Raw genomic sequence first — 57,671 nt, 5'->3', positions numbered from 1 at the left:
GCTGTGGATCGTCGCCGCATCGGTCTCGGTCAACCTGATCGCCTATCGCTTCTACGCCCGCTATATCGCGCGCAACGTCATGCAGCTCGATGCGACGCGCCCGACCCCGGCGATCCGCCGCGCGGACGGGCTCGATTATGTCGCGACCGACCGCAACGTCCTGTTCGGTCACCATTTCGCGGCGATCGCCGGCGCCGGACCGCTGGTCGGGCCGGTGCTCGCGGCGCAGATGGGCTATCTCCCCGGCACGCTCTGGATCCTCGCCGGCGTCGTGCTGGCGGGCGCGGTGCAGGACTTCATGATCCTGTTCATCTCGATGCGCCGCGACGGCCGCTCGCTCGGCGAGCTGATCCGCATGGAAATGGGTGCGGTGGCAGGCACGATCGCGCTGATCGGCGCCTTTGCGATCATGGTCATCATCCTCGCGGTGCTCGCGCTGATCGTCGTGCGCGCGCTCGCGGGCAGCCCCTGGGGGCTGTTCACCGTCGCGGCGACGATCCCGCTCGCCTTCGCGATGGGCATCTACACGCGCTGGATCCGTCCGGGCCGCATCGGCGAAGTCTCGATCCTCGGCGTCATCGGGCTGCTGCTCGCGATCGTCTATGGCGGCCAGGTCGCCGAGTCCGCCTTCTGGGGCCCGGTCTTCACGCTTACCCCGGTCCAGCTGTGCATACTTATGGTCGGCTATGGCGCGGTCGCGTCGGTGCTGCCGGTCTGGCTGCTGCTCGCGCCGCGCGATTACCTGTCGACCTTCCTCAAGATCGGCGCGATCGTCGCGCTGGCGATTGGTATTGCGGTCGTTGCACCGCCGCTGCGCATGCCCGCACTTACCAAGTTCATCGACGGCAGCGGTCCGGTCTGGTCGGGCGGGTTGTTTCCGTTCCTGTTCATCACGATCGCCTGTGGTGCAGTCTCTGGCTTCCACGCGCTCATCGCCAGCGGTACCACGCCCAAGCTGATCGCCAGCGAGGCCGATGCACCCTTCATCGGCTATGGCGCGATGCTGATGGAAAGCTTCGTCGCGATCATGGCGCTGGTCGGCGCAACGATCCTCGATCCCGGCATCTACTTCGCGATGAACAGCCCCGCCGCGGTGCTCGGCACCGACGCAGCGTCGGCGGCGGCCGCGGTCACCAATATGGGCTTTGCGATCACGCCAGAGGCGCTGGCGCAGGCCGCGCGCGACGTCGGTGAGACGACGATCATCAGCCGCACCGGCGGCGCCCCGACGCTGGCGGTCGCGATGGCGGAGATCTTCAGCAACCTGATCGGTGGTCAGGCGATGAAGGCGTTCTGGTACCACTTCGCGATCCTGTTCGAGGCGCTGTTCATCCTGACCGCGGTTGATGCCGGCACCCGCGCCGGCCGCTTCATGCTGCAGGACCTGATCGGGCTCGCGGTGCCGTCGTTCCGCAATGCCTCGGCGATCGGCCCGGGCATCGTCGCGACCGCGCTGTGCGTCACGGCCTGGGGTTTCTTCCTCTATCAGGGCGTCACCGATCCGCTCGGCGGCGTGAACACCTTGTGGCCGCTGTTCGGCATCTCGAACCAGATGCTCGCCGCGGTCGCGCTGATCCTGGCCACGGTCGTGCTGTTCCGGATGAAGCGCCAGCGTTATGCCTGGGTGACGATCCTGCCCGCCGCGTGGCTGTGCCTGTGCACGATCACCGCGGGGCTGCTGAAGCTGTTCTCGAGCGATCCGAAGGTCGGCTTCCTCGCGCATGCGTCCAAGTTTGCAGAGGCAGCGGCGCGCGGCGAGATCCTCGCGCCCGCCAAGACGATGGCGGAGATGCAGCGGATCATCTTCAACGACCGGATCGACGCGGCGCTGATCGCGCTGTTCCTCGGCGTCGTCGTGTCGATTCTCGCCTTCGGCATCCGCAGCTGCCGCGCCGCGCTGAAGGTCGATCGCCCGACCGTGACCGAGGTTCCGCCCATGCTGGTCCCGGCCGAATGACGCCGCGCATCCGCCACCTGCTCGCTCGCGCGCGTGAGACCGCGCTCATGATGGTCGGCCAGCCCTCCTACGCCGCCTATCTGCAGCACATGGCCGAGAATCACCCCGGCCATGCGGCGATGGATCCCGCGGCGTTCTTCCGTGACCGCGAACAGGCGCGCTACGGCGGCAAGGGCGGTGGCCGATGCTGCTGAACGACCCGCCACGCTCGATCGTCGCCGCGCTGCGCAGCGAGACCGGCGGCGATCACGACCGCGTCGACACAGCCTATGGCAACTTCGACCTCGCCGCGCCCGACAGCTATCGCGCGTTCCTCCACGCGCACGCGCGCGCGCTTCCTGCAGCCGAGGACGCGCTCGCCGCCGTCCCGGGCCTGCCCCCCTTCCGCCCCCGCACGCCCCTCCTCGCCGCCGACCTCGCGGCGCTGGGCGAGACGATGCCTCTACCCCTGCCCTTCACGCTGCCCGCGGGCGACGCGGCGGCCTGGGGCGCGCTCTATGTCGTGGAGGGATCGCGGCTCGGCGGCATCATGCTTGCGCGCACCGTGCCCGACGGGCTGCCGACCGCCTATCTCGGCGCGCGGCATCTGTCGGGCGAATGGCGCGAACTGCTTGGTGCACTCGACCGCGCCGCGACATATGCCGGATCGGACGTCTGGATCGACGAGGCGATCACCGGCGCGCGCGCGACCTTCGACCTGTACCGCCGCGCCGCCGCCGCGCGCTGAGCCTCAATCCTCGATCGGGGCGGTCATGATCACGCGCAGCCCGGGCATGTTATCCTGCTGCGCGATCGATCCCGACAGACGTCCGACCACCGCGTTCATCATCCGGCTGCCGAACCCGACGCGCGTGCCGGTCTGACCAACGCCCTTGTCCGCGACGATCAGCCGGATCTGGTTGCGATATTGCTCGAGCGCGATCAGGATCGGCCCGGGCTGTCCGCCATAAGCATATTTGCTGGCATTGATGACGAGCTCGGTCAGGATCAGCCCGACATTGACCGCACGGTCGGTCGGCATCAGCACCGGTGCCAGGTCGAGCCGCATCTGCGCGCCCCACTCCTGGCCCAGCGTCCCCTTCATGTCGCCCGCCAGTTCCTCGAGATAGCGCGCGAGGTCGACCGACTGGACCTGGTCGTCGCGGTACAGACGCCGATGCACCAGCGCGACCGCAGACAGCCGTGCCTGCGCCTCGGCAAGATGCGCGGTGACGTTCGCGTCGCCTGCCGCCTTGGCCTGCAGCGCGAGGAACGCGGAGACCATCTGCAGGCTGTTCTGCACACGGTGATTGACCTCCTTCATCAGGACGTCCTTCTGCTCGATCAGCACGTCCTTTTCGGCCAGCGTCCGCTGCAATTCGCGGTTGAGCGCGCGCATCCGGTTGCTCGCATAGCTGTCGTGGAACATCCGACGCAGGCGATAGCCGGCCTCGATCTCCTCGAGCGACCAGCGCCGCGATTCGCCGCGCACCTCTTCGGTCCATGACGCGAACGACGTGCGCGGCGTCAGCTGTTCAGCGGGATCGCCCGACGTCGCCTTATGCGGATTGCCTGCCCATTCGATCTCGGTGATCCGCTCGGCGCGGAACCACAACAGCACCGCGCCCTCGTCGATCAGCGGCATCGCAAGCAGCCCGCTTGCCTTCGACCGATAGCGTTCCGCAGGTGGGTAGAGCGTCGACAGCGCATGCGTCGAAACGATGTCGCCTGTCCCGCGGCTGCGGATCCATTCGACCAGGTCCAGTACGTCTCTGTCGTCCGGACACTGGCCGTCGCGCTGCACCGCGCCGTGCTGGACGAGCGCGAAGCCGTCACTCGCCAGCATCCGGCGCAGGTCGTCGCCGACCGCCGCCGCGGTCCGCTGTGCGCTGCCCTCGGTGGCCATCTTGAGCACGACGACGTCTTCCACCGACCGCAGCCGCAGGCGTTCGCGGTATCCCTCGGCCTCCTCCTTCGCGCGGATCTGTCGGGCGAGGCTGCTCGCCAGCGTGCTCGCGGTCGCGCGGATATCGGGCGCCAGCGTCCGCGGCGTCATGCTGTGGCAGGCGATCATCCCCCACAACAGCCCGTCCTTGACGATCGAGATCGACGCGGACGCCGCGACGCCCATATTGGTCATGTAGCGCAGATGGATCGGCGACACGCTGCGCAGCGCGACGTCGCTCAGGTCGAGCGTCTCGAACCCTGCGGGGCGCAGGATCGCAGGCGTATAGACCGCATGCGGGATCGCGCGCGTCCGGTTGCGGACATACAGCGCGCGCGCCTGTTTCGGGATGTCGGTCGCAGGAAAATGATGGTTAAGGAAGCTGTGCAGCGCGGGATCGCGATCCTCCGCCATCACGCGTCCGGATTCATCGTCGAGAAAGCGATAAACCATGACCCGGTCGAACCCGGTCAACGTCCGGAACGCGACCGCCGCCTGTTCGCACAGCGCCTGGAGACTGCCCGACCGCTCGAACGCGGTCGCCATCGAATCGAGCCAGCCGAGCACGGTCGCGGCGCTCGACGGCGCCGTCGTGGCGGGCTCGAGCTCGACGAGGACGTGTTCCTCGCTCGCATGCAGGACCATGTGGAACTGCTCGCTGGTACCCGCGACCAGCGTGCCGACGGCAGCGCCGATCATGCTGCCGCGCCCCGATCGCTCCGCCAGCAGCGCGGCAACGTCCTGGCCGATCATCGTCGCGAGGTCTGCGCCCAGCCAGTCGGGGGTCAGCCGCGTCTCGATATCGCCCGCGCCCGCAACGACGCGCAGGCTCGCCGCATCGGCGACGAGCAACAGCCCGTGCGGCTGGATCGCGCCGGGAATGTGTATGGGCTCCCGATCGCAGGCCGTAAGGTCCAACGCGGTATCAGTCACAGATGCTGGGCCTTTCCGTCAAGCCGCGACCATGTCGTTTCGCGCGTGGAAAAGCAAATAAGCCAAGGCAGTTACGCCACCGGTGCCATCGCCTCCACGCGCGCATCAGCCCGGTCTGCATAGCGGCGCGCGATAACCGCACAGGCGATCAGCTGGATCTGGTGGAACAGCATCAGCGGCAACAGGATCACGCCGACCTGCGCCGCGGGGAACAGCACGCCGGCCATCGGCACCCCCGACGCCAGGCTCTTCTTCGACCCACAGAACAGCAACACGATCGCATCCTCGCGCGGCAACCGCATCAGCCGCGCGATGGTCAGCGTCAGCGCCAGCACGATGGCCAGCAGGGCACAAGAGAGCAGGCCGATCAGGAGCAGGTCGCCGAGCGACACACGGCTCCACAGCCCCTCAACCACCGCAGCGCCGAATGCACCATAGACGACGAGCAGGATTGATCCGCGATCGACGATCGTCAGCATCGCCTTGCGCCGCGCCACCCATGCACCGATCCAGGGCCGCAGCATATGCCCCGCCACGAACGGCACGAGCAGCTGGACAATGATCGTCTCGACGCTCTCGATCGACATCCCGCCGGCGTTGCCTGCGTTCCGCATCAGCAGCGCGACCAACGCTGGTGTGATCACGATGCCCAGCAGGTTGGAAAAGGACGCGCTGCACACCGCCGCCGCGACATTGCCGCGGGCGATCGCGGTAAAGGCGATCGACGACTGGACCGTCGAGGGCAGCAGCGTCAGGAACAGCACGCCCGTCGCCATCCGCGCGTCGACGAAGGGCAGCGCGGTCAGCCCAACTCCGAGCGCGGGAAAGGCGACGAACGTCACCCCCAGCACGGCGAGGTGGAGCGGCCAGTTGCGCAGTCCGTCCCAGATCGCCGCGCGCGACAATTTCGCGCCGTGAAGGAAGAACAGCAGGAAGATTGCGACGTCGGCGACATAGCCGACGATCGTCGCCGCCTGTCCCCGCGCCGGCATCACGCTCGCCAGCACGACGGTGCCGAGCAGCATCAGGATGAACGGCTCGAAGATCGATAGAAAGCGCCGGATCACGGATGCGCGGTCACATAGGCCTCGAGGGTCGCCAGATGCCCGGCGATCGCCTCGTCGTCGAGGAAGCTGCCGAGGAAGCTGTTGCGCGCCAGCGTCACGATCTGCCCGCGCGACAAATTGCGCGCGCGCGCGGTCTGGCGGTAATTTTCGCCGATATAGCCGCCGAAATAGGCCGGGTCGTCCGAATGGATCGTCGCACGCAGGCCGAGATCGAGCATCCGGTCGATCGGATGGTCCTCGATCCGGTCGACGTTGCGCAGCGCGACGTTCGACAACGGACACACGGTCAGCGTCATCGCCTCGCGCGCGAGCCGCGCGACCAGCACCGGATCCTCGAGCGCACGATTGCCGTGATCGATCCGGTCGACGCGCAGGATGTCGAGCGCCTCGTGGATATAGGCGGGCGGGCCTTCCTCGCCGGCATGCGCACACAGCAGCAGCCCGGCTTCCGCCGATGCTTCGAACACGCGCGCGAACTTCGATGGCGGATGCCCCATCTCGGACGAATCGAGCCCGACGCCGATCATCTGGTCGAGCCAAGGCTCGGCCTGTTCAAACGTCCTGAACGCATCTTCCTCGTCGAGATGCCGCAGATAGCTCATGATCAGGCCGATGCTCATCCCGTGCTTCGCTCGCGCGGCATCGATGCCTGCGAACAGGCCGTTGGCGACGACGTCGAACGGGATGCCGCGATGCGTGTGCGTCTGCGGATCGAAGAAGATCTCGGCATGGACCACGCCGTCCTGCGCGACCCGGTCGAAATAGGCGAGCGCCAGATCGTGGAAATCCTCCTCGGTCTTCAGCACGGCCGCGCCCGCATAATAGATGTCGAGAAAGGTCTGGAGGTTGGTGAAGCTGTAGGCCGCGCGCACGTCCTCGACGCTCTTGAACGGGATCGCGACCTTGTTGCGTTCGGCAAGCGCGAACATCAGCTCGGGCTCGAGGCTGCCCTCGATATGCAGATGCAGTTCGGCCTTGGGCAGGTTGTTGATGAAGTCGTCTGTCATGCTCGATCCCGTCGTGATGTGCGTCACCGCGCAACCATTCCGCGCGTCACGCACTTTGCGCAAGGTCGAAACCCGTTGCATGACATCGCTGTCACGTTACCGCGGACCGGCTATTGCCGCCTCTTACCGATCACGCGAAGGACCCATCGATGCCCACAGGACTGGTCGCACTGCTCGACGACATTGCCGGGATCACCAAGCTGGCCGCGGCCAGCCTCGACGATATCGGTGCTGCGACCGGCAAGGCGGGCAGCAAGGCGATCGGCGTGGTGGTCGACGATGCCGCGGTCACGCCGCGCTACATGGTCGGATTCTCGCCCAAGCGCGAATTGCCGATGATCGGCAAAATCGCACTCGGCTCGTTCCGCAACAAGCTGCTCTTCATCCTCCCCGCAGCACTCGCGCTCAGCGCGTTCGCACCCTGGGCCCTGACCCCGCTGCTGATGCTTGGCGGGACCTATCTCTGCTTCGAGGGTGCGGAAAAGATCCTCGAAGCGCTCGGCGGCGGCCATGCCGAAGCCGAAGCCACCGCCCCGATCGATCCGAAGACGCTCGAGGACCAGAAGGTCTCTGGCGCGATCCGCACCGACTTCATTTTGTCGGCGGAGATCATGGTGATCGCGCTGTCGGACGTTGCCGCCGAACCGATCTGGGAACAGGCGATCGTGCTTGCACTGGTCGGCGTCGCGATCACGATCCTCGTCTACGGCGTCGTCGCGCTGATCGTGAAGATGGACGATATCGGCCTGCATCTGACCGAGCGGAAAAGCCCGGCCGTGCAAGCGTTCGGCCGCGGCCTGGTCAAGGGCATGCCCGTCGTCATGTCGGTGCTGTCGGTGGTCGGCACTGCGGCGATGGTCTGGGTCGGCGGACAGATCATCGTCCACGGGATCGAGGATTTCGGGCTGACGACGATCCCGCACTTTATCCACGATGCCGCCGCGGGCGCCGCCGCCGCGGTGCCGGTGGCCAAGGGCGTGGTGAACTGGGTGGTCAATGCCGCGCTGTCGGGCGTCGTCGGCCTCATCCTCGGTGGCGCGATCGCACTTGGCCTCCACGCGGTGAAGAAGCCCAAGGCGCACTGAGCCACCCCCATACGTCATCCTGACGAAAGTCAGGACCCAGGGTAACGGGCACTGACGTTCGTGGCTCTGGATCCTGACTTTCGTCAGGATGACGGGGAAGGATCAGCGGATCCCTATTTCGCCGTCCACTTGTCCATCCAGCCGATCACCTCGCCATACCATTGCAGGCTGTTCTTCGGCTTCAGCACCCAGTGATTCTCGTTCGGGTTGACCAGCAACCGTGACGGAATCCCCCGCCGCTGCAACGCGGTGAAGCTCGCGAGCCCCTGCGTATAGGGAATGCGGAAATCCTTCTCGCCGGTGATCACCAGCATCGGCGTCTTCCAGTTGGCGACGTAGTTGACCGGGTTCCATTTCTCGAACGCGGCAGGATCCTCGTAATAGGTCTTCCCGCCATGCTCCCACTCGTCGAACCACAGCTCTTCGGTCTCGTACGCCATCGCACGCGCATCGAAGACGCCGTCATGCTGGACGATGCACTTGAACCGGTCGGGCCACTTCCCCTCGATCCAGTTCATCATATAGCCGCCGTACGACGCGCCGAGCGCGCAGGCGCGGTCGCCGTCGAGCCAGCCGAATTTGGCGGTCGCCGCCGCCAGCCCCTTTTGCAGATCCTCGAGCGGCCAGCCGCCCCAATTGTTGCTGATCGCGTCGGTGAAGGCCTGGCCATACCCCGTCGACCCGTGGAAATCGACCGCGACCAGCCCGTAGCCCGCACCCGCGAACACCGCCGGGTTCCAGCGATAGGACCAGCTGTTGTTGCTCGACCCCTGCGGTCCGCCGTGCACCATATAGGCGACCGGGACCTTCCCATTCTGGGTCGAGGCCGGGCTGCCATACGGCTTCACCGCATAGCCCCAGACGGTGTCGTCGTTCGCGCCCTTGAAGTTGAACCGCGTGACGGTCGGCATGTCGATGCCCGCGAGCTTTCCCGCGTTGACCGAGGTCAGCCGCTCCGGCTTCGGCATCCGCGTGCCCTTCACCGCCAGCGCATAGAAATCATCGGGCGCGGTCAGGCTGTTGATCGCGACGACGACACCGTTGGGCGTCGGCACGACCGCACCGACATGGCCCTCCTGCGTCAGCCGCGTCACCTTGCCCGTCATGGGATCGACCGCGAACACCGGCGTCTCCTGCGTGTCGTCCGCGGTGACGTATATACGTTTGCTGTCGGGGCTCCATGCGATTGACGCAACCGAGCGATCCCAGCCCTGCGTTACCGCGCGCACCTGACCGCTCGCCAGATCGCGCGTCATCAGCACCTGGCGATCCGCCTCGAACCCCGCGCGCGCCATCGCGAACCAGGCGAGCGTGCGGCCATCGGGCGACACCGTCGGCAGATTGTCCATGCCGGTGTTCGCCGCCGTCAGGTTGACCGGCGCTGCGGAACCGTCCGCGGGGACCGAGAAGATGTCGAGATTGGTCGAGGTCGCTTCGATCCGCCCCGCCTCGCGCAAAGCGAAATACAGCGTCCGGCCGTCCGCGCTCCACGACACTTCCTCGCCGCCGCCGAACGGCTTGGACGGCGCATCGCCGATCAGACCGCCAGTCACCGCGACGCCGTCTCCCTGCGCGCCCGCGGCCGTCAGCGGCAGCACGAACAGCTGCGATCGGTCGCCATTCGACCATGTGTCCCAGTGCCGCACGAACAGCTGATCGTAGGTCCGCCCCGCCCCGGCATTCGGGTCCTTCTTGACGATCGCGGGCGCAAGGCTCGGCGCGCCGGGCTTGCGATCGGCCCACACCACGAGCTTGTCGCCGGTCGGCGCGACCTTGAACCCGCCGAAACCGCCCTCGAAGCTTGTCAGCTTGCGCGGCGTGCCGCCGGCGATCCCGATCGACCAGACCGCGTCGCTGCCGCCCTTGTCCGACTGGTAATAGACGGTTGCGCCATCGGCGGAGAATTGCGCGCCGGTCTCGTTCACATCGGCTTCGGCGATCAGCGGCTCGGGTTTCGCACCCTTGCGCGTCAGGTCGAGCCGCCACAGGTCGAACCGGCCGCGATCGGCGGCGAGATCGGTCTCGCGCTGTTCCCACACCAGCCAGCGGCCGTCCTTCGACACGGCGGGCGAGGACACGCGCGACAGCTTGACGACATCGTCGATGGTCAGCTGGCGGGCGGTGGCGGGGGCGCTTGCAAGAGCGAGCACGGCGAGGCTTGCGGACAGCAGGATCTTCATGCGCGTCTGCATAGAATGCTTGCACGATCGCGCGCAATCGCCACGTCGTCGCGCACGATGACGCGTAAATCCTCCTTCCCGCCCGTGGCCGCCGCCGATGCGCGGCTGCTCGTCCTGGGCAGCCTGCCCGGCGACCGTTCGCTCGCCGAAGCTCGCTATTATGCGCATCCGCAGAACCAGTTCTGGGCGCTGATGTCGGGCGTGGTGGCGCGCGATCTCGTCGCGCTGGCCTATGACGAGCGACTGGCCGCCTTGCGCGATGCGGGCGTGGCGCTGTGGGACGTGATCGGGTCGGCGCACCGCATCGGTAGCACCGACGCCGCGATCCTCGATGCGCAGGACAATGCGGTCGCCGAGCTGGTCGCGCGCCTGCCCGATCTCCGCGCGATCGCGTTCAACGGCGCAACCGCGTTGAAGCTCGGCCTCAGACAGGGGCTCGGAACGCTCGGCCCGCAGATCGTCGCGCTGCCCTCGAGCAGCCCGCTCCACACGATCGGCCGCGCCGCCAAGCAGCCCGCCTGGGACGCGCTCGCCCCCTTCCTCGCCGTGTCGCGCTAGATCCGCACCGCGCCCGCCGCACGGACATCGGCGATCGTCGGCCAGCCATTCACCGCCATCAGCAGATCCGCCTCCGCCAGCAGGCACCGCAACACATGCGCCGCCCCCGCCGCCCCATCGAGCGCGAGGCCATACGCATAGGGCCGCCCGACGCCCACGGCACGCGCGCCGAGCGCGATCGCCTTCACCACGTCGCTGCCCGACCGGATCCCTGAATCGAACAGCACGGGCACGTCGCCCGCCGCCGCGACCACGCCCGGCAGCATGTCGATCGCCGCGATTCCGCCATTGGCCTGGCGCCCGCCATGGTTCGAACAATAGATCGCATCCGCTCCCGCATCGATCGCGCGGCGTGCGTCGCCGGGATGGCAGATCCCCTTCAGGATCAGCGGCAGCGTAGTGAGCGAGCGCAGCCACGCCATGTCGTCCCAGGTCAGCACCTTGCCGAACACGCCCGCCCATTGCCGCACCGCCGCTGCGCCATCCTCCTCGGGCGGCTTGGCGAGCATCGCGCGAAAGACGGGATCGGAGAAATAGTTCATCAGCACCGCGCCGCGCAGCTGCGGGAAGTTCGCGACGTTCAGGTCGCGCGGCCGCCAGCCCGTCACCCAGGTGTCGAGCGTGACGACGATCCCCTTATACCCCGCTGCCTCGGCGCGGCGCACCAGGCTCTCGGCCAGCGCCTTGTCCTTGGGTGTATAGAGCTGGAAAAACCCCGGCGTCTCGCCCAGCGCCCCCGCCACGCTTTCGAGCGGATCGTTCGACAGCGTCGACGCCATCAACGGCACCCCCGTCTCGGCCGAGGCACGCGCGGCGGCGAGATCGCCGTGACCGTCCTGCGTGCAGATCCCGATCACCCCGACCGGCGCCATGAAGATCGGGCTCGGCAGCCGCATTCCGAACAGGTCGATCGACAGGTCCCGCCTGCTGCAATCGACCATCATCCGCGGCGTCATGCCCCAGTGGCGGAACGCATGTGCATTGTTGTCCTGCGTAAATTCGTCGCCGCAGCCCCCCTGGACATAGCCCAGCACCGACGGCGGCATCGCCGCGCTCGCGCGCTGTTCGAGCGTCGCGTAATCGACCGGCAGCTTCGGGATCACGCCGCTCAGCCCCGCATTGTAGATCGCGTTCTGGTAATCGCCGTAATGCGGCATCCGCCTACTCCTATCGACGGCGTTAAACCCGTCCTGACGGCGAATGTAGCGCTCAGCCGTCGAGCCGCGCCAGAAATTCCTTTGCCTGCGCCAGCGTCGCGTCTTGGTCCGCCGGTTTCATCTTCGCCCAGTTGCGATACGGCATCGCCAGTCGCGGGTTGCGATCAAGCTTCTCCGCGTTGCGCACCAGGAAATCCCAGTAGAGCGCGTTGAACGGGCAGGCGTCGGGGCCGACGCGCTGCTTCACGTCATAGCGGCAATGCCCGCAATAATCCGACATCCGGTTGATATACGCCCCCGACGCCGCATAGGGCTTCGACCCCAGCAACCCGCCATCCGCGAACTGGCTCATCCCCAGCGTATTGGGCAGCTCGACCCATTCATACGCATCGGCATAGACCTCCAGATACCATTCATGGACCTGTTTGGGGTCCGCGCCGATCAGCAGCGCGAAATTACCCGTCACCATCAGCCGCTGGATGTGATGCGCATAGGCATGGTCGAGCGTCTGCCCGATCGCCTGCGACAGGCAGTGCATGTCGGTCTCGCCGGTCCAGTAGAAGCCCGGCAGGTCTCGCCTCGCATCCAGGAAGTTGCGCTCGACATAATCCGGCCCCTCGCGCCAGTAGATGCCGCGCATATATTCGCGCCAGCCGATGATCTGGCGGATGAACCCTTCGGCGCAGTTGAGCGGCACGCGCCCCGCCGCATATTCCGCCTCGACCGCGCGGCACAGCTCGACCGGATCGAGCAGTCCGGAGTTGATATAGGGCGACAGCACCGCGTGCCACAGGAACGGCTGGTCGGTCAGCATCGCGTCCTGATAATCCCCGAACCGCGGCAGCGCGTGCTTCAGGAAATGCCGCTGCTGTTTCAGCGCATCGTCGCGGGTCGTCGCGAAGTCGAAGGCATCGAGGCTGCCTGGATGCTCGCCGAACCGCGCCGCGACCATCGCGAGCACCTCGGTCGTGATCGCATCGGGGGCAAAGGAGAGCGGGCGCGGCATCAGCAGGTCGGCCTTGGCGGGCTTGCGGTTCTCCGCATCGTAATTCCACTCGCCCCCCTCGGGCTTCTCGCCATCCATCAGCAACCCGGTGCGGCGGCGCATCTCGCGGTAGAAATACTCCATCCGCAACTGCTTGCGCCCCTCCGCCCAGGCCTCGAACTCGGCATGGCTGGCGAGGAAACGGTCGTCGGCGCGGATCTCGACCGGCAGGCCGAACAGCGTTTCCCACGCGTCCAGCATCCCCGCAACGCGCCACTCGCCCGCTTCGGTGACGATGATTCGCGCCGGATCATGCCGCCCGATCGCGCGCGCGACCTCGCCGGTGAAGCTGCCGGTCGACTCCGGATCGTCTAGCGTGACGTAGTCGACGGTCCAGCCCGCCTCGCGCAGTGCCTCGGCGTGATGCCGCATCGCCGACAGGATATAGGCGATCTTGCGGCGATGATGGCGGACATAGGTCGTCTCGTCGGCGACCTCCATCATCAGCACGATCGTCGCCGCCGGGTCGGCCCCGTTGAGCGAGGCGATCTGCAGCGAGAGCTGGTCGCCGAGGATCGGCACGAGCGTGGTTTTCTTGGAGCGCATCGCATCCTACATGGCGGACCATGACCGCTCCTACAAACCCGTTATATCTGGGCCAGAACAGCGCCCTCCCCGCCTCGCCCGAAGAGGCCGTGCTCGATTACGTGCCCAACCCGCGCGTCGGCCGGACCTATCTGGTGCGGTTCGCGGTGCCCGAATTCACCTCGCTCTGCCCGGTTACCGGCCAGCCCGACTTCGCGCATCTCGTCATCGATTATGTCCCCGGCGAGACGATCGTCGAATCCAAGTCGCTCAAGCTGTTTCTCGGCAGCTTTCGCAACCATGCCGGCTTCCACGAGGACTGCACGGTAGGCATAGGCGAGCGGCTGTTCGACGAGATGAAGCCGGTCTGGCTGCGGATCGGCGGCTATTGGTATCCGCGCGGCGGGATCCCGATCGACGTCTTTTGGCAGTCGTCCGCACCCCCCGCAGATCTCTGGCTGCCCGATCAGGGCGTCGCCCCGTATCGTGGGCGTGGCTGACGCCGTCGCCGCATGCGGCGACGTTGATAAAGTTTAACATCAAAGCGTGTGTTGCAGTGCAATATTAATGCAACTTTCATACCTTGTCAGCCGTTGGGGGTGAGCGCGATGTCGGGTTAGCCCGTTATGCGCGCTCAGACAAAGGACAGGGTATGGCGTTACCGGCGGACGGGACCAAGATCACGCGGCTGGCACTCATTGGCAATTTTTTGCCGAGGCGGTGCGGTATCGCGACATATACGACGGATGTGTTCACGGCGATGCGGGCGCGCTTTCCCGAGGTCGCGGTCGACGTCTATGCGATGGATGATCATCCTGGCCTGTACGAGTATCCGCCGGAAGTCGTTGGAACGATCCCCGAAACCGATTTGACCGCCTATCTGGATGCCGCACGCAAGATCGATGCGAGCGGCGCCCAGGCAATCTGGGTTCAGCACGAATACGGCATCTATGGTGGCCCGGCCGGGGACTATCTGCTCGCGCTGCTCGACCGCACGACGCTGCCGGTCGTCGTTGCGTTGCATACGATCCTCGAACGCCCCAATCCCGACGAACGCCGCGTCATGGAGGGCCTGTTGCGCCGTGCCGCGCGCGTCATCGTGATGGCGGAGCGTGGCCGCGATATCCTCCAGCGCGTCTATGGCGCCAGCCCGCGGCAGATCGTGATGATCCCGCACGGCGTGCCCGATCGTGACCTCGTCGAACCCGACACGCTGAAGGCGCAATTCGGCTGGGAAGGCCGCAAGGTCGTGCTGACCTTCGGACTGCTCGCGCCGAACAAGGGTATCGAAACGGTGATCGAGGCGCTGCCCGCGGTCATCGAACGCCATCCGAATCTCCTCTACGTCGTGCTCGGCGCGACGCACCCCAATCTCGTCGCGCATCAGGGCGAGGCATATCGTGATCGTCTCAAGGCGCTGACCGAAGCCCGTGGCGTGGCGGGCAATGTCGCCTTCATCGACGCGTTCGTCGAACATGACGAGTTGCTGAGCTATCTGCAGGCGGCCGATATCTATGTGACGCCCTACACCAACCCGGCACAGATCACTTCGGGGACGCTCAGCTACGCCATCGGCGTCGGCAAGCCCGTCATCTCGACCCCGTACGTCCATGCGACGGAGATCCTCGCCGATGGGCATGGCGTCCTTGTCCCGTTCGGAGATGTCGCTGCCTTCGCGCGCGAGATCGACATGCTGCTGTCGAGTGATCGCGACCGCCATCGCTTGGCCGAACGCGCCTATGCGCGCGGTCGTACGATGATCTGGCCACAGCTTGCCGAAACATCGATGGCAGAGATCCGCGCGGTGGTCGCGGCACGCCCTTTTCGTCTGGCAAAACCTTCGCCCCCGTTGAAGCCGCTTGCGCCTGACTTCGCGGCCGTCGAACGGATGAGTGATTCGACGGGCATGCTTCAGCATTCGATCTACTCGATCCCCGATCGCCGGCATGGCTATTGCATCGACGACAATTGCCGTGCGCTCATGCTGATGAGTGCGATGCCGGACATGGATGAGGTCCAGCGCGACAAGTGGACGACGATCTATGCGTCGTTCGTGCAATATGCCTGGAACCCCGACGAGCGTCGCTTCCGCAACTTCATGAGCTTCGACCGGAGCTGGTGCGAGGACGTCGGGTCCGAGGATTCGAACGGGCGCACCGTCTGGGCGCTCGGTATCACCGCACGCGATGCGCAGCTGGCCAAGCATCGTGACTGGGCGACGGCGATGTATGACTCGACCGCATCCTGTGCGCTCGAGCTCGGCAGCCTGCGCGCCCAGGCCTTTGCGATGCTCGGCGCGGCGGCGATGCTCGAGGCGAGCCCCGGGCATCAGCTCTCGCTGTCGATCCTGGCAAAGTTCCCGGATGTCCATCTGGCACTGCTCGAGAAGACGCGACGTCCCGAATGGCAGTGGTTCGAGATCGTCCTAGCCTATGACAATGCGCGCCTGCCACAGGCGCTCATCCGTGCGGGCCAGGCGCTCGGCCGCCAGGACCTGATCGATTGCGGTCTGGCGACACTCGAATGGATCGTCGCCAAGCAGACCTCGCCCGAGGGTCGCTTCCGCGCGGTTGGCACGGAAAGCTTCGGACGCTCCTATGAGGATCCGCTGCAGTTCGACCAGCAGCCGCTGGAGGCACAGGCCACCGTCGATGCCTGTATGGCGGCGTTCGAGGCCACCGGCGACCTGCGCTGGCGTGACGAGGCCGAGCGTGCCTATCGCTGGTTCCTGGGCGGGAATGACCTTAATCTGCCGCTCGCGAGCATTGCCGATGGTGGCTGTTTCGATGGATTGATGCCGACGGGATTGAACCGTAACCAGGGTGCAGAGTCGATTTTGGCGCTGCAATTGGCCAATTGTGCGATTTCGGGGGTATCAAACGCAGCCCAAAGCGTGGCAGGAGCCTCGCGCGTCGTCGCATAGCCTCGCTAGCGTCGGCGTCCCAAGGTGGAACGGCACGCGAGGCATAAGCACGATGGACCTGTTTACCCACCAGCTGCGGTTGCACGCCGACCCGTCACGGGTCGTCGTCCGGCCCTTTCATATCGCCTGGGCCGGCAATGCCGGTGCACCCAGTCGTACCGAGCGACTGGTCGGCGAAGTCCTCGAGATGACGAGCGCGGAGGCGCGGATCCAGCTCGAGGTGGTGCTGAAGGATTTCGAGGCGCGGCACTGGCAGACGCGGCGCGTGTTCATGACGCGCTACGACCAGATCGAGGACATGCTCGGGCTCAACGGCGCGGATATCGGCGACGAGAAGCGCCAGTTGATCGGCGCCTATTTCTGTCATGAATACAGCTATGCCGCCGCCGCGCTGATGAACCCCAGCGCGGTGCCGCATTTCGACCAGTCGGGCATGCCGCCGGGCAGCCTGCGCATCCTGATGTCGATGCGCGCGGTCGGCGAAGGTCACATCTCGTCGGTTGCCTTCCGCGAAGGCATCATCACCGACCAGAATCTGATGAAGCTAGCGCCCGAGCCGCCTTTCGCGACCGCGACCGACGCGGTCGGCAGCGGCGAAGACGAGATGCCGCAGGGCCCCGTCACCGTTTATCGCCACCGCGACAGCACGCTGAGCGGCACCGTGATCTTCCCGATCACGCAGGCGCAGTCGAAGGGGCTGGAGGATCTACGCATCGTCCGCTTCCAGCACGACAATGGCGACTATGAATGGATCGGCACCTACACCGCCTATAACGGTTCGGTCATCCAGTCCGAACTGATGCGGACGCGCGATTTCCGCGCGTTCGATCTCGTCCCGATGACTGGCCCCGCCGCGCGTAACAAGGGCATGGCGCTGTTCCCGCGCAAGGTGAACGGCCAGTATATGATGATCGGCCGGCAGGACGGCGAGAACCTGTTCCTGCTGAAGTCGGACACGCTGACCGACTGGGACGACGGCGAGAAGATCCTGACGCCGCTCTATCCGTGGGAGCTCGTCCAGATCGGCAATTGCGGCCCGCCGATCGAACTCGACGAGGGCTGGTTGCTGCTCACGCACGGCGTCGGCGCGATGCGCAAATATTCGATCGGTGCAGTGCTGCTCGACAAGGACGACCCGTCCAAGGTGATCGGCCGCACGCAGCAGCCGATCCTCGCCGCCAAGGATCAGGACCGCGAGGGCTATGTCCCCAACGTCGTCTACAGCTGCGGCGCGCTGCGCCACGGCGATGCGCTGTTTCTGCCTTACGGCATCGCGGACAGCTCGATCGGCTTCGCCTTCGTCAAGATCACGGAAATGCTCGCCGCGATGGAGTGAAGGCCGGCCGCTCCGTCTTTAGGATTCCACCCCGGCGAAGGCCGGGGCCCAGTTGGGATACGGAGATAACGACGGACCGCGCTTCGTAACGTCGGACTCCCCAACTGGGCCCCGGCCTTCGCCGGGGAAGTGCGCTCAACCACGCAGGCCGTTCCCCTCACTGGGCTACCGCGAAGGCGGGAGCCCTGCCTGGGTCCCCGCCTTCGCGGGGAACCAGCCTCCTACCGCGATGCCGCCATCGTCCGCCGGTACATCACCCAGGTCAGCAGCGCGAACAGCAGGGTCCCGCCTACCAGCGCGATGGGCACGAACGCCTCCCCGACCAGCGCCAGCGGCGTCTCCTGGTTGGTGAGATAGACGATCCCGGCAAACCCCACGCCCCACAGCGACTCGCCGACGATCATCCCCGTCGCGGTCAGCACGCCCATCCGCCTGGCGAGCTCGGGATCGCGCGCGCGGTCTGCCCAGCGGTCATAGGCATAGCCGACCACCGCGCCGATCGTGACCGGCAACGTCACCGCCATCGGCAGATACACGCCCAGCCCGACGCCCAGCGGCGGCAACCGCAGCTTGCCCGCCTTGCCCAGCAGTTCGTCGAGCGCGATGACCGCAACACCGGTCATCGCGCCATAGCCGATCATCGCCCAGTTGAGATTGCCCCCCAGCACGCCCTTGGCGAGCGCGGAGATCAGCGCCGCCTGCGGTGCCGCCAGCGCATTGGGCCCGGCCCCCGGCGCACCCGCAAAGCCAAGCGTGCTACCGAGCAGGTTGAGCACCGGTGGCACGACGATCGACCCGAACACCACGCCGATCAGCAGCGCGACCTGCTGCTTCCATGGCGTCGCACCGACCAGCTGCCCGGTCTTCAGATCCTGGAGATTGTCGTTCGAGATCGTCGCGATGCCGAACACCACGCCCGTCACGATCAGGCCGTAGGCGACCAGCGCCTGCGTCGTCCCCGGCTCGACCGCCCGACCGAACCACGACACGAGCAGGATCGATGCGGCGAGGATGGCGAGGATGCCGATGCCCGACACAGGAGAGTTCGACGCGCCGATCAGCCCCGCCATGTACCCGCACACCGCCGCGATCACGAGGCCGATGACCAGGATGAACGCGAGACTCCCTGCGATCAGCCCGATCGCCGACGCCTCGAGCGGCCCGCCCTGGAGGACCGTCCACAGCAGGATCCCGATCGGGACGAGCATCGCCAGCGACGCGATCCCGACGATCCCGATCGGGATGTCGCGCTCCTCGAGTGCCAGCACTTCGCCGCCGCGCTTGGCTGCCGACGCCGCCAGCGCCGATCGCACGCCGCCGACCACGGGTCCTGCGATCTTGAGCAAGGTCCAGATCGCCGCGACGCCGATCACGCCCGCACCGAAGAACCGCACGTCCGACCGGAACACGGTCGTCGCGATCACCTCCGCGGTCCCGGTCACGCTCCCCGCCGAGGTCAGGATCGGCAGCAGGATCCACCAGCCGATCACCACGCCCGTAAACATTGCCATCCCGACCGAAATGCCGACCAGATGCCCCGCACCCAGCAGCGCGAACGACAGCCCGCCCGAAATTCCGGTCGCACCTGCGCCGACGCGGAACCACGTCGCGGCCTCGGCAGCGACCAATTTGGTCTGCGTCAGGATCGCGAACCCGGCCGACACCAGCGCGTTGACGACGATGATGCCAAGCCCGCGTGCGCTCTCCTCGCCGCCCTCACGGCTGCCCGCGCCGACCTTCAGCACTTCGGCGGCGGCGCGGCCCTCCGGATAGGGCAGCACCGTGTCGACGACGAGCGCACGGCGCAGCGGGACCGAGAACAGCACGCCGAGCACGCCGCCGAACATCGTGATCGCCGCTGTGGTGAAGAACGGAAACCCCTGCCACCAGCCGATCATGACGAGGCCGGGCAGCACGAAGATGATCGCCGCCAGCGTGCCCGCCGCGGACGCGATCGTCTGGACGATGTTGTTCTCGAGGATCGTCGAATCCTTGAACAGCCGCAGCACGGCCATCGAGATCACCGCGGCGGGGATCGACGTCGCGAAGGTCAGCCCGATCTTCAAACCCAGATAGACGTTCGCTGCGGTGAACAGCAGCGTAATGATCGCGCCAAGCACGACCCCGCGAAAGGTAAGCTCGCGCATGCTCGTCTCGGGCCCGGTCTCGGATACGCCCCGCGTCGCGTCGGTCATCAGATCGTCCTAACCAGAAACACGTGCCCCGGCGGAGGCCGAAGCCCAGTCGGAACGTCCTCCAACCGGGCCTCGGCCTCCGCCGGGGTCCTAGCCGTCAGGATGCCGCGCTCTTGCCGTGAGCGCAACCGGCCGGATCAGCGCGCTACCATCCGCCGCGCGAAATGCACCGTGACCGCGCGCGTCACGCTCTCCGCAATCCGCTGCCGCCCCTCGTCGCTGTCGAGAAACGCCGCGTCCTGCGGGTTCGAAATATAGCCCGTCTCGAACAGGATCGAGGGCATGTCGGGCGCCTTGAGCACCATCAGCGACGCCATGCGGTGGAAGTTCGGCTTGAGCGGCATCAACGGCTTGGCCTCGCGTCCTAGCAACCGCGCGAACGTGGCCGACGCGTTCATCGTCTCGCGCTGCGTCAGGTCGATCAGGATCGACGACACGTCGGCAGGCGCCTCGCCCAGATTCACCCCGGAGATCACATCCGCCTTGTTCTCGCGCGCGGCTAGCCGCGCCGCCTCCTTGTCGGACGCCACCTCGGACAGCGTATAGGCAGTCGCGCCGCTCGCGCCTTCGGATCCGGTACTGTCGCAGTGGACCGATATGAACAGGTCCCCCTTCAACCGCCGTGCGACGCCGTACCGCTCGCGCAGCACGAGGAACCGGTCGTCGCTCCGCGTGAGCGCGACGCGCACCCGACCAGAAGCGAGCAGCGCGTCACGGATCGCCTTGGCGACCTTGAGGGTCACGTCCTTTTCGCGCAGCCCGTCAGGGCCGATCGCGCCGGGATCGACCCCGCCATGCCCGGCGTCGATCACCACCAGCGGACGCATATCGTCGCCCTCGACCCGCGGCAGTGCGATCCCGCGTGCGCGCGGCGGCACCGGGATCGATACCTTGTACCGCGGCGCCGGTCGTGCGGCGAAATTGAACGGGAAGAAATTCAGCGGACCGGCGATACTGGCCTGCGCGAACGTCGCATCGTCGACGCGGCGCAAGGCCAGCGTCAGTTCGCGTCCCTGCGAATCGAACCCGCCATCGGCCACGATCACCGGCTCGGACAGGTCGAACAGCATTCGCAGCCCGGAGCCGCCGTGCCGGCGCTGCGTGATGCGGGTCACGACGCCGCCCGGCCTCACGGGTCCGCCGGGCGTCGCGTTCGCGATATCGACCGCGATCTGCCGTCGGCCGGTCAGGATCTGGCTCGCGCCGCTGCCGACCGGTGCATCGAAGCGGATCACGATCTGCGTTCTGCCGATCGCGATGCTCTGTACGGTCGCCGCCAGCGCCGGAACGCCGGACAGCCAGCCGAGCAGCAGGGCGATGATCGCAACCATCCTGCGTCCATGCCGTGCGACCGCGCCGCCGGTCCAGCGAAAAGCCATTCTACACTCCCTGGATCGGTCGAGCCCGACCGAAACGAGACGCCTACGCCACGCCCCCGCAAGAGGATCTTGCGGAGCAGGGTTAATAGCCTGTTTGCCTTGGTTTTCCCATATCCGTGGCTGCCGGCGCGGCTGCCGGACAGATCGCTGCGCGGAAATACAGCGTGTGAAAATGCCGGGTTTCAAGGCTTCGGACGGCCCCGCGGCGGGCCAGTTGCGGGATCTGCAATGCGGTGCTAGTCCTGCCGTGCACCCGTGCGTCGCTAGAGTTTGCCAGCGACGCGCCGGTCTCAACGCCCGCCTTCGGATCCTCGACGGCGCGGCAATTTCAGGTTGACGCTCGAATGACGCATTCCCCCCGCCCCGCTCACCGATCGGCCTTCGCCGACGGGATCGCGGTCGTGCGGGCGCCGCAGGGTGAGTTCCCGCGGCATGCGCGTCGAGCAGAGGCAGTTTCGCATACCTTCCGCGAGTCCGGGCGTCCGTGTCCGACCGCACCACCATCAAGCGCGCGACGGCTGCCATCAGGCCCGGCGCGCGCGCGGAGAATCTATTATGACAACGCGTATGCTGATCGACGCACGCCACCGGGAAGAAACCCGGATCGCCGTCGTCAAGGGTAACCGGATCGAGGAATTCGATTTCGAAAGCGCCGAGCGCAAGCAGCTCAAGGGCAATATCTACCTCGCCAAGGTCACGCGGGTCGAGCCGTCGCTCCAGGCGGCGTTCATCGATTACGGCGGCAATCGCCACGGCTTCCTCGCGTTCAGCGAGATCCATCCCGATTACTACCAGATCCCCAAGGAAGACCGCGACGCGCTCCTCCGCGAAGAGGCCGAGCATGCCGCCGAGGAGGCCGCCCTGCGCGCCGACTATGACGCGGACGACGAAGAGGGTGACGACGAGGACGATATCGAGCGCTTCGAGGACGATGGCGGGGTAGATCCCGATGTCGCCGACGAGCTCGAAGGCGGCGAAGAGACCGGCGAGGCCCCGCGTCGCAAGCGCAAGCCGAACGGCGACGAGGCCGCGGTCGAGGATCTGCGCGAGCGTCGCATGAACCTGCGCCGCCGCTACAAGATCCAGGACGTGATCCATCGCCGTCAGGTGCTGCTCGTCCAGGTCGTCAAGGAAGAGCGCGGCAACAAGGGCGCAGCCCTGACCACGTACCTGTCGCTGGCCGGCCGCTACTGCGTGCTGATGCCCAATACCAGCCACGGCGGCGGCATCTCGCGCAAGATCAGCAACGCGGGCGATCGCAAGCGCCTGAAGTCGATCATGGCCGACATGCAGCTGCCGCCGTCGATGGGTTGCATCGTCCGCACCGCCGGGCTGCAGCGCAGCAAGGTCGAGATCAAGCGCGACTTCGATTACCTCGCCCGCCTGTGGGACGGGATCCGCGAAGCCACGCTCAAGGCGTCGGCACCCGCGCTCGTCTACGGCGACAGCGACCTGATCAAGCGCGCGATCCGCGACATCTACAACAAGGAAATCGAAGAGGTCATCGTTGAGGGCGAGGACGGCTATCGGCAGGCGCGCGAGTTCATGCGCCTGCTGATGCCCACGCACGCCCGGCGCATCAAGCATTATGCCGACCCCGTGCCGCTGTTCCAGCGCGCAGGCGTCGAGGATCAGCTGTCGGCGATGTACCATCCGGTCGTCCAGCTGAAGTCGGGCGGCTATCTGGTCATCAACCCGACCGAGGCGCTTGTTTCGATCGACATCAACTCGGGCCGCTCGACGCGCGAACACAGCATCGAGCAGACCGCGACCGCGACCAACCTCGAGGCCGCACAGGAAATCGGCCGCCAGCTGCGCCTGCGCGACATGGCCGGGCTCGTCGTCATCGACTTCATCGACATGGATAACAATTCCAATGTCCGTAAGGTCGAGAAGGCGATGAAGGAGGCGCTGAAGAACGATCGTGCGCGCATCCAGATCGGCCGCATCTCGTCGTTCGGCCTCATGGAAATGAGCCGCCAGCGGCTGCGCACCGGCGTGCTCGAAGCATCGACCCGCGCCTGTCCGCATTGTGAGGGCACCGGGCTCGTCCGCACCGCATCGTCGTCGGGCATTTCCGCGCTCCGCCTTATCGAGGACGAGGCCGCCCGCGGTCGCGGCTCGCTGCTGACGCTGCGCGCGAGCCAGGAAGCGGCCGTCTACATCCTCAACCGCAAGCGTGCCGACATCGCCGAGATCGAGGATCGCTACGGCGTGATCGTCGAGATCATCCCCGGCCAGGACGAGGAAGGCGCGCACATGACGGTCGAGGCCAGTGGCCCGCCGCCCGCGCATCCGCCGAAATTCGTCCAGATCATCGAAGAGGACGAGGACGATCTTCCCGAGGAGATCGAGGACGAGATCGAGGAGGACGAGGTCGAGGAGGACGAGGCCGAACAGCCGCGTCGTCGCGAGGGGGGCCGCGAAGGCGGTCGTGAGCAGACCGCACCACGTGAGGGCCGCGATGCCGATGGCGAGGGCGGCAAGAAGCGCCGTCGCCGCCGCGGTCGTCGGGGCCGGGCACGCCCGGGTGAGGACGGCGCCGTCGGTGGTACGAACGAGGATGGCACGTTCGAGGACGTCGACACCAATGTCGAGGAAATCGACGAAGGCGTTGGCGAGATCGTCGAAGTCGGCGGTGGCGAGGAGATCGAGGGTACGACTCCGGCCGAACAGGCCAACGGCGTCGAAGGCGAAGGCCGTCGTCGTCGCGGACGTCGCGGACGTCGCGGTGGTCGGCGCAACGAGCAGGGCGGCGAGCAGACCGGCGCCGAGACGGGCGAGTCGATTGCCGTCAGCAGCGTCGACACCGCGGCACTGATCGCCGAGGCGCCCGAGCCGGAGGCATTTGCGCCGGTCGAGACGTCCGAGGCCGAGTCGGTGTTCGAGGAGGCGCCGTCCGCGCCGGTCGCCGAGGCTCCCAAGATGCGTCGTCGCCCGCGCGCCCGTGCGGCCGCCGCGACGATCAACGCTGACCCGGTCGCCGAAACGGCGCCCAAGTCGCGTCGGGGTCGCAAGCCGCGTCCGGTCGAGACGGCCGACGAGACGACCATGGCACCAGAACCGGTCGTATCCGAAGTGCCCGTCACGCCCGAGCCGCAGGAACAGGCCGCTCCCGATCCGGTCGCGGCAGAGCCGGCGCGCAAGCCTGCACGGCGTCGTCGCGAGGCGGTTGCCGATGCGACGATGGACGAGGTCGGCGCCACGCCGGCCGAGACGCTGGAGGCGTCCGCGCCGAAGCCCAAGCGCGCCCGTCGCAAGGCGAGCGATACGGCGGTCGAGCCCGCAGCCGTCGAGGAGGCCCCTGCCAAGGTCGCCAAGCCGCGTGGTCGGCCGCGCAAGGCCGCGGTGATCGAGGCCGGCGACGCCGCGCCGACCAGCGAGGTGCTCGCCGCGCCGGTCGAGACCACGCCGCCGCAGGTCGAGGTCCAGCCGCAGGATGCCGACGCGCCGGGCACGAACGACGACCCCGATGGCGCGCCGCGCCGCGGCTGGTGGCAGCGCACCTTCGGCTGACGCCGGAGCATAGCCGTTGAGACGGGCGCGATCGAAAGGTCGCGCCCGTTTTCATGTCGGCGCGCTCGGACCAATTGCCTCCCGCGATCGGCGTCTTGGGTCACGCGACGTTCTGTGGCTCACCATCGGGCGTCGGCGCCGCGCACCTCATCGTCCCCGCCATTGCTCCCCCGCCGCCGATCGACGATACTGCGCGATATGAAGCGCTTCGTCGCGGCCCTGACCGCCACCCTCCTGCTCTGGGCGCAACCCGCGCAGGCGCAGTCGATCCTCCGCGATGCGGAAACCGAAACGATGTTCGCCGAAATGTCCGGCCCGTTGATCACCGCGGCGGGCCTGTCGCCGCGCGACGTCAAGGTCGTGCTGATCAACGACGATTCGATCAACGCGTTCGTCGCGGGCGGCCAGACCGTCTATGTCCATTCGGGCCTGCTCCAGGCGGCGGACAATGCGAACGAAGTTCAGGGCGTGATCGCGCACGAGCTTGGCCACATCGCCGACGGCCATGTCGTGCTCTCCGATCGCGGTACCAAACCCGCCATGGGCATGTACCTGTTGTCGATGGTGCTCGGCTTGGCAGCGATGGCGGCGGGCAGCGGCGAGGCGGGCGCGGGGATCATGGCCGCCGGGCAGCAGGCGGCAATGGGCAACTACCTGGCGTTCAGCCGCACGCAGGAATCCACCGCGGATGCAAGCGGCGCCAAATATCTGCGGGAAGCGAACGTCACCGGTCGCGGCATGCTGAGCTTTTTCAAGAAGCTGCAGCAGCAGGAATATCGCTTCGGCACCGCCAATATCGACCCGTTCATGCAGTCGCATCCGCTGTCGGGCGAGCGCGTCTCGGCGCTGACCGCGGATCTCCAGGCGTCACCCGCATGGGCGAACAAGCCCGATGCTGCGCTTGAGGAACGCTTCCGCCGCGTGAAGGCCAAGCTTGCCGGGTATGTCCTGCCCGCGCCGCGCACGCTGCAAAGCTATCCGCCGAGCGACCAGTCGATCTACGCGCACTACGCCCGGGCCTATGCCTATCATAAATCGGGATATCCCGACAAAGCGGATGCCGAGGCGAACGCGCTGGTGAAGGCCAAGCCCGACGATCCCTATTTCCTCGAGATCAAGGGCCAGATCCTGCTCGAAGCGGGCAGGCCGGTCGAGTCGCTCGTCCCGTTGCGCGAGGCGACCGAGGGTTCGCGCAACAACCCGCTGATCGCCACGACGTTCGGCCACGCGCTGATCGCGACCGAGGACAAGGCGAATTATCCCGAGGCGACGAAGGTCCTGCGCACGGCGGTCGGCCGCGACGATCAGAACCCGTTCGCCTGGATGCAGCTCGGCACCGTCTACGAACTGACCGGCGATACCGCGCGTGCGGCGCTCGCCACCGCCGAGCGCGCGAGCATGGGCGGCGACATGCGGACCGCATCGGCCAGCGCGCAATATGCGCTCGCCAACATTCCCGCCAACACCCCCGACTGGATCCGCGCGCAGGATATCGCAATGGCCGCGCAGAACGAGATGGACGACAATCCCAAGCAGTATAAGCGGCGCCGATGAACAAGATGATGTTGCCCGCCATCGCGGCGGTCGGGGCGGTCCTGGGCGGATTCGCGGTTTGGGGCTATGATCGCCAGGGCGGTGGCGTCGAGCGTGCGCAGGTCGAGGCGATCGTCCACGATTACATGCTCGCGCATCCCGAGATCCTGCCCGAAGCGATGGAGAAGCTGCGCGACCGTGAATCGGGCAAGACGGTCGCCGCCAATCGCGACGCGATCGTCACGCCGTTCGGCAGCGCCTGGGCGGGCAACCCCAAGGGCGACGTCACGCTCGTCGAATATTTCGATTATAATTGCGGGTATTGCCGCGCGAGCCTGCCGATGATCGCAAAGCTGATCGCCGCAGACCCCAAGGTCCGCGTCGTCTTCCGCGAATTGCCGATCCTCAGCGCGGAAAGCCGCGTCGCTGCCCGCGCGAGCCTCGCGGCCGCCCAACAGGGCAAGTTCGCGGCGTTCCACGACGCGCTCTACGCCGGCGGCCAGGTCAGCGACGCGACGATCGCGGCTGCAGCGGCGAAGGCCGGGGTCGACATCAATCAGGCCGGCTTCACCAAGACCGCCGATGCCGAGATCGGCAAGAACATGGAAACCGCGGCCAAGCTCGGCATGACGGGCACGCCGAGCTGGGTGGTCGGCGACCGCATCCTGTCCGGCGCACTGCCGCTCGAGGACCTGCAAAAGGCGGTCGCCGCCGCCCGCGCCGGATAAGCCGACTTCGCAAACCCCCATTTCGTCATCCCCGCGGAGGCGGGGACCCATATCGGCGAACGTCCGAGTCTATGGATCCCCGCCTCCGCGGGGATGACGATGGGGTCGCGTCAGGCCTTACTTTCACACCCCATCGCCCCCATCTTCCCTTCACTTAAAAGGGGCCCCAATGACCGAGCCGATCCTGTCCGTTGCGGGCGTCACGAAGACCTACAAAAGCGGTACCACCGCACTCCACCCCGTCGATCTGGACATCCGCAAGGGCGAGATCTTCGCGCTGCTCGGGCCCAATGGGGCGGGCAAGACCACGCTGATCAGCATCATCTGCGGGATCGTCACGCCCAGCGCAGGAACGATTACCGTCGCGGGCTTCGATGCGATCCATGACTATAAGCAGGCGCGCAGCCGCATCGGTCTGGTTCCGCAGGAGCTGAACGTCGACATGTTCGAGACGGTGCTCGCCACCGTCACCTTCAGCCGCCGCCTGTTCGGTCGCTCGGGCCACAGCGCCTATATCGAACAGGTGTTGCGCGACCTGTCGCTCTGGGACAAGCGCCATGCGAAGATCATGGAATTGTCGGGCGGGATGAAGCGCCGCGTCCTGATCGCCAAGGCGCTGAGCCACGAGCCCGAGATCCTGTTCCTCGACGAACCCACCGCGGGCGTCGACGTCGCGCTGCGCCGCGACATGTGGACGCTCGTCCACCGCCTGCGTGAGGGCGGCACGACGATCATCCTGACCACGCATTATATCGAGGAGGCCGAAGAAATGGCCGACCGCGTCGGCGTGATCAACAAGGGCAGACTGCTGCTCGTCGACGACAAGGCATCGCTGATGAAACAGCTGGGCAAGCGCGAACTCGATCTGGCGTTGCAGGAGCCGATGACCGCGATCCCGCCCGAGCTCGCCGAATGGGACGTGTCGCTGCAGGACGAGGGCAAGCGCCTGCGCTATGTGTTCGACGCACAGGCGGACCATACCGGCATCCCCTCGCTCCTGCGCAAGCTCGCCGAACTCGGCATCGGCTTCAAGGATCTCGAAACCAGCAAGTCGAGCCTCGAGGACATCTTCGTCGATCTCGTCGGAGAGCGCGCATGAACACCCCCTTCCTCAACTGGCACGGCGTCTGGGCGATCTATCGCTTCGAAATGGCGCGGGCCTTGCGCACGCTGTGGCAGAGCCTCGTCACCCCCGTCCTCACGACGTCGCTCTATTTCATCGTCTTCGGCGGCGCGATCGGCAGCCGGATGCAGGAGGTCGATGGCGTCGGCTATGGCAGCTTCATCGTCCCCGGCCTCATCATGCTGTCGCTGCTGACGCAGAGCATCGCGAATGCATCGATCGGGATCTACTTCCCCAAATTCACCGGCACGATCTACGAACTGCTCTCCGCACCCGTGTCCGCGATGGAGATGGTGATCGGCTATGTCGGGGCGGCGACCACCAAGTCGGTGATCATCGGCCTGATCATCCTGGCGACCGCCGCCTGCTTCGTGCCGCTGCATATCGCGCATCCGTTCGCGATGTTCGCCTTCCTGATCCTGACGGCGGTCGCGTTCAGCCTATTCGGCTTCATCATCGGCGTCTGGGCGAACGGCTTCGAACAGCTGAACTTCGTCCCCGCGCTGCTGATCACGCCACTGACGTTTCTCGGCGGCGCCTTCTACTCGATCGACATGCTGCCCCAGCCCTGGCGCACGCTCAGCCTGGCCAACCCGGTCGTCTATCTGATCAGCGGGTTTCGCTGGAGCTTCTTCGGGCAAGGCGACGTCGCGGTCGGCATCAGCCTCGCGGTGACCGCGGCGTTCCTCGTCGCCTGCCTCGTCGTGATCGCGTTGATCTTCAAGACCGGCTGGCGGATGAAGAACTAGGCGCGCCACGCCCCGCGCGCCATCGGCCGCACGACCAGCGCGTTGATGTCGATCGCGATGTGAAACGCGATCGCCATCCACACGCTGTTCGTCAGGCCGTAGAGCACGGAGAGCGCCACGCCCGACAGCGTCGTCGCGACGACGCCGCGCCATCCCTGATAGCGGTGCACCCCGCCAAAGCATAAGGCGGCGATGATTGTCCCGGCCAGCGCGCTTCCGGACACCAGCGCGATCAGCAGCGGGAGGAACAGGCGGAAGAACAGCTCTTCGCTGATCCCGGCACTGATCGCGAGGGCGATGGCCGGGAGAATGTCCTCCCGCGTCTTCGGCAGGACATCGGGGAAGGTGCCGATCTGGAACGCGCGGCGGCCGCGGCGCCACAAGGCATGCGTGATCGCCGCGTTCGCGAGCGTGCCGAGCGTCATGCCGAGGATCAGTGGCGCGATCGGCAGGCGCGGCCAGTCGTCCGGCACCAGCGCGATTGCCGCCGGCTGCGCCGCCGCGAGCGGATTTTGGCCGAGCAGTACGAGGCCGATCAGCGCGGGCAGGCCGAACGACACCGCCAACCCGACCGCCCAGGCCGTCATCCGCCTTGCGGGGCTACGGCCCGGTCGTGTCGGCAGGCGAACGCGAAACGTCCGCCCCCGCCACAGGATCGCCAATACGTAGACGGCGACGATCGCGAGCAGTGTCTGCGCGACGATCACCGCGGCCGGATTAGTCGCGCAACAGGTCGTTGATGCTCGTCTTCGACCGCGTCTGCGCGTCGACGCGCTTGACGATCACGGCGCAGTAGAGCGCGGGCTTGCCGTCCCCGCCGCCTATCGAACCCGGCACGACGACCGCATAGGGCGGCACTTCGCCCTTGAAGACTTCGCCGGTCGCGCGGTCGATGATCTTCGTTGACGCGCCCAGATACACGCCCATCGACAGCACCGCGCCCTCGCCGACGCGGACGCCCTCGGCGACCTCGGCACGCGCGCCGATGAATGCGCCGTCGCCGATGATCACGGGGTCGGCCTGAAGTGGCTCGAGCACGCCGCCGATGCCGGCACCGCCCGACAGATGGACGTTCTTGCCGATCTGCGCGCAGGATCCGACGGTCGCCCAGGCGTCGACCATCGTGCCCTCACCGACATAGGCGCCGATATTGACGAAGCTCGGCATCAGGATCGCGCCCTTGGCGATGAAGCTGCCGCGGCGCGCGACCGCGCCGGGAACGACGCGCATGCCGGCCGCGCGGAACTCCGCCTCACCCCAGCCCGCGAACTTCGACGGCACCTTGTCGAACGCGGGTGCGCCGCCCGATCCGCCGTCGATCACGACATTGTCGTTGAGGCGGAACGACAGCAGCACGGCTTTCTTCAGCCACTGATTGACCTGCCACCCGTCGCCGGCGGGCTCCGCGACCCGCGCGGTACCCGCATCGAGCATCGCCAGCGCGCTGTCGACCGCATCGCGGATCTCGCCCTTCGTCTCCAGACCGAGATTTGCCCGGTCGTCCCAGGCGGCGTCGATGATCGTCTGCAGGCTGCTCATGATGTCTCCAGGATGGTTTCCAGCCACGGCGCGAGCACCGGGATGGTGAAATCGATATGGTCGCGTTCCGCGCCCGGCGACTGTTCGGACCCGTTGTCGACCCACACCGTCGTCATGCCGATCGCCTTGGCGGGCAGCAGATTGCGGACCATGTCGTCGACGAACAGCGATTGCGCGGGGTCAATGTCGAACGCGGTACAAAAGCCTGCATAGGCCGATGCATGCGGCTTGGGCATCAGGTCCATCGCATGAATGTCGTGGATCGCCTCGAAACTCGCGCCAAGCCCGAGACGATCGAGGATCTTCAGCGCATAGGGCGTGTCGCCGTTGGTGAAGATCAGCTTGCGCCCGGGCAGCTTGGCGATCGCCGCGACCAGCGGCGCGTCATGTTCCAGCACGTCCATCTCGATGTCATGGACATGCGCGAGGAACGCGTGCGGATCGACCTGATGCTCGGTCATCAACCCCGACAGCGTCGTGCCGTGATTGTGGAAATAGCCCTTCTGCACGCGCCGCGCCTCGTCATGCTCGAGCCCGAGCAGGTCCTGGATGAACCCGGTCATCCGTGCGTCGACCTGCGAAAACAGATCGGCGCTCGCCGGATAGAGCGTGTTGTCCAGATCGAAGATCCAGTTGCGGACATGGTCAAGTCGGGCAAGCATCGGAGCGAACCTCTAGGCATCGCCGCGCGCAGGGACAAGCCGGCGCGGTGGGATCGAGCAGAGCGCTACGCAGCAAATTTGGCGGACACTGGATAAGCTACCGCTCGGTACCTATATCCGATGCATGACACGCTATTCCCTGCTCGATCTCGTCCCCGTCGTCGAAGGCGGCACCGTTTCACAGTCGCTCGCCAATGCGGCCGATCTCGCACGCCATGCCGAGAGCGTCGGATTCCAGCGTTACTGGGTTGCCGAACATCACGGCATGACCGGTATCGCCTCCGCCGCCACTGCGGTCGTGATCGCGCATATCGCCGCCGCGACCAATACGATCCGCGTCGGATCGGGCGGGATCATGCTCCCGAACCACGCCCCGCTGGTGATCGCCGAGCAGTTCGGGACGCTCGACGCGCTGTTCCCCGGCCGGATCGACCTGGGTCTCGGCCGCGCGCCCGGCTCGGACCAGAGGGTGGCCCGCGCGATGCGCCGCACGCTCGAAACCGACGCGAACGCTTTCCCGCAGGACGTGATGGAGCTGCAGAGCTATTTCGCCAATGACGGCCAGACCGGCATCGTCGCGACGCCGGGCGCGGGCGCAGATGTCGAGATGTGGATTCTCGGCTCCAGCACCTTCGGCGCGCAGCTCGCCGCCGCACTCGGCCTGCCCTATGCCTTTGCGTCACATTTTGCGCCCGATGCGCTCGATGCGGCGCTCGCCATCTATCGTCGCGATTTCCGCCCATCGGCGCGGCTAGCAAAGCCGCACGTCATGGCGGGCTTCAATGTCTTTGCCGCGGATACCGATGCCGAGGCCGAGCTGCTCGCCAGTTCGCAGCAACAGTCGTTCGTCGCGCTGCGCACCGGTAATCCGCGTCAGTTGCCGCCGCCGGTCGCGGGCTATCGCGAGTCGCTCGGCGCGCAGGGCAATCAGATTCTCGACCATGTCCTGCAATGCTCGGCCGTCGGCAGCCCGGCCAAGGTCGCGCGCGGGATCGCTGCGTTCGTCGAGCGTACCGGCGTCGACGAGGTGATGGTGACGAGTGCGATCTTCGACCACGAAGCGCGCAAGCGAAGCCTGTCGATCACCGCCGACGTGATGCAGGAGTTGAAGATCGCGGCCTGATCAGCTCGCGGCGGGCAGTCTCAGGCGGACCATGAGTCCGCCGAGGTCCTCACTCTCCTCGAGCCCGACCGTGCCCTCGTAGATCTCGGCGACGTCGCGGACGATAGCGAGCCCGAGACCCGTACCCGGCTTGCCCGTATCGAGCCGCACCCCGCGGTCGAAGATGCGGACACGCTGTTCCTCGGGAATCCCGACGCCGTCGTCTTCGACCAGGAACTCGACGAACCCGGCCTGCGCGCCGACCGTCACGAAGACGCTGCCACCGCCATATTTCGCGGCGTTCTCGATCAGGTTGCCGAGCATCTCGTCGAGATCCTGGCGTTCGACATGAACCTTGAGCGTCTTGTCGCCGGTAATGTCGATGCGGACGTGCCGATACAGACGGGCGACCGCACGTTCGACCGATTCGAGGCTAGGCCAGACATCGGCGCGACTATGCGCCGAACCGCGCCGGCCGACCGCACGGGCTCGGGCAAGGTGATGATCGACCTGGCGCCGCATCGTCCGCGCTTCACGAATGACGGTATCGGCCAGATCGTCCGATTGCGCGGTCGCGGCGTTCATGATCACGGTCAGCGGGGTCTTCAGCGCATGCGCGAGATTGCCCGCATGCCGCCGCGCCTCCTCGGCCTGACGTTCGTTATGCTCGATCAGCGCGTTCAGTTCCTCGACCATCGGCGCGACCTCGATCGGCATCGCACTACCCACCCGGTTGGACTGGCCCGCGCGCATCCGTGCAATCTCCTCGCGAACACGGCGCAGCGGCCAGAGCCCGTAGAACGTCTGCATCGCGGCCATGATGATCAGGCCGAGACCAAGCAGCGCGAAGCTGCGAACCAGCGTGCGCCGTAGCGTCGTGATCTGCGCATCGAGCCCTTCGCGAGCCTGCGCGACCTGGAAGCGCCAGTGGATCTTCGATCCGGGCAGGACGACGTCGCGTTCGACGACCCGCAGCGATTCGTCGCGAAACTGTTTGCTGTCGTAGAAATGCACGTTCAGATCGTCATGCGACGACCCGAACGCCAGCCGTCGGTCCCAGAGCGAGCGTGATGGGAAATCCTCGCGCCCCCGGCCCGATACCTGCCAGTACAGGCCGGAACCGGGCTCGAGGAACCGCTGGTCGGCGGCGGCCTCGCGGGTGAAGATTACTTCGCCCTCGGGCCCGATCTCGGACGAGCTCAGCAGCGAGCGGAGGACATACTCCAGCTGGTCGTCGAAATTGCGCGTCACCGCGCTCGACAGGACACGGTCGAGCGCGAACCCGCCCGCCCCCAACAGCACCGTGATCCACACCGCGGCGATCAGGATCATGCGTCCCGACAGCGATCCCTTCGCCCGGGCCTGCACGTGAAGCGGCAGGTCGGCAGCCAGCGGGGGCGTGTTCATCAGGCGTCCGGCGCAATCATGTCGGTCAGGCGTCGGGATCTTCGAGGCTGTAGCCAAGCCCGCGGATCGTCGTGATCACGTCCTGACCCAGCTTCTTGCGGATACGCGTCACGAACACCTCGATCGTGTTCGAATCGCGATCGAAATCCTGGTCGTAGATATGCTCGATCAATTCGGTGCGGCTGACGACCTTGCCCTTGTGATGCAACAGATAGCTCAGCAGCTTATATTCCTGCGCGGTCAGCTTCACCGGCTCGCCCGCACGCGTCACCTTGCCGCTGCGCGTATCGAGGCGGATGTCACCGGCGGTCAGCTCGGACGAGGCGTTGCCACTCGCACGGCGGATCAGCGCCCGCAGGCGCGCAATCAGCTCCTCGCTCTGGAACGGCTTTGCCACATAGTCGTCGGCACCGGCATCGAGCCCGGCGACCTTGTCCGACCAGCTGTCGCGCGCGGTCAGCACGAGGACGGGCATGACCTTGCCCTCCTTGCGCCAGCGGTCGAGCACGGTGAGGCCGTCGATCTCGGGCAAGCCGAGGTCGAGCACGACGGCATCGTAATTCTCGGTCGAACCCAGGAAATGCCCCTCCTCGCCATCGACTGCGAGGTCGATCGCATAGCCGGCGCCCTCGAGGGTATTCTTGAGCTGAGCCCCGAGATTCGGCTCGTCCTCGACGATCAGAACGCGCATGATAATCCTCTCGCTTGAATTGCTCGCGGCCAGGCTACTGGCCGGTGCGGCCGATGATCTGGCCAGTCCGGCCATCGACGTCGACCCAGATCACATTGCCATTGCGCAGGAACTTCAGCGTGTAAATGCCGCTGCCCGCATCATAGTCGAAGCCAAGATACTGCGCGCCCTGCATCATCGGCATCACCCGCGCCTCGATCTCGCGCAGCGACAGCGACCGGCCGGTCCTGCGCGCTTCGAAGGCGGAACGCTGGTCGCCATGTCGCTGATCGGGAGCCTGCGCCACCGCAACGCCCGCCGCCAACGGCGTCAGCATCGGGAAAGCAGCAAGAGTTGTCAGGAACAGCAGCATCTTCATGGAGGTGGCATAGGCCCGGCGCATTGAACAGCCTGTGAATGAGGGCGACAGCAGGACGACAGCATAGTGTAACTTGCCTGCATCACCCGGCGACCCTAGGTGACGCGGACATGGCAGCACCTATTCTCGCATTCGAAGGCCTCGGCCTTGTCCAGGGTTCTGGATGGCTTTTTCGCAACCTCGACATCCATATCGGTCCGCGCGATCGCCTCGCGCTGATCGGCCGCAACGGCGCGGGCAAGACGACCTTGCTCAAGCTGCTCGGCGGCAGCATCGAGGGCGACGAGGGCCGCCGGACGATCGTCCCGGGCACGCGGGTCGTCATCCTCGAGCAGGAGCCCGACCTGCGCGGCTTCGCGACCTTGCGCGACTATGTGATGGGCGGCGGCGACGCACCGGTCAGCTACGAAGCCGACTCGATCGCCGATCAGCTCGGCATCGATCTGTCGCGCGAAGCCGCATCCGCCTCGGGTGGCGAGCGGCGCCGCGCCGCGATCGTCCGTGCGCTGGCGCAGGACCCCGACGTGCTGCTGCTCGACGAGCCGACCAACCATCTCGACATCGGCGCAATCGAATGGATCGAGGACTGGCTCAAGCGCTTCCGCGGCGCGTTCGTCGTGATCAGCCATGACCGTACCTTCCTGACGCGCCTCACCAAGCAGACCCTGTGGCTCGATCGCGGGGCGATCCGCCGCGCCGAGGTTGGTTTTGGCGGGTTCGAGGCGTGGACCGAACAGGTCTATGCCGAGGAACAGCGCCAGGCCGAAAAGCTCGACGCGCGCCTGAAACTGGAGGAACATTGGCTGCTGCGCGGCGTCACCGGGCGCCGCAAGCGCAACCAGGGACGCTTGACCAAGCTGCACGAGATGCGCGCGGAACGCGCCTCGATGATCGGGCCGCAGGGTTCGGCCAACCTCGTCACCAGCAGCGATGACACCAAGTCGAAGGTCGTGATCGACGCGAAGCACGTCACCAAGGCTTATGGCGACCGGACGATCATCGGCGACCTGACGTTGCGGGTCACGCGCGGCGACCGGATCGGCATTGTCGGCCGCAACGGCGCGGGCAAGTCGACGCTGCTGAAGTTGCTGACCGGCGAGATCGAACCCGATGGCGGGACGATCAAGCTCGCCAAGACGCTCGATGCGGTCGTCATCGATCAGCAGCGCAGCCTGATGGCGCCCGAGAAGACGGTCCGCGAAGTCGTTGCCGATGGCGGCGACTGGATCGATGTGCTCGGCGTCCGCAAGCATATCCACGGTTATCTGAAGGAGTTCCTGTTCGACCCGAACATGGTCGACGCCAAGATCGGGTCGCTATCGGGTGGCGAGCGATCCCGGCTGCTGCTCGCGCGCGAATTCGCCAAGCCGTCGAACCTGCTCGTGCTCGACGAGCCGACCAACGATCTCGACCTCGAAACGCTCGACCTGTTGCAGGAGGTAATCGGCGATTATGACGGCACCGTCCTGATCGTCAGCCATGATCGCGACTTTCTCGACCGGACCGTGACGATCACGCTCGGGCTCGACGGGTCCGGGACCGTCGATGTCGTCGCCGGCGGATATGAGGATTGGGAAAAGCGCCGTGCGAGCCAGACCAGCGGCAAGCGGGCCTCGAAGAAGGTCGCCGCGACCGCGCCGCCGGCCCCTGCGCCCCGCGCAAAACTGACCTACAAGGATCAGCGCGACTACGAACTCCTGCCCAAGCGGATCGAAGCACTCGACGCCCAGATCGCGAGCGATGCCGCAAAGCTTGCTGCGCCGAACCTGTACATGCGCGACAATGCGACCTTCGTCAGACTGACCGCCGCGATCGAGGCTGCGCGCGCGGAAAAGGAGGCCGCGGAACTCCGCTGGCTGGAACTGGCCGAACAGATTGGCGGATAGCGACAGCGAAACCGCTTTGGAGCCTGACTGGTAGCGCGCTCGCTAACGCCATGATGTCCACGTCGGTTGCAACGTTTGCCGCGCCAAGCCGTCGTCGAGCCGGTTGGTTCCGAAGGCATGCGTCTGTTGAGCAATGACGGGCAAGACGAGGCTACCGACGGTGGCGTGATTGCCGGCCTTGTCGCAACGGGAACTATTGCGATTGGCATCGTCGCCGTAGACAGGACGACAACTTGGAACAGCAAACTCGGTTATTTGGAGTCGACGCTTCGGAGCCGGCCCGTTTGATCGTCAGGTAATCGTGCGCCCGGACCGCCCTGCCAGATCGACGATATACTGCCACGCAACGCGTCCAGACCGGCTTCCACGCCGTGTCGCCCAGGATGTGGCCTCATCAGGCACATATTGTAGATCGTGCAGCGCGGCATAGCTCGCGACGATTGCCAGATAACCGTCCTGATCGACGGCATGAAACCCCAGACTGAGTCCGAACCGATCCGCCAGCGCGAGCTGGTCGTCGATCGAATCGCGTGGATTGATGGCACTTTCCTGTTCGGCGATATCGCGTGGCGCCAGATGCCGGCGGTTCGCCGTCACGGCCAGACGCACATTGGCGGGACGCGGCTCCGCACCGCCTTCGAGCACCGATCGCAGCACGCGCGCCTCGGACGGAGTATCGATGCCGAGATCGTCGACGAAGACGATGAAGGCGCGGTCCACGGGTGCCAGCATCGCAAACAGGTCCGGCAGCGCGGTCATGTCGGCGATCTCGATCAGCGCGACATTGCCCTGTTCGGCCTGGACCGCGGCGACGACGCTTTTCACCAGCGCCGATTTACCGGTACCGCGCGCACCCCATAGCAGGACGTCATGCGCCGCATGGCCGCAGGCGACACGCCGGACCATCTCCAGCAGCAGGTGCTTCTGCCGATCTATGCCAATCAGCAGATCGAGTGGCAGCGGGGCGAAACCGCGGATCGGGACAAGCGCCCGGTTGCGCCACACATAGGCAGGAAACGCCAGACAGTCCGCTACTGGCGGCGGCGGCGGCGAGAGGCGTTCGAGGGCGGCGGCGATCCTGTCGAGCGGGTCGGTCATCGCGCGGTCATGACGGCACCGCCGCCGTGCGACAAGGTCTAACGGAGCTGGGCGAGATGGCTGGCGATGGCGCGATCCCCGGGGGCCAGCGCCACCGCCTTGGTCAGCACCTGCCGCGCACCGTCCAGCTTGCCGACGCCCGCCAGCGCGATACCATAGGCGTCGGTCGCCGCTGCATTCATCGGCGCAAGCGCATGGGCGGCGCGCGCATAGCGAAGCGCTGCCGTATCTGCGCCGTCACGCGGCGCCGCCCCGGCATAGGCGCGCGCGAGATCTGTTAGCAGCCCCGCGTCACGATTGCCGATCCGCCGGCGCACCGCTTCGAGCGTCTCGATCGCCGCAGTCCAGTTGCCCGCCATCACGTGCCAATAGCCAAGGATTCGCTGGCCGGTCGGGCTCTGCGGATTTTGCGAAAGATACAGGGCCAGCGCGGTCGACGCCTGGCGTTGGCGCGACACCCGGCTCAGCGCGTCGACCAGGCGCAGCATCGTCGGTTCGTCGAAGCTGAGATCCGCAGCACGCGCATAAAGCGGTACAGCGTCCGCGTAACGCCCCGTCACCGCAAAGGTGTCGCCCAGCGCCAACTGGGCGGCGGGCGCGCCGGGGCTTGCCCGCGCAAGGCTGCGCGCGCGGGCAAGCGCATCACCCGGCGCGCGCGCCTGGATCCGGCCACGGATCGCCGCCAGCAGCGCGCCCGGATCGCCCGGGGACTGCAGGATCGCCGCGTCGAGCGTGCCGACCTGATCGTCGATCGCGAAGGCCGTCGCCATCCCGGTGGCACCGCGGTTGGCGCGATCGAGATCCTGCGCCACAGCATCGCGCTCCCGATCCGTCGTTGCGGTAGCGGCTGCCGCACGCGCGAAAAGCACGAGCGCATAGCTGTCGGCGTCCGCACGGGTGACGATCGGCCTCAGCACCTCCTGCGCGCCGCGCGGATCACCCGACCGCAGCAATGCGGCCCCCAGCAGCCGGCGCACGCTGACGTTGAGCGGCTGTTGCCGCGCGAGACCGCGCCACATCGCACCGGCCTGTTCGAACCGCCCCTCGGCATAGTCGAGCGCACCGCTAAGCAGGATCGCACCGGGCAGGCTATCGATCGCCCCACCGGTCTTCTGGAGCAGCCCGCGCGCGAGTTCGGTCCGGCCCGCGCGCGCCGCGAGCACCGCCTGGAGATATAGCGCCTGCGGGCTGCCGGATCGCGCCCGCTGCGCGCGTCGCGTCGCCGCCAGCATGGCGCGATATCGCCCGGCATCGCCGAGCGTGGCGGCATATTCGATCAGCGCCGGATGATAATAAGCATCGCGTGCAAGCGCGCGCTCGAACCAGGGGAGTGCTGCGACCAGGCCGTACCGCCGGCGGACAATCTCGCCCTGCAACGTCAGCGCCGCGGGCTCATCCGGCAACAGCGCGACCGCACGCGTCGCAGCATCCGCGGCGGTACCGACATCGCCGATAGCCAGCGCCACGCGACCGAGCGCGGTCCAGTTGCGCCCGTCGCGCGGCTGCTCTGCTACCAGCCGACCAAGATCGGCGCGGGCTGCGGCGCCATTGCCCAGCAACGCCAGGGCGGCGGCGCGGATGCGGCGGGCATAGGCGGCCTGGCGCGGTGCGGCGCGGTCAGCCGCCTCGATCGCACCGACCGGGTCATTCTGGAGCAGCCGCGCCTGCGCCTGGAACGGGTAGAGCGTGGCGATCGCGATGCCGGCATCGCGCGCGCGGGTCAGTTCGGCCTCGGCCGCGAGTCCGTCGCCTAGTTCGAGCAGCGCGCGCGCAAGGACGACATGCGCAGGCCCGTTCGACGGTGCCGCCGCGATCGCCGCCTGTGCATTGGACCGGGCCGCGCTGTAATTGCCCGACTGCAACGTGATCCGCGCGTCGCGGAGCAAGCGTCGCGCATCGGGGGGATCGCGCCGCAGCGTCAGCAGCGTCGCCGTCCCCGCGACCGCCACCACGAGCAGCGCGATCGCCAGCAGACGGGCATGGCTCCGCGTGAACACACGCCGTCGCCGGGGTGCGCGTCTGCGGCGCAACAGCGGATATTGCGGGTCACGCATGGAGATCATAGCTTTTCAGCAGATCGTAGAGCGTCGGCCGGCTGATCCCGAGCAGCCGGGACGCGCTCGAGATATTGCCCCCGGCACGGCTCAGCGCGCGACGGATGGCCTTGCGATCCGCCACCTCCCGCGCCGCCCGCAGGTTCAGCCCATCGGCCGTGTCGGCGGTACCGCCAAGGTCGAGATCCGCAGCGGTAATCAGCTTGCCGTCGGCCATGATCACCGCGCGCTTGATCCGGTTTTCGAGCTCGCGGACATTGCCCGGCCAGCTCCAGCCATCGATCGCCGCGCGCGCATCGGGGGCGAGGCCGGTCACGCCGGCATTCATCGTCCTGGCGTACTTCGCCAGAAAATGCCGCGCGAGCAGCGCCGCGTCGCCGCTGCGCTCCGCTAATGAGGGGATCCGCACGACGATTTCCGCCAGCCGATAATAGAGATCCTCGCGGAACCGGCCCGCCGCGACCATCGCGTCGACATCCTGATGCGTCGCGCAGACGATCCGCGTGTCGACCGGGATCGCCTTGCGGCCGCCGACCCGCTCGATCACCCGTTCCTGCAGGAACCGCAACAGCTTGACCTGCAGCGTCAGCGGCACGTCGCCGATCTCGTCGAGGAACAGCGTGCCACCCGCCGCCTGTTCGATCTTGCCCTCGGTGGTCTTGATCGCGCCGGTGAACGCCCCCTTTTCATGACCGAACAGCTCGCTTTCGAGCAACGTCTCGGGAATCGCCGCGCAGTTGATCGCGACGAACCTGCCCCGCGCGCGCGGCGACGCATCGTGGATACCGCGCGCGAGCACTTCCTTGCCCGTGCCGCTCGCGCCCAGCAGCATCACCGCCACATTGGCGGGTGCGACCCGTTCGAGCGTCCGCGTCACCAGCGCCATTTCGGGCGAGGCAGCGATCACGCCGCCAAATCCCGTCCCGCTCGCTGCTACCCGCGCCGCAAGCCGCCGGTTCTCCGCCTCGAGGCCATGGACATGGAATGCACGCGCGACGATCATCCCGAGCACGTCGATATCGATCGGTTTGGCATAGAAATCCCACGCCCCCTCCGCGATCGCGAGCAGCGCGCTTTCGCGGGCGCCGTGCCCGGAGGCGATGATCACCTTGGTATCAGGTTTCAGCGCGAGGATTTCGCGCAGTGTCGCAAAGCCTTCGGTGACGCCGTCGGGATCGGGCGGCAGGCCGAGATCGAGCGTGACGACGGCGGGTTCGTGCGCACGAACCGCTTCGATCGCGGTGGCGCGGTCGCTGGCGACGACGATCTCATAGCCCTCAAACGCCCAGCGCAGCTGTCGCCGCAGCCCGAGATCGTCCTCGACGATCAGAAGCACCGGGCGCGCCTCCACAGGGGATGCCAATGCGCTCATGCCGCCGCCTCCATCGCATCGGCCGCCGGCAACGATATGCGGAACCGCGTCCCCTCACCTTCCCGGCTAAAGACATCGAGCGACCCGCCCATCGCCTCGACCAGTTGCAGTGCCTCGAACGCGCCGATCCCGAACCCCAGCGGCTTTGACGAGGCGAACGGCCGGAACAGCTGATGGCGGACGAAGCCCGGGCTCATCCCGCACCCCTGGTCGATCACGTCGATCGCGATGGTCGCGCCGTTCGCCGCAACCGCGACGACGATCGGAGCGTCGCGGTCGCTCGCTTCGATCCCGTTCTGGATCAGATGGCCCAGCACCTGTTCGAGCCGTGCCAGCTGCGCCCGGGCGAGCACCTGTCCGGTTGCCTGTGCCGCGATCGGATGCTGTGCGCGACGCGCGCCGACGACGCGGTTGACCAGCGCTGCGACATCGACCGGCTGGAACGGCTCGCCGGGGGCTGCGTGCGTTTGTGAAAGCCGGCCGAGCAGCGCGTTCATGCGATCGGCTGAGTCCTGAAGAGTGGCGACCATGTCGACGCGGAACGCCGGATTGTCGGCGTGACGCTCTGCGTTGCGCGCGACCAGCGTCAACTGGCTGACGAGGTTCTTGATATCGTGCAGGATGAACGCGAAGCGGCGGTTGAATTCGTCGAACCGCTGCGCGTCCGCGAGCGCTGCATGCGCACGGTCTTCGGCGAGGTAGCTCGCCGCCTGCCGGCCCGCGACCCGCAACAGGTCGAAATCCTCCCAGTCCAGCGCGCGATCGACCGGCGGACGGGCGAGGATGATCGCGCCGACCAGCGCACCGCCATGCACCAGAGGGACGATCGCCCAGGCCGCGGGGCACGCGCTGAGCCAGTGCGGCACGCTCGCGATTTCCTCCGCCGGCGCCGTGCCGCGTCGTACGGGGTCGAGTTCGATGATCCGCGGGCTGAGACGAAGACGTTCGGCCAGCGCCCGATCCGACATCGATGCCGGCGCCGTTGCCATCTCCCATTTCCAGGCGGCGGCGCTGCTCATGCCGAGGCCGTCGGGGACGAGCAAGAGACCGCCCGGGCTGTCGGTCAGGTCCGCCACCGCCTTCACGATGCGCCCGTCGAGCGGCGCGGCGCCGTCGCCCGGTGCGCCCAGCGTCTCGGTGAAACGCTGCCACTCTGCGCGATAGTCATAGCGATGGCGAAAGAGGTGCTTGGCGATCTTCACCTTCGCCCATGCGCGCAGCCATGACGTCGCCAGCAGCCCGAACAGTGCGGCGGTCGCACCGCAGATGATCGCGGTCTGGATCAGCCGCGCATGTTCGCCGCCATAGGCATCGGCGACGCTAGTCGCGACGGCGGTGATCCCGACATAGCTGATCACCGCGATCGCGCCGAGCGACCGGGTGGCGACGCGCCGCGACACCGCGAACGTCCAGTCGCCGCGACGGGTGACCGTGACCAGCAGGAGCAGCGCCATGCCGATCATCGCGACACCGCGTGCGGCAACGATCACGGGCGTCCAGCGCGGCGCGACATAGGCGCTGACAGCCAGCAGCAGATCGACGCTCCACATGATCGTGACCGCGACCACGACCAACCGCCCGCCGTGCCACGCCGCGTCGGGCAAGGCCCGTGCTGCCTGATGCAGATGATGGACCAGCACCAGCGCGCTGATCGCCACCATCATCCCGAACACCAGCCGCGCCGACTCGGTCTGTGCCTGCGCATCGGCGTCCATCGGCACCAGTTCAACGACCGCGAGCAGCGCGCCGATCACCGCGATCGCCACGACGGTGCCATAGACCGCACCCAGCGCACGATTGCCGGTGCGTTCCCAGCGTACGAGCGCGAACATGAAGCCGAGCCAGGCGATGGTACGTGCACTCTCGGCGATCCGGGTGCTGACATCGCGAAAGTCTATGCCCGACACGGCCAGCGCCCAGAGCGTCGTCAGGATAAGCGGACCGACAAAGGCCGCATTCGACCAGCCGCCGGCCGGCCGCTGCGCCTGCCTGAACACGAGCGCGCCGAACAGCAGCGCGGCCAGCGCGTGCGTCCACAGGATCAGCAGCGCGATCATGCGAAGTTCAGCGCGCGCCGGTCGGCCACAGGACAACCCGGAGCGTCTGCAAAATGATCAGCATGTCGAGGAAGGGCGAATAATTCTTGGCGTAATAGAGATCATATTCGAGCTTGTGCCGCGCATCCTCGATCGATGCACCGTAGGGATAGTTGATCTGCGCCCAGCCCGTGATGCCCGGCTTCACCATGTGACGCTCGGCATAATAGGGCAGCTGGGTCTCAAGTTCGTCGACGAATTGCGGCCGTTCGGGGCGCGGGCCGACAAAGCTCATCTCGCCGCGGAGCACGGTCCAGGTCTGCGGCAGTTCGTCGATGCGGACCTTGCGGATGAAACGACCGATCCGCGTGATGCGGGGATCGTCCTCAGCCGCCCAGACCGCCTTGCCGGCAATCTCGGCATCCTGTCGCATCGAGCGGAGCTTCAGGATGTCGAACCCCTGATTGTAGAGGCCGACGCGCCGCTGGCGATAGAAGGCGGGGCCACGCGACTCGAGCTTGATCGCAAGCGCGGTGACCAGGATGACCGGCAGCGTGGCCGCGAGCAGGATCAGGCTGGCGACGATGTCGAACGCGCGCTTGAACACGCTCGACAGCATCCGGCCGCTGGCGAAACCGTCGGAAAAGATCAGCCAGGACGGGTTCACGCTGTTGAGATCGATCCGCCCGGTCTCGCGTTCGAGAAAGGTCGAAATCTCGATGACCTGAACGCCGGTCGTGCGGACACGGAGCAGATCCTTGAGCGGCAGCGCGTTGCGCCGCTCCTCGAGCGCGAGGACGACTTCGCCTGCGTTCAGGTCGACGATATGCGCCGCCAGGTTCGGAATGTCGGCGCGGGGGATCGCGCCGCCGACCACCGCCTCCGCCTCGCCCATCGCGACGAAGCCCGCTGCGACGAAGTTGATCCCGGGCTGCTGCGAGAGCGCGAGGATGCGTGCGGCACGATGGCCTGCGCCGAGGACGACGATCCGTCGTTTGAACGTGTCGCCGCCCAGAGCGCGGCCGAGCACCGCGCGGACCGTCACCAGCAGGATTGCGGCGATCAGCGTCGCATAGAGCAGGTTCGACCGCCAGAAGGTGAGCGCGGGGACCAGGAAGAAGATCAGCGACTGGAAGATCACGCCGAGCGAGAAGGCGACCGCGAGCCGCGCGGCGGCGAACCGCAGCGACAGGAAGGAGGCGACGCCATAGGCGCCGACCGCGACCAGCGCGATTTGCAACGCCGCGGCGAAGGTCGCGAGCTGGAGCACGCGCGTGTGGATCGGCTCGACCGCCATGCCGATCTGATGCGCGCGGACCACCCAGCCGATCTCCCCCGCCACGACCAGCAGCACGGCGTCGACGATGCCGAGCAGCAGCACCGCATAGGGGACGTAGTGTTTGAAGAGCCTGATCATCGTTCGGCGGGATCCCGACAGGGTGACTGTAAACGCACCCGACACCTAGCTGTCTCTTTGCACCAATTCGCAAACAAAGGCTGAAGACCGCGCGCTGGCGGGGTGGTTTGCGATTGGAAGTCCCGGATTGGTCGTTATACGGTCTCCCGAGTGGAGGTCGCATGACAGTTCGAACGATTATACCCGTGATTCTGTCCGGCGGTTCCGGCACCCGGCTGTGGCCGATGTCGCGTCCCGAAATGCCCAAGCAGATGCTCGCGCTGACCGCGGACCAAACCATGTTGCAGCTGACGGCAGGCCGCGCGCAGGGCGAACGCTTCGCCGCGCCGATCGTCGTCGCCAACGCCGCGCATGCCGATCTGGTCGAAGCGCAGCTGGCAGACGCAGGCGCCGAGGCACAGGCGCTCATCCTCGAGCCGATGGGCCGCAACACCGCGCCCGCGATCGCACTCGCGGCGATCGCCGCGGGCGAGACCGGTGCCGGCAGCGGCGACGCGCTGCTCGTCATGCCGTCCGATCACGTCATCGCCGACCTGCCTGCCTTCCACGCCGCGATCGCCGCGGCGTTGCCGATGGTCGCGCAGGGCTGGCTGGTGACGTTCGGCATCGCCCCCGACGCGCCTCAAACCGGCTATGGCTGGATCCAGGTCGGCGAAGAGCTGGCCGCGGGTGTCCACCGCGTCGCGCGCTTCGTCGAGAAGCCGCCGCTCGACAAGGCGGAGGCGATGCTGGCTTCGGGCGACCATGCCTGGAACGGCGGCATCTTCCTGTTCCGCGCCGATGCCTATCTCGCTGCCCTTGCGCAGCATGATCCCGGCATCCTGGTCGCGACGACCGATGCGATGAAGCTCGCCCGTCGCGAAGGCACGCGGGTCTATCCCGACGCCGAGGCCTTTGCCGCGTCGCCCGATGATTCGATCGACTATGCGGTGATGGAAAAGGCCGACCGCGTCGCGGTGGTGCCGGTGGCGATGGGGTGGAACGACGTCGGCAGCTGGGACGCGTTGCATGCGATCAGCGCGCGCGACGCGGACGGCAACGCGCATCGCGGCGATGGCGATGGCAGCGTGCTGGCGATCGACACGAAGAACTGCCTGGTGCGCAGCGACGGCGTCAAGGTCGCGCTGGTCGGGGTCGAGGACCTGATCGTGGTGGCGAGCGGCAACGACGTGCTGATCATGCCGCGGGGTCGCAGCCAGGAAGTGAAGAAGCTCATCGCGGCGATGAAGAACCGCTGAGGCTTTTTCGGCAGTAGTGAGAACGGACAAAGGGCCGGGGATCGCTCCCCGGCCCTTTTGCTTTGGGTCGTCTTGGTCGGAACGGAGGACCGGCAAAGCCGGCCCTTTTCGTCGGACGGGACTGGAGGCTTTCGCCGCCCAGCCCGCCGGCCGTTCTGATCCTGTGTCCGGGGCAGGTTGCCCTGCCCCGGTCCAAGATCAGAAGTCCATGCCGCCCATGCCGCCCATGCCGCCGCCGCCGCCCATGGGCATGGCGGGCTTGTCTTCGGCCATTTCGCTCACGGCCGCTTCGGTCGTGATCAGCAGGCCTGCGACCGATGCCGCGTTCTGCAGCGCGGTGCGGACGACCTTGGTCGGATCGATCACGCCGGCTTCCACCAGGTTCTCGTAGGTGTCGGTCGCGGCGTTGAAGCCGATGTTCGAGTCGTTGCCGTCGAGCAGCTTGCCCGAAACCACCGCACCGTCATGACCCGCATTCTGCGCGATCTGGCGAACCAGAGCGGTCAGCGACTTGCGGACGATGTCGATACCGCGCGTCTGGTCTTCATTCGCGCCGGTCAGGCCGTCGAGGACCTTGGTCGCGTACAGCAAAGCCGTACCACCACCGGGAACGATGCCCTCTTCGACGGCTGCGCGGGTTGCGTGCAGCGCGTCATCGACGCGGTCCTTGCGCTCCTTGACTTCGACTTCCGACGAACCGCCGACCTTGATCACGGCAACGCCGCCGGCGAGCTTGGCAAGACGCTCCTGGAGCTTCTCCTTGTCATAATCGCTGGTGGTGTTCTCGATCTGGCGACGGATCGCTTCGGTACGGCCCTTGATCGTCTCGTGATCGCCGGCACCGTCGACGATGACGGTGTTGTCCTTGTCGATCGTGACGCGCTTGGCGGTGCCGAGCATGCCGAGCGTGACGGTCTCGAGCTTGATGCCGAGGTCTTCCGAGATCATCTCGCCCTTGGTCAGGATCGCGATGTCCTCGAGCATCGCCTTGCGACGATCGCCGAAGCCCGGTGCCTTGACCGCTGCGACCTTCAGGCCGCCGCGCAGCTTGTTGACGACGAGCGTGGCAAGTGCCTCACCCTCGATGTCCTCGGCGATGATCAGGAGCGGACGACCCGACTGGACGACGGCTTCCAGGATCGGGAGCATCGCCTGCAGGTTCGACAGCTTCTTCTCGTGGATCAGGATGTAGGGATCCTGAAGCTCGACGGTCATCTTCTCGGGGTTGGTGATGAAGTAGGGCGAGAGATAGCCGCGGTCGAACTGCATGCCTTCGACGACGTCGAGCTCGAATTCGAGACCCTTGGCCTCCTCGACGGTGATCACGCCTTCCTTGCCGACCTTCTCCATGGCTTCGGCGATCTTCTCGCCGACTTCACGGTCGCCATTGGCCGAGATGATGCCGACCTGCGCCACTTCCTTCGAACCGGAAACCGGCTTCGAACGCGCCTTGACGTCCTCGACGACCTTGACGACGGCGAGATCGATGCCGCGCTTCAGATCCATCGGGTTCATGCCCGCTGCGACCGACTTCATGCCCTCGCGGACGATGGCCTGCGCCAGGACCGTCGCGGTGGTCGTGCCGTCGCCGGCGATGTCGTTGGTCTTCGAGGCCACTTCGCGCAGCATCTGCGCGCCCATGTTCTCGAACTTGTCCTTGAGCTCGATCTCCTTGGCGACGGTGACGCCGTCCTTGGTGATGCGCGGTGCGCCGAAGCTCTTGTCGATGACGACGTTGCGGCCCTTGGGCCCCAGGGTCACTTTGACCGCGTCGGCGAGGATGTCGACGCCGCGGAGGATGCGCTCGCGCGCGTCACGACCGAATTTTACGTCCTTGGAAGCCATGTCAGCTACCCTTTCAAACGAATGTTGTGAATGTTGAGACGAAAACGGTATTTTTGAGCGCGGTCCGGACCAGCCCTAAAGAGCGATCCAGGCCACGTCGGCGTCAGCCGACGATGCCCAGAATGTCCGATTCCTTCATGATCAGCAGATCTTCGCCATCGACCTTGACCTCGGTGCCCGACCACTTGCCGAACAGGATCTTGTCGCCAGCCTTGACGTCGAGTGGGGTGATCGTGCCGTTCTCGGCGCGGGTCCCGGTGCCGATGGCGACGACTTCGCCTTCCTGCGGCTTTTCCTTGGCGGTGTCGGGGATGATGATGCCGCCAGCCGTCTTCTCTTCGGCTTCGAGGCGCTTCACCAGCACGCGGTCGTGCAACGGACGAAAGTTCATGGGATCCATGTCCTTTAGGTTTGTGACAGATTTCTGGCACTCGACGATACCGAGTGCCAACAGCCGTCATATGTGCCGCGTCCCCGGCATCGTCAACGGGCGTCCAAACGAAAATCGCGTCAATCGTTACATTCCGCGGGTCAGGACGAGCCCCAGCCGATCACGCCGCGACCAGCGCCACAGCAGCAGCACCGACACGACCGCGAGCCCTGCGAACAGCCCCCACCACACCCCCTCGCCCGCAAGCGGCGTGCGGAAGCCGAGCAGGATCGCGGTGCCGAAACCGATCACCCAATAGCCGAACAGCGCGATCAGCATCGGCGTCCGGGTATCCTGCAACCCGCGCAGCACGCCCGCCGCGACCGCCTGTGCGCCGTCGACGAGCTGGAACACCGCGGCCACGCCGAGGAACCGCAGCGCGAGCGCGACGACGACCGCGTTCTGCGGCAGGTCGGGATCGACATAGACGCCGATCATCAGCCGCGGCACCGCCCAGATCAGCAGCGCGCTGGCCGCCATGAAGCCAATCCCGACGACCAGCGCGACATTGCCCGCGCGGGTGATCCAGACCCGGTCCTGCGCGCCGTACGCCATGCCGACGCGGATCGTCGCCGCCTGCGCGACGCCGAACGGCACCTGAAACGCGACCGCGGCGATGTTGAGCGCGATCGCATGCGCCGCGACCTCCGCGACGCCGATCAGCCCCATCAGCAGCGCCGCGCCGCCGAACAGCGCGCCCTCGAAGATCCAGGTCAGCATGATCGGCGTGCCGAGCCGGACGATCTCGTGAAAGCGTGACCATTCGGTCCGCCACCAGCGGCCGAACAGGTGGAAGCGCCGCAGCCGCCGGTCGGTCGTCAGGATCACGCCATAGGCGATCATCATCACGCCGAGGCTGGCGACGCTGGCGAGCGCCGAGCCCTCCAGCCCGAGCGCGGGGAAGCCGAGATTGCCGAACACCAGCAGCCAGTTGCCCGCGATCCCGACGAGCAGCGACAGGCCGGTGACGAGAAACGCCCAGCCCGGCCGGCCGAGCGCCGCCGCCGCGGTGCGCATGACGCCCGCGAGCACGCCGGGCAGCAGCGCAAAGGCGATGATCGTCATGAACCGGCCGGCGCGGCGCGCGACCTCCGGGTCCTGGCCGGCGAGCCGCATCAGCGTTTCGCCCTGCGTGAGGATCAGGATGACGGGCAGCGAGCCGAGGATGCCGAGCCACAGCGCCATCCGCACGCTGCGCCGGACCTCGCGCACCGCATGCGCGCGGCGGCCGAGTTCGGCAGCGATCAGCGGCGCCGCCGCGCTGGTCAGCCCGATCAGCGCGAACATCAGCAGGTTGAAGACGAACACGCCGAGCGTCGCGGCGGCAAGATCGACCGTGCCGAGCCGCGCGACGAAGATCACGTCGACCGCGGACACCGCCATCTGGATCAGGTTCGCCCCGACCAGCGGCGTGGCGAGCCGCAGCAGCGCGCGAAACTCGGCGCGGGCATCGGCGGGCGCCGGGCCGGTGGCGATGGGAACGGGTTCGATCACCCGGCCGCCCCTAGCGGGATTTGCGGCGTGGGACACCTGGGATCTGTGCGGGGGGTGTGCGGGGGGTTGGGGTGGGTCGGGCGGGACTGGCTGGCCAGTGCCGTAGCCGTCCTCGGACGGATTGGGGTTGAGCGTTTCCACCCCCGCCCTCGTCATCCTGACGAACGTCAGGACCCAGGGTTACGAAGCGCTGTCCTGTTTGGCTCTGGATCCTGACTTTCGTCAGGATGACGGAATTGGGGGCGGTGTGGTGTGATCGGGGCGGCGGTTTGCTTGGAGAGCGTTGCGGCGGGCGGGGTTGGCGGCCCTGCCCTTTCCACTCGTCATCCTGACGCAGGTCAGGATCCAGGGTTACGGGGCGCTGTCCGGCTTGGCTCTGGGTCCTGACTTGCGTCAGGATGACGGATTGCGCTTGCCGGCGCGCGCGGGGCGGCACCGGCGGGCGACCGCCGTGCGATACGGATAAGCGTATTGCTCCCGCATGACACACGCGGCTATCGTCGACGGCGAACCGGCGTTGCCGGCATCGCACCAACCGGCCGTGCCGGTATGAGGAGACGCAGGTGAAGCTGGTACGCGGCGCATGGAAGCTGTTGGTCGGGATCAAGGACGCACTCGTCCTGATCGCGATGCTGCTGTTCTTCGGTCTGGTCTTCGCGGCGCTCAACGCGCGGCCGGGGACCAAGGCGATCAAGGACGGGGCACTGGTGCTCGACCTGAACGGCTCGATCGTCGAGCAGCCCGCCGAACCCGCCGCCTTTGCCGCGCTGTCGGGACAGAATACGCCGAAGCAGTTCCGCCTGCGCGACGTGGTGCGCGCGATCGATACCGCACGGACCGATGGCCGGGTGAAGGCGCTGGTGCTCGAGCTCGACGGCTTTACCGGGGCCTATCCCGCCGCGCTGGGCGAGATCGGCGACGCGATCGCGCGCGTCCGCGCCGCCAAGAAGCCCGTGCTCGCCTATGCCACCGCCTATACCGACGGCAGCTACCGGCTGGCCGCCAATGCGAGCGAGGTCTGGGTCAATCCGCTCGGCGGCACGCTGTTCATGGGGCCGGGCGGCAACCAGCTTTATTACAAGGGGCTGATCGACAAGCTGGGGATCACGACGCATGTCTACCGCGTCGGCCGCTACAAGTCGTTCGTCGAGCCCTATACGCGCACCGACCAGAGCGACGATGCGCGCGCGGCGAGCCAGGCGCTGTACGGCACGCTGTTCGACCAGTGGCGCGAAGCGGTCGCCAAGGCCCGCCCCAAGGCGCAGATCGCGCAGTTCCTCGCGCGTCCCGACGCCCTGGTGCTCGCCGCCAATGGCGACATCGCGACCGCGAACCTGCGCGCAGGGATCGTCGACAAGCTCGGCGACCGGACCGCGTTCGGCAAGCGCGTCGCCGCGATCGCCGGCGCCGACACGAGCAAGCCTGCGGGCAGTTTCAACACCATCACCTATGATTCCTGGGTCAAGGCCAATCCCCTGCCGACCGGCGGCGACGCGATCGGCGTGCTGACGGTGGCGGGCGACATCGTCGACGGCGAAGGCGGCCCCGGCACCGCGGCGGGCAAGACGATCGAGAAGGCGATGCTCGACGGGCTCGCCAAGAAGAACCTCAAGGCGCTGGTCGTGCGCGTCGATTCGCCGGGCGGGTCGGTGCTCGCGTCCGAACGGATCCGGCTCGCGATCCTCGAGGCCAAGAAGAAGGGCCTGCCGGTGGTCGTGTCGATGGGCGGGCTCGCCGCATCGGGCGGATACTGGGTGTCGACGCCCGCCGACGTGATCTTCGCCGAGCCCGGCACGATCACCGGGTCGATCGGCATCTTCGGGATCATCCCGACGTTCGAGACCGCGCTCGCCAAGATCGGCGTCACCACCGACGGCGTGAAGACGACGCCGCTGTCGGGGCAGCCCGATGTCACCGCCGGCACGACGCCGATGTTCGACACGCTGATCCAGGCGGGGATCGAGAATGGCTATCGCCAGTTCATCGCGCGCGTCGCCGCGTCGCGCAAGCTGAGCCCGGCGCGGGTCGACGCGATCGGCCAGGGCCGCGTCTGGGACGGCGGCACCGCGCGCCAGATCGGGCTGGTCGACCGGTTCGGCACGCTGAAGGACGCGATCGCCGAGGCCGCCCGCCGCGCCAAGCTCGATCCCGCCAAGATCCACGCGGAATATCTCGAAAAGCCGCCGGGTGTCCTCGCCCAGCTTGCCGCCGGTTTCGACACGGGCGACGACGACACCACGACCGGCAGCGACGCGTTCGGCCGGATCGCGCTCGACCGCCGCCAGATGGTCGCGCGTGCGGTCGGCGACATGAAGCGGCTGGCGACGTCGGGTTCGATCCAGGCACGCTGCCTCGAATGCGGCGGCATCGGCCCGAGTGCCGGCGACGGCGGCGATGCGCGGCTGCTCGACCTGCTGCTCGCGCGGATCGGCCTGTAATGCCGGGCGCGTCGCCCGCGATCGGGACGGCCGGGGCCATCACGATCCGGGCGGCGCGACCCGAGGACGCCGCCGCGATCGCCGCGATCTATGCGCCGCACGTGCTGGTGGGGACGGTCTCGTTCGAGACGGACGCACCCGACGCGCGGCAGATGCGGACGCGGATGGCGGCGTCGGACGGGCTCTATCCCTGGCTGGTCGCGACGGTGGGGGATGCGGGCGGGGTGATCGCGTTCGGCTATGCCGGACGGTTCCGCGAGCGCGCCGCCTATCGCTTCGTCGTCGAGACCACGGTCTATGTCGCGGATGCGGCGCAGCGCCAGGGCGCGGGGCGGCTGTTGTACGAGGCGCTGATCGACACGCTGCGCGCGCAAGGCTTCACCCAGGCGATCGGGGTGATCGCGCTGCCCAATGACGGATCGATCCGGCTGCACGAATCGGTCGGGTTCCGCCGCGCCGGCGTCTACCGCGCGGTCGGGTACAAGAACGGCCAGTGGATCGATGTCGGCCACTGGCAATGCGCGCTGAACGACGCGGCGGTGCCACCGGTCGAGCCGCGCCGCTTTGCCGAAGTCGGTGTCGTGCGGGGCTGAATGCGGACTAGCGGCGTGCGCGGTAGGCGGGCAGCGCGAGGTGGAAGCGGATCGCGGCGGCGCGCAGGCTGAACCCCGCGCTCGCCGCGACGACCGCGGACCAGCCGATCGGCACGCCCAGCAGCACCAACCCGACATAGCTCGCCGCGGCGAGCGCCGCTGCGGTGACATAGAGTTCGGGACGCATCAGGATCGAGGGTTCGCCCGCGAGCACGTCGCGGATGATCCCGCCGAAGCAGGCGCTCATCACCCCCATCAGCACCGCGGGCACGGGCGGCACGCCGTAACCCAGCGCCTTCGCCGCGCCGAACACCGCATAGGCGGCGAGCCCGATCGCATCGAACCAGCCCAGCGCCTCGTCGCGCCACCAGCGTTCGGGCGTGATCCAGATCACCAGCGCGACGATCAGGCACATGCTGGCGGCGCGCGCGTCGTGCACCCAGAAGACCGGTGCGTCGATCAGCAGGTCGCGCACCGTGCCCCCGCCGACCCCGGTGATCAGCCCGAAGAAGATCGCGGTGACGACGGTCTGCCCGCGCTTGGCCGCAGCGAGCGCGCCCGAGGCGGCGAACACCGCGAGCCCGGCGAGATCGAGCCAGCGCGCGGCGGCGGGAAGGACGTCGGGCGACAGGATCGTGGCGGGCAGCATCCCCACGGCCTAGCCGCTGTGGCGCGCGACACAAGCGAGGCCTCACCCGCGACCGGATTTTGCGCGATTTCCCGGCTGAGGACGAACTTATCCACAGGCGGGGATAATTCTTTGTGGATAACGGGGAAAAGTGCCCGGACAGCCCGTGTGCGAGGCACAATTTTGCCGGTTCTTATCCTTTTGTGCACAGCCTGTGGATAACTTGCTGTGGATAACGGGGACAGATTGCGTGCCCTGCACGACCCAGGATGCCCGGAGCGAAGATGAACGCGACGTTGTTTTGGGTTCATGCAACCGGGGGTAAACGCCGGCCGTTACGGACACAGATCATTACAAACGGGAGTAGATTTTATGCGTAAGTTGATCATGGCACTCAGCGCGACCGCCCTCGTCCTGCCGACGCTCGCGGTGCCGATCTCGGCTGCGGATGCGCAGCGCGGCAAGCGCGAATGGCGCGGTCGCGACGGCCGGACCTATTGCAAGAAGAGCAATGGCACGACCGGCACGATCATCGGCGGCGTCGGCGGCGCGCTCCTCGGCCGCACGGTCGACACGCGCGGCGACCGCACGGTCGGCACGCTCGGCGGCGCGGTCCTGGGTGGCCTGGCCGGTCGCGCGATCGACAAGGGCACGAGCAACAATAATCGTCGTTGCCGCTAAACCACGCACCGCATTGCGGACTGATGCGTTGAAGGGGGGCGTCGCGGGAAACCGCGGCGCCCTTTTTCATGTTTCGAAGGATCCGAAAATGACGACACGCAGCGGTTCGGCCAGCTATGAAGGCCTTGGCAAGAGCGGCAAGGGCCATGTCTCGACGCAGTCGGGCGTCCTGTCCGACTCGCCTTACGGCTTCAACACGCGGTTCGAGAACGAGCCCGGCACCAACCCCGAAGAACTGATCGCCGCCGCGCATGCGAGCTGCTTCACCATGGCGCTGAGCTTTGCGCTCGCGGCCAAGGGCTATGAGGCGGGTACGCTCGAGACGAGCGCGAAGGTGACGCTCGACAAGGATGGCGACGGGTTCAAGATCACCAAGTCGGCGCTGACGCTGAACGCGAAGGTCGAGGGCATCTCGGCCGACGAGTTCGCGACGATCGCGGCGGATGCCAAGGCGAACTGCCCGGTGTCGAAGGTCTTGAACGCCGACATCACGCTCGACCACACGCTTGCCTGATCGACGCGCCGGCATGCGGATCGCCGCGACCGTCGCCCTCGTCCTGCTCGGTGCGGGGTTAGAGGCGGGGGTCGCTGGTGCCGCCGCGGCCGGTGCACAGACGATCGCCGGCGGCGCACGACGCGACGCCGGCGACTGGCAGCGATACCGCGCCTATGATCATGATCGCCCCGAACCGGGGCAGCGCGGCTATTTCGCGGACCGGTATTTTCGCGACGGCCGCTATTATGCGGTGCGCCGGCTGAGCCGGGCGGATCGGCTGTATCGCGGCGCCGACCGTCGCTATTATTGCCGCCGCGAGGACGGGACGACCGGGCTGATCACCGGCGGGCTGGCCGGCGGTGTACTTGGCAACGTCATCGCGCGCGGTGAGTCACGGCTGATCGGCACGCTGGTCGATACGCGCGGCGGTGCGCTGCCCGGCGGGTCGGTCGATCGCGGCCGGATTCGCTGCCGCTGACCCCAGGACTCCTGCGATCAGATGATGCCGCCGCCGAGCATCAGCCGCAGCGTGAAGATGATGATCAGCACGATGTTGAGATTACGCCCGGCATTGCTCGACGACAGTGCCCCGACCGCAGCACCGACGATGCCGATCGGGATGACCAGCCAGTTCATCCAGCCGAGCAGCGGGAAGAAGGCAACGAGACCCAGCGCGAGGGTGACGAGGCCGATGAGGATCGAGACGAGGTTGAGCATGACCCAAACATGGCGTCTCGGCAGGTCGCAGGCAAGATCGCGGGCCGGCCGGCCGCGCACACCGCGACAACGCTTTCTTCACCCACGCTCCGGCATTGATGGCGGGTGATGACCCGTTCCACCCGCACCATCCGCCTGCCCGCCCTCGCGCTTGCCCTGCCGCTCGCGCTGATCGCATGCGGCGAGCCCGCGGTCGATGATCAGCAGGATCCGACGCGCCTCGAGGCGGACCCTGGCAACGGCAATGCGGGCGACCCGGCGCTGAACGCCGCGCTCGCGGGTCAGATCATGGTCGACCCGACGCTGACCCAGTCGTCGAACGACGACGCGATCCGCCCGCCACCCGAGCCGATGGGCGGGGCGATGCCGAGCGAGGAGGCAGGCCGCCGCGCCGATACGGTCGATCCGCGTACGCTGAAGCGCGCGCCCGCCGCTGCCGGTGACTGTTCCGCCTGCCGCACTGCCGACGCGGCGCTGACGCTGGGCGCGCTGGCCGAGCGACAGACGTTTCCCAACGCGGCGACGTGCGCGCGGACGATCGGCTATTCGGCGCTGTGGGCGAATCGCCTGCCCGCCGACCTGCCGCTCTATCCCGATGCACAGCTGTCGGAGGCGGCGGGATTCGACCAGGCCGGGTGCCGGCTGCGCGTCGTGCATTTTTCGAGTCGGGCGACGCCGCAGCGGCTGCTCGACTTCTATTATACGCGCACCGCCGACACGGGCTATTCGGCCGACCACCGCAGCGATGGCCGCCGGCACGTGCTCGGCGGGCTGCGCGGTGGCGATGCCTATAGTGTGTATGTCACGCCGCGCATGGGCGGCGGCAGCGACGTCGATCTGGTCTCCAACGCCGGGCGCTGACCACCGCGACCGCGCCCAAGGGCGAGCGCCGCGCATGCCCGTCAAGCGCGGCTTTCCGTTTTCCGCGATTCGCGCTAGGGCGCGGGCATGTCTCCCCTTCTCTATGTCATGGTCGGTGGCGCGGTCGGATCCGGAGCGCGCTATCTGACCGGGCGCGCGATGACTGCGCTGCTTGGTGCCGGCTATCCGTTCGGCACGCTGGCGGTCAATCTCGTCGGCGGGCTGCTGATGGGCGTGCTGGTCGGCGTGCTTGCGCGCCATTCGGCGCCCGAAGGCTGGCGGCTGCTGCTCGGCGTCGGCGTGCTCGGCGGGTTCACGACCTTTTCCTCCTTCTCGCTCGACGTCGTCACGATGATCGAGCGTGGCGCGCCGGGCCTCGCGCTCGGCTATGTTCTGGTGTCGGTGATCGGTTCGATCGCCGCGTTGTTCGCGGGTCTCTCCGCAGTAAGGGCCGTCGCATGACTGCGGGCAAACACGATAGCGATACGAATTTCCGCGAGTTCAACGTCGGGTTCGACGATGACGGCATCCGGCTGGACCGGTGGTTCAAGCGGCATCTGCCCGAGACGAGCTTCACGACGGTGGCGATGTGGGCGCGGACCGGCCAGCTGCGCGTCGACGGCGCGCGTGCGACGCCGGGCGACCGGATCGCGGCGGGCCAGATGCTGCGCGTGCCACCGCCCGAGGCGGACAAGGCCACCGCCGACGTCGACGCGCCGCGGCGCGTGCGCGAGCGGGTGATCCTGTCGGACGAGGAGACCGAAGCCGCGCAGGCGATGGTCATCCACAAGGATTTCCAGGCGTTCGTGCTGAACAAGCCGCCGGGTCTGGCGACGCAGGGCGGCACCAAGACGACGCAGCATGTCGACGGGCTGCTCGATGCGCTCCAGTATGACAATGAGGGCCGGCCCAAGCTGGTCCACCGGCTCGACAAGGATACGTCGGGCGCGCTGCTGGTGGCGCGGACGAGCCGCGCGGCGGCGTTCTTCGCCAAGGCGTTTTCGGGGCGGACCGCGCGAAAAGTCTATTGGGCGCTGGTGGTTGACGTGCCGTCGATCGAGGACGGCATGATCGAGCTGCCGATCGGCAAGCAGCCCGGCACCGGCGGCGAGAAGATGCATGTCGACGAGGCCGAGGGCGCGCCCGCGCGGACCCGGTACCGCGTGATCGAGCGCGCGGGCAACCGCGCCGCCTGGGTCGAGCTGCAGCCCTTTACCGGCCGCACGCACCAGCTGCGCGTCCACATGGCGGCGATCGGCCACCCGATCGTCGGCGACGGCAAATATGGCGGCGCGGCGGCGTTCCTGACCGGCGGGATCTCGCGCAAGATGCATCTGCATGCGCGCCGCATCAAGGTGGACCATCCGGATGGCGGGTCGATCGACGTGACCGCCGAACTGCCGACGCATTTCGCGGAAAGCCTGAAGCAGCTGGGCTTCGAGGAGTCGCTCGGCGATGCGCTGGTGCTCGACGAGAAGACCGCGCCGTCGCGCGAGGAGATCAAGTCGCGCGCCAGGGCGCATGCCAAGTCGGTCCGCAAGGAGCGCCGCGGCGAACGTCGCGGGCGCGGTGTGGTCGAGGAGAAGACGGCGGGGGGCAAGCCTGCGGGGCCGAAGACGGGCGGTTCGCGGACGGGCGCGGGGTCGAAGTTCGGCGCGCCGCGGAGTGGGCCGCGGGTCGAGGGTGCAAAGCCTGGTGGCCGCGGTCG

The 57,671-nt window shown here is 67.1% G+C and carries 48 protein-coding genes (1 of these 48 running past the window's edge); 24 read left to right on the top strand and 24 right to left on the bottom strand.

The features are described 5' to 3' along the window. The 3 genes in view from ASE89_RS14220 to ASE89_RS14210 are tightly spaced (each overlapping or abutting the next) and all read left to right on the top strand, a layout consistent with a single transcriptional unit that may run on beyond the window. Positions 1-1,957 carry the 3' portion of a carbon starvation CstA family protein gene (locus ASE89_RS14220; RefSeq protein WP_056679031.1) on the top strand. 98 nt of this gene lie to the left of the window's left edge, so only the last 1,957 of its 2,055 coding nucleotides appear in the window; its start codon lies off the left edge, out of view; its stop codon occupies positions 1,955-1,957. Beyond that, a complete protein-coding gene (locus ASE89_RS14215) occupies positions 1,954-2,151 on the top strand; it encodes a YbdD/YjiX family protein (RefSeq protein ID WP_037527929.1) in 198 nt (65 codons plus the stop codon). Before ASE89_RS14220 ends, ASE89_RS14215 begins: the two co-directional genes overlap by 4 nt. Next, on the top strand, positions 2,142-2,684 hold the full coding sequence (locus ASE89_RS14210; RefSeq protein WP_056679026.1) for a biliverdin-producing heme oxygenase: 543 nt from the start codon (positions 2,142-2,144) through the stop codon (positions 2,682-2,684). The genes ASE89_RS14215 and ASE89_RS14210 overlap by 10 nt, the downstream gene beginning before the upstream one ends. 3 nt (positions 2,685-2,687) lie before the next feature. Here ASE89_RS14210 and ASE89_RS14205 read toward each other — a convergent pair whose 3' ends face one another. The 3 genes from ASE89_RS14205 to ASE89_RS14195 all read right to left on the bottom strand — a co-directional run bounded on the left by ASE89_RS14205 (position 2,688) and on the right by ASE89_RS14195 (position 6,888). Then, positions 2,688-4,814 (bottom strand): histidine kinase dimerization/phosphoacceptor domain -containing protein, encoded by a 2,127-nt coding sequence (locus ASE89_RS14205; RefSeq protein ID WP_056679023.1) that lies wholly within the window; start codon positions 4,812-4,814, stop codon positions 2,688-2,690. A 71-nt stretch (positions 4,815-4,885) separates the two neighbouring features. Next, positions 4,886-5,878, bottom strand: a complete 993-nt coding sequence (locus ASE89_RS14200; protein WP_443024357.1) for a bile acid:sodium symporter family protein — start codon at positions 5,876-5,878, stop codon at positions 4,886-4,888. Continuing rightward, entirely contained in the window at positions 5,878-6,888 is a 1,011-nt protein-coding gene (locus ASE89_RS14195) for an adenosine deaminase (protein ID WP_056680643.1), read from the bottom strand. Before ASE89_RS14195 ends, ASE89_RS14200 begins: the two co-directional genes overlap by 1 nt. 149 nt (positions 6,889-7,037) lie before the next feature. Between ASE89_RS14195 and ASE89_RS14190 the strand changes: the two genes are divergently transcribed. Next, the gene (locus tag ASE89_RS14190) at positions 7,038-7,973 is read left to right on the top strand and encodes a DUF808 domain-containing protein (RefSeq protein WP_056679019.1); all 936 of its coding nucleotides are present in this window, start codon (positions 7,038-7,040) and stop codon (positions 7,971-7,973) included. Positions 7,974-8,086: 113 nt separating this feature from the next. Here ASE89_RS14190 and ASE89_RS14185 read toward each other — a convergent pair whose 3' ends face one another. After that, entirely contained in the window at positions 8,087-10,153 is a 2,067-nt protein-coding gene (locus ASE89_RS14185; protein WP_056680640.1) for a S9 family peptidase, read from the bottom strand. A 57-nt stretch (positions 10,154-10,210) separates the two neighbouring features. On the opposite strand from ASE89_RS14185, the gene ASE89_RS14180 reads away from it, so the two are divergent. Beyond that, a complete protein-coding gene (locus ASE89_RS14180) occupies positions 10,211-10,711 on the top strand; it encodes a DNA-deoxyinosine glycosylase (protein WP_056680637.1) in 501 nt (166 codons plus the stop codon). Here the strand turns inward: ASE89_RS14180 and ASE89_RS14175 are convergent. Then, the gene (locus ASE89_RS14175) at positions 10,708-11,868 is read right to left on the bottom strand and encodes an alpha-hydroxy-acid oxidizing protein (protein ID WP_056679015.1); all 1,161 of its coding nucleotides are present in this window, start codon (positions 11,866-11,868) and stop codon (positions 10,708-10,710) included. The two genes, ASE89_RS14180 and ASE89_RS14175, sit on opposite strands and share 4 nt — an antisense overlap. Before the next feature lie 52 nt (positions 11,869-11,920). Then, complete coding sequence (locus tag ASE89_RS14170) at positions 11,921-13,459, bottom strand: cryptochrome/photolyase family protein (RefSeq protein ID WP_056679012.1); 1,539 nt, start codon at positions 13,457-13,459, stop codon at positions 11,921-11,923. 20 nt (positions 13,460-13,479) lie between these two features. Here ASE89_RS14170 and queF point away from each other — a divergent pair, with 20 nt between their 5' ends. The 3 genes from queF (at position 13,480) to ASE89_RS14155 (ending at position 17,697) form a co-directional block, all read left to right on the top strand. After that, positions 13,480-13,938, top strand: coding sequence for a preQ(1) synthase (gene queF, locus ASE89_RS14165; protein WP_037527914.1), 459 nt, complete (start codon positions 13,480-13,482; stop codon positions 13,936-13,938). Positions 13,939-14,090: 152 nt separating this feature from the next. Next, the gene (locus ASE89_RS14160) at positions 14,091-16,361 is read left to right on the top strand and encodes a glycosyltransferase family 4 protein (protein WP_056679009.1); all 2,271 of its coding nucleotides are present in this window, start codon (positions 14,091-14,093) and stop codon (positions 16,359-16,361) included. Positions 16,362-16,413: 52 nt separating this feature from the next. After that, the gene (locus ASE89_RS14155) at positions 16,414-17,697 is read left to right on the top strand and encodes a glycoside hydrolase family 130 protein (RefSeq protein ID WP_056679006.1); all 1,284 of its coding nucleotides are present in this window, start codon (positions 16,414-16,416) and stop codon (positions 17,695-17,697) included. Positions 17,698-17,918: 221 nt separating this feature from the next. Here ASE89_RS14155 and ASE89_RS14150 read toward each other — a convergent pair whose 3' ends face one another. Together ASE89_RS14150 and ASE89_RS14145 are read right to left on the bottom strand one after the other, a co-directional pair. After that, positions 17,919-19,892 carry an OPT family oligopeptide transporter gene (locus tag ASE89_RS14150; RefSeq protein WP_056679003.1) on the bottom strand — a complete coding sequence of 658 codons (1,974 nt, stop codon included), beginning with the start codon at positions 19,890-19,892 and terminating at the stop codon, positions 17,919-17,921. Between the two features lie 137 nt (positions 19,893-20,029). After that, positions 20,030-21,271 carry an N-acetylmuramoyl-L-alanine amidase family protein gene (locus tag ASE89_RS14145; RefSeq protein ID WP_056679000.1) on the bottom strand — a complete coding sequence of 414 codons (1,242 nt, stop codon included), beginning with the start codon at positions 21,269-21,271 and terminating at the stop codon, positions 20,030-20,032. A gap of 567 nt (positions 21,272-21,838) precedes the next feature. On the opposite strand from ASE89_RS14145, the gene ASE89_RS14140 reads away from it, so the two are divergent. From ASE89_RS14140 to ASE89_RS14120, 5 genes are all read left to right on the top strand, one after another. Next, positions 21,839-24,787, top strand: coding sequence for an Rne/Rng family ribonuclease (locus tag ASE89_RS14140; RefSeq protein WP_056678997.1), 2,949 nt, complete (start codon positions 21,839-21,841; stop codon positions 24,785-24,787). Positions 24,788-24,985: 198 nt separating this feature from the next. Next, entirely contained in the window at positions 24,986-26,341 is a 1,356-nt protein-coding gene (locus tag ASE89_RS14135; protein ID WP_056678993.1) for a M48 family metalloprotease, read from the top strand. Next, positions 26,338-27,048 carry a DsbA family protein gene (locus ASE89_RS14130; RefSeq protein WP_082451560.1) on the top strand — a complete coding sequence of 237 codons (711 nt, stop codon included), beginning with the start codon at positions 26,338-26,340 and terminating at the stop codon, positions 27,046-27,048. The genes ASE89_RS14135 and ASE89_RS14130 overlap by 4 nt, the downstream gene beginning before the upstream one ends. A gap of 169 nt (positions 27,049-27,217) precedes the next feature. After that, a complete protein-coding gene (locus ASE89_RS14125) occupies positions 27,218-28,147 on the top strand; it encodes an ABC transporter ATP-binding protein (RefSeq protein ID WP_056678989.1) in 930 nt (309 codons plus the stop codon). Next, the gene (locus tag ASE89_RS14120) at positions 28,144-28,920 is read left to right on the top strand and encodes an ABC transporter permease (protein ID WP_056678986.1); all 777 of its coding nucleotides are present in this window, start codon (positions 28,144-28,146) and stop codon (positions 28,918-28,920) included. The genes ASE89_RS14125 and ASE89_RS14120 overlap by 4 nt, the downstream gene beginning before the upstream one ends. On the opposite strand, the gene ASE89_RS14115 is transcribed toward ASE89_RS14120, so the two are convergent. The 3 genes from ASE89_RS14115 to ASE89_RS14105 are packed head-to-tail and all read right to left on the bottom strand — an operon-like array spanning position 28,917 to position 31,121. Next, positions 28,917-29,627 carry a CPBP family intramembrane glutamic endopeptidase gene (locus tag ASE89_RS14115; protein WP_056678983.1) on the bottom strand — a complete coding sequence of 237 codons (711 nt, stop codon included), beginning with the start codon at positions 29,625-29,627 and terminating at the stop codon, positions 28,917-28,919. The two genes, ASE89_RS14120 and ASE89_RS14115, sit on opposite strands and share 4 nt — an antisense overlap. Positions 29,628-29,637: 10 nt before the next feature. Next, positions 29,638-30,459, bottom strand: a complete 822-nt coding sequence (gene dapD, locus ASE89_RS14110; RefSeq protein ID WP_056678981.1) for a 2,3,4,5-tetrahydropyridine-2,6-dicarboxylate N-succinyltransferase — start codon at positions 30,457-30,459, stop codon at positions 29,638-29,640. Then, positions 30,456-31,121, bottom strand: coding sequence for a pyrimidine 5'-nucleotidase (locus ASE89_RS14105; RefSeq protein ID WP_056678978.1), 666 nt, complete (start codon positions 31,119-31,121; stop codon positions 30,456-30,458). Before ASE89_RS14105 ends, dapD begins: the two co-directional genes overlap by 4 nt. Positions 31,122-31,245: 124 nt before the next feature. Here ASE89_RS14105 and ASE89_RS14100 point away from each other — a divergent pair, with 124 nt between their 5' ends. Further along, positions 31,246-32,244, top strand: coding sequence for an LLM class flavin-dependent oxidoreductase (locus ASE89_RS14100; RefSeq protein WP_056678975.1), 999 nt, complete (start codon positions 31,246-31,248; stop codon positions 32,242-32,244). Here the strand turns inward: ASE89_RS14100 and ASE89_RS14095 are convergent, their stop codons facing one another. From ASE89_RS14095 to ASE89_RS14085, 3 genes are all read right to left on the bottom strand, one after another. Next, entirely contained in the window at positions 32,245-33,555 is a 1,311-nt protein-coding gene (locus tag ASE89_RS14095; RefSeq protein WP_031440086.1) for a sensor histidine kinase, read from the bottom strand. It abuts the gene before it with no gap. A 100-nt stretch (positions 33,556-33,655) separates the two neighbouring features. Then, complete coding sequence (locus ASE89_RS14090) at positions 33,656-34,321, bottom strand: response regulator transcription factor (protein ID WP_031393490.1); 666 nt, start codon at positions 34,319-34,321, stop codon at positions 33,656-33,658. 34 nt (positions 34,322-34,355) lie between these two features. Next, entirely contained in the window at positions 34,356-34,679 is a 324-nt protein-coding gene (locus tag ASE89_RS14085) for a hypothetical protein (protein WP_031440087.1), read from the bottom strand. Positions 34,680-34,789: 110 nt separating this feature from the next. On the opposite strand from ASE89_RS14085, the gene ASE89_RS14080 reads away from it, so the two are divergent. Continuing rightward, positions 34,790-36,565 (top strand): ABC-F family ATP-binding cassette domain-containing protein, encoded by a 1,776-nt coding sequence (locus ASE89_RS14080; RefSeq protein ID WP_056678972.1) that lies wholly within the window; start codon positions 34,790-34,792, stop codon positions 36,563-36,565. Between the two features lie 291 nt (positions 36,566-36,856). Here ASE89_RS14080 and ASE89_RS14075 read toward each other — a convergent pair whose 3' ends face one another. The 5 genes from ASE89_RS14075 to ASE89_RS14055 are packed head-to-tail and all read right to left on the bottom strand — an operon-like array spanning position 36,857 to position 44,542. Continuing rightward, complete coding sequence (locus ASE89_RS14075; protein WP_056678969.1) at positions 36,857-37,663, bottom strand: ATP-binding protein; 807 nt, start codon at positions 37,661-37,663, stop codon at positions 36,857-36,859. Between the two features lie 38 nt (positions 37,664-37,701). Continuing rightward, positions 37,702-39,717 carry a tetratricopeptide repeat protein gene (locus ASE89_RS14070; protein ID WP_056678966.1) on the bottom strand — a complete coding sequence of 672 codons (2,016 nt, stop codon included), beginning with the start codon at positions 39,715-39,717 and terminating at the stop codon, positions 37,702-37,704. Further along, positions 39,710-41,089, bottom strand: a complete 1,380-nt coding sequence (prsR, locus tag ASE89_RS14065; protein WP_056678963.1) for a PEP-CTERM-box response regulator transcription factor — start codon at positions 41,087-41,089, stop codon at positions 39,710-39,712. The genes ASE89_RS14070 and prsR overlap by 8 nt, the downstream gene beginning before the upstream one ends. Continuing rightward, the gene (gene prsK / locus ASE89_RS14060; RefSeq protein ID WP_056678961.1) at positions 41,086-43,146 is read right to left on the bottom strand and encodes an XrtA/PEP-CTERM system histidine kinase PrsK; all 2,061 of its coding nucleotides are present in this window, start codon (positions 43,144-43,146) and stop codon (positions 41,086-41,088) included. Before prsK ends, prsR begins: the two co-directional genes overlap by 4 nt. A gap of 7 nt (positions 43,147-43,153) precedes the next feature. Next, positions 43,154-44,542, bottom strand: a complete 1,389-nt coding sequence (locus ASE89_RS14055) for a TIGR03013 family XrtA/PEP-CTERM system glycosyltransferase (RefSeq protein ID WP_056678958.1) — start codon at positions 44,540-44,542, stop codon at positions 43,154-43,156. Positions 44,543-44,703: 161 nt separating this feature from the next. Between ASE89_RS14055 and ASE89_RS14050 the strand changes: the two genes are divergently transcribed. Further along, positions 44,704-45,780, top strand: a complete 1,077-nt coding sequence (locus tag ASE89_RS14050; protein WP_082451558.1) for a mannose-1-phosphate guanylyltransferase/mannose-6-phosphate isomerase — start codon at positions 44,704-44,706, stop codon at positions 45,778-45,780. 198 nt (positions 45,781-45,978) lie between these two features. On the opposite strand, the gene groL is transcribed toward ASE89_RS14050, so the two are convergent. From groL to ASE89_RS14035, 3 genes are all read right to left on the bottom strand, one after another. Beyond that, on the bottom strand, positions 45,979-47,625 hold the full coding sequence (gene groL / locus ASE89_RS14045; protein WP_031394280.1) for a chaperonin GroEL: 1,647 nt from the start codon (positions 47,623-47,625) through the stop codon (positions 45,979-45,981). Between the two features lie 103 nt (positions 47,626-47,728). Beyond that, a complete protein-coding gene (groES, locus tag ASE89_RS14040) occupies positions 47,729-48,016 on the bottom strand; it encodes a co-chaperone GroES (RefSeq protein WP_031394281.1) in 288 nt (95 codons plus the stop codon). A gap of 126 nt (positions 48,017-48,142) precedes the next feature. After that, positions 48,143-49,549: an MATE family efflux transporter gene (locus ASE89_RS14035; RefSeq protein WP_320466410.1), complete on the bottom strand. Its 1,407-nt coding sequence runs from the start codon at positions 49,547-49,549 to the stop codon at positions 48,143-48,145. A gap of 563 nt (positions 49,550-50,112) precedes the next feature. On the opposite strand from ASE89_RS14035, the gene sppA reads away from it, so the two are divergent. Further along, positions 50,113-51,987, top strand: coding sequence for a signal peptide peptidase SppA (gene sppA / locus ASE89_RS14025; protein ID WP_056678954.1), 1,875 nt, complete (start codon positions 50,113-50,115; stop codon positions 51,985-51,987). Next, positions 51,987-52,580 (top strand): GNAT family N-acetyltransferase, encoded by a 594-nt coding sequence (locus ASE89_RS14020; RefSeq protein WP_042466732.1) that lies wholly within the window; start codon positions 51,987-51,989, stop codon positions 52,578-52,580. Before sppA ends, ASE89_RS14020 begins: the two co-directional genes overlap by 1 nt. A 7-nt stretch (positions 52,581-52,587) precedes the next feature. On the opposite strand, the gene ASE89_RS14015 is transcribed toward ASE89_RS14020, so the two are convergent. After that, entirely contained in the window at positions 52,588-53,229 is a 642-nt protein-coding gene (locus ASE89_RS14015) for a trimeric intracellular cation channel family protein (protein ID WP_056408854.1), read from the bottom strand. A gap of 351 nt (positions 53,230-53,580) precedes the next feature. Here ASE89_RS14015 and ASE89_RS14010 point away from each other — a divergent pair, with 351 nt between their 5' ends. From ASE89_RS14010 to ASE89_RS14000, 3 genes are all read left to right on the top strand, one after another. Beyond that, positions 53,581-53,889, top strand: a complete 309-nt coding sequence (locus ASE89_RS14010) for a glycine zipper 2TM domain-containing protein (RefSeq protein ID WP_037532560.1) — start codon at positions 53,581-53,583, stop codon at positions 53,887-53,889. Between the two features lie 88 nt (positions 53,890-53,977). Beyond that, a complete protein-coding gene (locus ASE89_RS14005; protein ID WP_031395930.1) occupies positions 53,978-54,403 on the top strand; it encodes an OsmC family protein in 426 nt (141 codons plus the stop codon). A 13-nt stretch (positions 54,404-54,416) separates the two neighbouring features. Continuing rightward, positions 54,417-54,863, top strand: coding sequence for a hypothetical protein (locus tag ASE89_RS14000; RefSeq protein ID WP_056678950.1), 447 nt, complete (start codon positions 54,417-54,419; stop codon positions 54,861-54,863). Between the two features lie 17 nt (positions 54,864-54,880). Here the strand turns inward: ASE89_RS14000 and ASE89_RS13995 are convergent, their stop codons facing one another. Continuing rightward, complete coding sequence (locus ASE89_RS13995) at positions 54,881-55,102, bottom strand: hypothetical protein (RefSeq protein WP_031395999.1); 222 nt, start codon at positions 55,100-55,102, stop codon at positions 54,881-54,883. 108 nt (positions 55,103-55,210) lie between these two features. Between ASE89_RS13995 and ASE89_RS13990 the strand changes: the two genes are divergently transcribed. The 3 genes from ASE89_RS13990 to ASE89_RS13980 form a co-directional block, all read left to right on the top strand. After that, on the top strand, positions 55,211-55,963 hold the full coding sequence (locus ASE89_RS13990) for a hypothetical protein (protein WP_056678946.1): 753 nt from the start codon (positions 55,211-55,213) through the stop codon (positions 55,961-55,963). An 87-nt stretch (positions 55,964-56,050) separates the two neighbouring features. After that, the gene (gene crcB, locus ASE89_RS13985) at positions 56,051-56,425 is read left to right on the top strand and encodes a fluoride efflux transporter CrcB (protein WP_031441014.1); all 375 of its coding nucleotides are present in this window, start codon (positions 56,051-56,053) and stop codon (positions 56,423-56,425) included. Continuing rightward, positions 56,422-57,671 (top strand): RluA family pseudouridine synthase (locus ASE89_RS13980; protein ID WP_082451554.1); only part of this gene is annotated, 1,250 nt, incomplete at its 3' end. The genes crcB and ASE89_RS13980, both read left to right, overlap by 4 nt.

It is taken from the genome of Sphingomonas sp. Leaf30 (assembly GCF_001422525.1).
GTDB lineage: Bacteria > Pseudomonadota > Alphaproteobacteria > Sphingomonadales > Sphingomonadaceae > Sphingomonas > Sphingomonas aerolata.
This window is presented reverse-complemented; position numbering and strand designations above follow the sequence as displayed.

Bases quoted from the DNA above. Each gene is read 5' to 3' on its own strand.
- ASE89_RS14215 (WP_037527929.1), top strand. From the start codon at position 1,954: ATGACGCCGCGCATCCGCCACCTGCTCGCTCGCGCGCGTGAGACCGCG.
- ASE89_RS14210 (WP_056679026.1), top strand. From the start codon at position 2,142: ATGCTGCTGAACGACCCGCCACGCTCGATCGTCGCCGCGCTGCGCAGC.
- ASE89_RS14195 (WP_056680643.1), bottom strand. From the start codon at position 6,888: ATGACAGACGACTTCATCAACAACCTGCCCAAGGCCGAACTGCATCTG.
- ASE89_RS14190 (WP_056679019.1), top strand. From the start codon at position 7,038: ATGCCCACAGGACTGGTCGCACTGCTCGACGACATTGCCGGGATCACC.
- ASE89_RS14185 (WP_056680640.1), bottom strand. From the start codon at position 10,153: ATGAAGATCCTGCTGTCCGCAAGCCTCGCCGTGCTCGCTCTTGCAAGC.
- ASE89_RS14180 (WP_056680637.1), top strand. From the start codon at position 10,211: ATGACGCGTAAATCCTCCTTCCCGCCCGTGGCCGCCGCCGATGCGCGG.
- ASE89_RS14175 (WP_056679015.1), bottom strand. From the start codon at position 11,868: ATGCCGCATTACGGCGATTACCAGAACGCGATCTACAATGCGGGGCTG.
- ASE89_RS14170 (WP_056679012.1), bottom strand. From the start codon at position 13,459: ATGCGCTCCAAGAAAACCACGCTCGTGCCGATCCTCGGCGACCAGCTC.
- queF (WP_037527914.1), top strand. From the start codon at position 13,480: ATGACCGCTCCTACAAACCCGTTATATCTGGGCCAGAACAGCGCCCTC.
- ASE89_RS14160 (WP_056679009.1), top strand. From the start codon at position 14,091: ATGGCGTTACCGGCGGACGGGACCAAGATCACGCGGCTGGCACTCATT.
- ASE89_RS14155 (WP_056679006.1), top strand. From the start codon at position 16,414: ATGGACCTGTTTACCCACCAGCTGCGGTTGCACGCCGACCCGTCACGG.
- ASE89_RS14150 (WP_056679003.1), bottom strand. From the start codon at position 19,892: ATGACCGACGCGACGCGGGGCGTATCCGAGACCGGGCCCGAGACGAGC.
- ASE89_RS14145 (WP_056679000.1), bottom strand. From the start codon at position 21,271: ATGGCTTTTCGCTGGACCGGCGGCGCGGTCGCACGGCATGGACGCAGG.
- ASE89_RS14140 (WP_056678997.1), top strand. From the start codon at position 21,839: ATGCTGATCGACGCACGCCACCGGGAAGAAACCCGGATCGCCGTCGTC.
- ASE89_RS14135 (WP_056678993.1), top strand. From the start codon at position 24,986: ATGAAGCGCTTCGTCGCGGCCCTGACCGCCACCCTCCTGCTCTGGGCG.
- ASE89_RS14130 (WP_082451560.1), top strand. From the start codon at position 26,338: ATGAACAAGATGATGTTGCCCGCCATCGCGGCGGTCGGGGCGGTCCTG.
- ASE89_RS14125 (WP_056678989.1), top strand. From the start codon at position 27,218: ATGACCGAGCCGATCCTGTCCGTTGCGGGCGTCACGAAGACCTACAAA.
- ASE89_RS14120 (WP_056678986.1), top strand. From the start codon at position 28,144: ATGAACACCCCCTTCCTCAACTGGCACGGCGTCTGGGCGATCTATCGC.
- dapD (WP_056678981.1), bottom strand. From the start codon at position 30,459: ATGAGCAGCCTGCAGACGATCATCGACGCCGCCTGGGACGACCGGGCA.
- ASE89_RS14105 (WP_056678978.1), bottom strand. From the start codon at position 31,121: ATGCTTGCCCGACTTGACCATGTCCGCAACTGGATCTTCGATCTGGAC.
- ASE89_RS14100 (WP_056678975.1), top strand. From the start codon at position 31,246: ATGACACGCTATTCCCTGCTCGATCTCGTCCCCGTCGTCGAAGGCGGC.
- ASE89_RS14095 (WP_031440086.1), bottom strand. From the start codon at position 33,555: ATGATCCTGATCGCCGCGGTGTGGATCACGGTGCTGTTGGGGGCGGGC.
- ASE89_RS14090 (WP_031393490.1), bottom strand. From the start codon at position 34,321: ATGCGCGTTCTGATCGTCGAGGACGAGCCGAATCTCGGGGCTCAGCTC.
- ASE89_RS14085 (WP_031440087.1), bottom strand. From the start codon at position 34,679: ATGAAGATGCTGCTGTTCCTGACAACTCTTGCTGCTTTCCCGATGCTG.
- ASE89_RS14080 (WP_056678972.1), top strand. From the start codon at position 34,790: ATGGCAGCACCTATTCTCGCATTCGAAGGCCTCGGCCTTGTCCAGGGT.
- ASE89_RS14075 (WP_056678969.1), bottom strand. From the start codon at position 37,663: ATGACCGACCCGCTCGACAGGATCGCCGCCGCCCTCGAACGCCTCTCG.
- ASE89_RS14070 (WP_056678966.1), bottom strand. From the start codon at position 39,717: ATGCGTGACCCGCAATATCCGCTGTTGCGCCGCAGACGCGCACCCCGG.
- prsR (WP_056678963.1), bottom strand. From the start codon at position 41,089: ATGAGCGCATTGGCATCCCCTGTGGAGGCGCGCCCGGTGCTTCTGATC.
- prsK (WP_056678961.1), bottom strand. From the start codon at position 43,146: ATGATCGCGCTGCTGATCCTGTGGACGCACGCGCTGGCCGCGCTGCTG.
- ASE89_RS14055 (WP_056678958.1), bottom strand. From the start codon at position 44,542: ATGATCAGGCTCTTCAAACACTACGTCCCCTATGCGGTGCTGCTGCTC.
- ASE89_RS14050 (WP_082451558.1), top strand. From the start codon at position 44,704: ATGACAGTTCGAACGATTATACCCGTGATTCTGTCCGGCGGTTCCGGC.
- groL (WP_031394280.1), bottom strand. From the start codon at position 47,625: ATGGCTTCCAAGGACGTAAAATTCGGTCGTGACGCGCGCGAGCGCATC.
- groES (WP_031394281.1), bottom strand. From the start codon at position 48,016: ATGAACTTTCGTCCGTTGCACGACCGCGTGCTGGTGAAGCGCCTCGAA.
- ASE89_RS14020 (WP_042466732.1), top strand. From the start codon at position 51,987: ATGCCGGGCGCGTCGCCCGCGATCGGGACGGCCGGGGCCATCACGATC.
- ASE89_RS14015 (WP_056408854.1), bottom strand. From the start codon at position 53,229: ATGCTGCCCGCCACGATCCTGTCGCCCGACGTCCTTCCCGCCGCCGCG.
- ASE89_RS14010 (WP_037532560.1), top strand. From the start codon at position 53,581: ATGCGTAAGTTGATCATGGCACTCAGCGCGACCGCCCTCGTCCTGCCG.
- ASE89_RS14005 (WP_031395930.1), top strand. From the start codon at position 53,978: ATGACGACACGCAGCGGTTCGGCCAGCTATGAAGGCCTTGGCAAGAGC.
- ASE89_RS14000 (WP_056678950.1), top strand. From the start codon at position 54,417: ATGCGGATCGCCGCGACCGTCGCCCTCGTCCTGCTCGGTGCGGGGTTA.
- ASE89_RS13995 (WP_031395999.1), bottom strand. From the start codon at position 55,102: ATGCTCAACCTCGTCTCGATCCTCATCGGCCTCGTCACCCTCGCGCTG.
- ASE89_RS13990 (WP_056678946.1), top strand. From the start codon at position 55,211: ATGACCCGTTCCACCCGCACCATCCGCCTGCCCGCCCTCGCGCTTGCC.
- crcB (WP_031441014.1), top strand. From the start codon at position 56,051: ATGTCTCCCCTTCTCTATGTCATGGTCGGTGGCGCGGTCGGATCCGGA.